Below are 56,166 nucleotides of genomic sequence, written 5' to 3'. Positions count from 1 at the left end.
CGAAGGTGGTGTGGGCCTCTGCGGTGCCGTAGTCGATCTCGGCGCGAAGAGTGTGCAGCGGAACGCGGCCCTCGTGGTAGCGCTCAACGCGGGACATTTCTGCACCGCCCAGGCGACCGGACAGCAGAATCTTGATGCCCTTGACCTGTGGCTGGCGCATAGCGGACTGGATAGCCTTGCGCATTGCACGACGGAATGCGACGCGGTTAACCAGCTGCTCCGCGATGGAGTGAGCAACCAGGGTTGCGTTTGCGTCTACCTGCTTGACCTCGAGAATGTTGAGGGCAACCATCTTACCGGTGAGCTTTTCCAGCTCGCGGCGGATGCGGTCAGCCTCAGCACCGCGGCGGCCAATCACAATGCCCGGGCGGGCGGTGTGAATGTCCACGCGGACGCGGTCACGGGTGCGCTCGATAACGATGTCGGCGATGCCGGCACGCTCGAGGCCCTTGTTGAGGTAGTTACGAATCTTGATGTCTTCGGCTACGTAGTTCGCGTAGTCCTTATCCGCGAACCAGTGGGTCTTCCAGTCGGAAGTGATGCCCAAACGTAGGCCGTGAGGATGGATCTTCTGGCCCATTACTTGGCCCCTTCCTGCTGGCTTTCGACAACCACGGTGATGTGGCTGGTGCGCTTACGAATCATGAATGCACGCCCCTGTGCACGCGGCTGGAAACGACGCATGGTCGGGCCCTCGTTGGCGTATGCCTCGGAGATGACCAAGGTGCGTGGGTCGAGGCCGAAGTTGTTCTCAGCGTTAGCGGCTGCGGAAGCAACGACCTTTGCAACTGGCGTGGAAGCACCCTGCGGTGCGTACTTTAGGATTGCCAAAGCTTCGCTTACGGACTTGCCGCGGACCAGATCGAGCACACGACGTGCCTTCATCGGGGTAACGCGGACGTAGCGGGCCGTGGCGGATGCGGAGGTGATGGTCTCACTCATCGCTTATCGACGTCCCTTCTTGTCATCCTTGACGTGACCCTTAAAGGTCTTGGTTGGTGCAAACTCGCCCAACTTGTGGCCGACCATGGAGTCCTCGATGAAGACCGGCACATGCTTGCGGCCGTCGTGGACGGCGAAGGTGTGTCCGATGAAATCGGGGAGAATGGTCGAGCGGCGAGACCAGGTCTTGATGACCTGCTTGGTGCCTGCATCGTTTTGAGCATCCACCTTGTTGAGGAGGTGCTCATCGACGAACGGGCCTTTCTTAAGGCTGCGTGGCATTGTTTACCTCCTCTTAGCGCTTCTTGTTCGGGCGACGACGGCGCACGATCATGTTGTTGGAGTAACGGTTCGGGTTGCGGGTGCGACCCTCCTTGTGACCCCATGGGGACACTGGGTGGCGACCACCGGAGGTCTTACCCTCACCACCACCGTGTGGGTGGTCAACCGGGTTCATAACGACACCGCGGACGGTCGGGCGAACGCCCTTCCAACGCATGCGGCCGGCCTTGCCCCAGCGGATGTTCATCTGCTCGGCGTTGCCAACTTCACCAACCGTTGCGCGGCAACGGATGTCCACGCGGCGGATCTCAGAAGACGGCATACGCAGAACGGCGTACTTCCCTTCCTTACCCAGCAGCTGGATGGAAGCACCAGCAGAGCGAGCCAGCTTAGCGCCAGCGCCCGGCTTGAGCTCAACAGCGTGGATGGTCGAACCGGTTGGGATGTTGCGCAGCGGCAGGTTGTTGCCCACCTTGATATCTGCGTTCGGGCCGGACTCGACAACAGCACCCTGCTTCAGGCCCTTCGGTGCGATGATGTAGCGCTTCTCGCCATCTACATAGTGCAGCAAAGCAATGTTTGCGGTGCGGTTCGGGTCGTACTCGATGTGAGCGACCTTTGCCGGAATGCCGTCCTTGTCGTTACGACGGAAGTCGATCAGACGGTAACGGCGCTTGTGGCCACCGCCGATGTGGCGGGTGGTGATGCGGCCGTAGTTATTACGACCACCGGTTTTGCTCAGCGGGCGCAGCAGGGACTTCTCCGGAGTCGAGCGAGTGATCTCGTCGAACTCAGATACGGAGGATGCGCGGCGACCCGGAGTTGTCGGCTTGTACTTACGAATAGCCATAATTCTTCCTTTTCCTTTCGGCTCTCCGGTGGCGCTTAAGCGCCTGCGCCGAAGACGTCGATGGAGTCGCTGCCTTCACGGAGCGTCACGTATGCGCGCTTGGTGGACTTACGCTGACCGAAGCCGGTGCGGGTGCGCTTGCGCTTACCTGCACGGTTTACGGTATTCACGGAGTCGACCTTCACGTCAAAGATCTGCTCGACGGCATCTTTAATCTGGGACTTGTTGGAGTCTGGGGAGACGAAGAACGTGTAGACGTTCTGCTCCATCAGACCGTAGGACTTCTCAGATACAACCGGGGCGATGATGACATCGCGCGGGTTAGAAATCTTAGCCATTAGTTCTCCTCCTTATCCGCGCCGGTAGCGCGAGTGATGAAGGTGTGTAGCGCCTCAACGGAGAACACAACGTCATCGGAGTAGAGAACGTCGTAGGTGTTGAGCTGACCGGCGTGCAGGATCTGAACGTTCGGCAGGTTATTAGCGCTACGACGGGCGTTGATGTCCTCGCGGCCGATAACCAGCAGCACGTTGTCGCGCTCGGTCAGGGACTCGAGGAAGGCCTTAGCCGCCTTGGTGGACGGCTTCTGGCCAGGTACCAACTCTTCGATGACATGGATGCGCTCGTTGCGAGCACGGTCAGACAACGCACCGAAGAGAGCAGCCTTGATCATCTTCTTAGGGGTGCGCTGTGCGTAGCTACGTGGCTGCGGGCCGTGGACGGTGCCACCGCCGGTGTAGTGCGGCGCACGGATGGAACCCTGGCGCGCACGACCGGTGCCCTTCTGGCGGAAAGGCTTGCGACCACCACCGCGGACGTCGCCGCGGGTCTTGGTGGCGTGGGTGCCCTGACGAGCAGCAGCAAGCTGTGCGTTGACTACCTGGTGCATCAGAGCAACGGATGCCTCGGTGTCAAAGATTTCAGCCGGCAGGTCCACGGAGCCATTGGTCTTACCTTCGGAGGTGTGGACGTCTAGCTTGAGGTTGCTCATGCGTGTGCACCGCCCTTCACTGCGGTCTTAACGGTGACGAGGCCACCGCGCGCACCAGGGATAGCACCCTTGATGAGCAGCAGGTTGGACTCGACATCGACTTTCTGAATCTTCAGGTTTTGGGTCGTCACGCGGTCGTGGCCCATGCGGCCAGCCATGCGCTTGCCCTTGAAGACGCGGCCAGGGGTAGCAGCGCCACCGATACCACCAACGCGGCGGTGAGCGGCCTGGTTACCGTGAGCTGCGCCCTGACCCTGGAAGCCGTGGCGCTTCATAGCACCAGCGTAGCCGTGGCCCTTGGTCTGGCCGGTGACGTCAACGAAAGTGATGTCTTCGAAGATGTCTACCTTGACCTCTTGGCCAACCTCGTATGCGGAGGTGTCGTCCATGCGGATTTCCGCAACGTGACGACGCGGGGTTACGCCAGCCTTTTTGAAGTGACCAGACTCAGGCTTGTTTGCCTTGCGTGGGTCAATCTCGCCAAAGGCGATTTGGATGGCGCTGTAGCCATCGGTTTCGGGGGTGCGAATCTGGGTGACAACGCATGGCCCTGCTTCAACGACGGTAACCGGAACAACGCGGTTTTCGTCGTCGAAGACCTGGGTCATGCCGAGCTTCTTGCCCAGAATGCCCTTGATCTCGTTTTCACTCATTATTAGTTCTCCACCAAAGTCGCTTACTGGATGTTCACGTCGACGCTTGCCGGAAGATCGATGCGCATCAAAGCATCAACGGTCTTCGGGGTCGGGTCGAGAATATCGATCAGGCGCTTGTGCGTGCGCATCTCGAAGTGCTCGCGAGAGTCCTTGTACTTGTGCGGAGAACGAATAACTGCGTACACGTTCTTCTCGGTTGGGAGCGGCACTGGGCCAACTACACGAGCACCCGTACGGGTAACGGTCTCGACGATCTTCTTTGCAGAAGCGTCGATTGCCTCGTGGTCATAGGCCTTCAGCCGAATGCGGATCTTTTGTCCCGCCACGCTTATCCTCTTCCTCGCTTCCCCACTTTCACATTCCCGGCGTTTCCGGGGCGTGAAGCGGTGGGAAATTGCTTCTCGATTTCTCTATAACGTTGTCCGGGCCTGGGGCCTGACACAACGCCAGTGGTCTGACTGTCATGACAACCAAGAGATACAGCACATGGCAAATGCCAGTCTGCAGTGCTCCTGACGGGGCACAAGACCCGTAGTCAAAGTATTGTGAAGAGGACGGTTTTCACGCATTACACGTGGAGAGTGTCCTATTCGCTAACTGCCGCTGTTTATTTGCCATGCCCCTTCTCCGGTCCATCGTCTCGGGGTGTCTCTGCTCTAGCGCGGACCTAGCCCGATCGGATGACCTTCCAGTCTGTGTTTCAGGAAAATCCTGATCCACGGTGACAACGAAGGTGTCATGTTCGCTTTACCAGCTCAGCGTCTCGCCGATATGCACCGTGTCTAAGACGGTGCGTTACCGGTTCGCGCTGCCCTGTTAAAGCAACCTAAATATTTAAGCACGATGGGCTGGTGTTTTTCAAACCATCCCAGCAATAGTGCCAATAATCACGTTTTGGTAAATATTGTTGTCCCAGACCCCACGTGTGGTTAAGCGGTAGGTACGCTCAAGGAAGGATTTTGAACCGCTGGTTCTTGGTCCTTCAATTTCATATTGCGACCATGCAAGTCAATATTTAAGGAAAGGCCTTAAAGACCATGTCTGAGAACAACACTCCTGCAAAGCACTCTGAGAACAACGTTGCCGCTTCTGAAGAGCGCGAGGTAAACAACAACCTGGAGACTCAGTACGGCACCACCACCATTGATGACGTCGTTGTTTCCAAGATCGCTGGCATTGCAGCCCGCGAAGTTTCCGGCGTTGACTCCCTCGGTGGCGGCGGCGCTCGCATGATGGGCACCATCCGCGAGTCCTTCGGTGCATCCGAGGACGTACGCCAGGGTGTTGACGTAGAGGTAGAAAACGGCTCCGCAAAGATCGAGATCGCCATCACCGCTGAGTACGGTGTTGCTATCCACGAGCTGGCTGAGGCAATCCGCCGCAACATCATGAACGCTGTCGAGCGCATGACCGGCCTGACCGTAGAACGCGTTGATGTTGTTGTTCACAACGTCAAGCTGCCGAAGGAAGACTCCGAGTCTGAAGAGCAGGCTGCACTGAACCAGGGCCAGGCATAAGAGCAATGCCTGAACCCCGAGCACAATTTGAGCTCGAGGTAAGCCACGCTCACGCAATTGCGGAAGCGGTGCAAAAGCTCAACGGTGTCGCGGGCCTTGACGGCGGACCCTACGGCTCGGTGAGCCTACTCTTCCCGGGCGAAAGGGTTACCGGCATGCGCCGGCCCGATCCCCGCGACGATCGCCACCTGCAAATCAACGTCCGTGTTGATATCAGTGCGCAGCCTGATCTGTACCGCCTAGCGGAAGAAATCCGCTCGGCCGCCCGCAAGGCATGTACGGAGCTGGAACGCGTCGACGTTGAGTTTTCTGACGCCGTAGATGGCTTATCCGCTGCTCCCTCGAAGGATTAGATATGAAGAATTACACCACATTGGGCATTGTTATCGGCCTACTACTTGCCTTCTTTTTGTACTTAGGTTGGGGTTGGACGCTGCTCGCCGTGCTGCTTGCTGCCGTCGGTGGCCTCTTGGGCTCCCACTTTGATGGCCGCATCGACCTCAGCGCTGTGTGGAATGGCCTCATTGGCAAGGAGAAAGGCCAAGGCTAATGTCAGAAGGTTCCACTAAGGGCCACACGCGTTTCTCGCTGCGGACCATGGAACGAATCGTGACCGCCGCAATTGCTAGCGTGCCTGGCACAAAAGATTTAGATGCCAAGCTTGCTGGCATTGGCGGACGCGGTTATCCACGGGTTTCGGTACAGATGGATCCAGAGCGTGAAGTCGCTGCCGTGAGCGCGACCATCGCTGTGGTGTGGCCGTCTCCGGTTACCGCAGTCGCGGAAAGTACGCGTGCCGCCATTTCAGAGGCTATTGCTGCCCATACCGGCTATTCCACCACCCGCGTTAATGTCACCGTCGGTGAATCGGTTCCGGATACCCGGGTTACCGCAGAACAGCTTGCGCAGCGTCCTGCCTCTTCAGCTTTTACCCCGGAGGTCAGTCCTTCTACCGTGACCCAACCCGTTACTCATGACTCGGTCGAAGTGCGAAGCATCGAGACTCCGGAAGAAGCCACGGTTCGCAACGTCGACACCCCGCAAGAGGCGGAAATCCGCGAAATTTCTTCTGGAAAGGAAGTTGCTGTTCGCGGAGTATCGACGCCCTCTGGTGACACGCCAGTGCGCTCCGTCGATACGCCGCGAGAAGCATCGGTGCGCAGCATTTCCGCTGCTCTTCCAGACCACCAGCTGCTAGAAATAAGCGCTCCAGAAGATCACGAACCGCGTCGCATCGTCGAACCACGCCCAGAGCAGGTACGCAGCGTTCGCGCTCCGCGCCCTGGCAGGTTGCTTCCGAGCGGACAGGTACGCCCCTTTGTCAAAAAGGCAAAGGTCTCTGTTCCCCGTCCGCAGCCTTTGCGCAAAATCGAGATCGACAATTCAGAACAGAAAAAGCGCGTTCGCATTGCCCGCCCGGCTCCCCTGCGCAAGGTGCAGCCACCGCGCCCGCAGCCGCTGCGCAAGATCAAGATCGACAATTCCCGAAGCGAGCAACGCGTGCGGACCGTTAGGCCCGCGTCCCTGCGCAAGGTTCAGACCCCGCGTCAGGAACCGCTAAAGCGCATTGAGGTATCGCCAGCTAGCCAGCGCCCGTTGCACGTCTATGCGCCACGGCCTGAGCCGCTGCGTGCCATTTCCGTTACCCCGTACCACGAGCAAGGAGGCAATAATGGCTGAAATGAATTTGCCTGAGCATTTCGGGCAGCGGCCCAAGGCGTCTCCTGCAGTGCGCACGTGGACCGTAATTCTGGGTTTCGTTCTGCTTGCCATTGGCATTGTGGGCGTCCGCGAAACCTGGCTTGTCGGAGCAGATGCCAATGCCCAATCGTGGGTTCAGCCGGTCCTTGATCTTATTGCCACCGAGCAATTAGAGACGTGGATGATCTGGGCTGGCGTGGCTTCCATCGTGGTTGGTCTCATCTTTGTATTCGCTGCGGTAAAGACCCGTCGCAATACCCACACCCAGGTCGCTTCCGAGTCCGCTTCCATGTGGATGCGGCCAGTCGATGTCGCGCGATTGAGCTCTGCTGCAGCACGCCGTGTTCCGGGAGTTGCTTCCGCGCAGACTTCGGCGGATACCAAGAGCGCGAAGGTCACCGTTAATGGCGATGAGCAAGACGCCGATTTGCCTGGGCGCGTGGAAAAGGCTGTCACCCGCGCTTTAGAGGTCCTTGCAGACCCACCCAAGGTCACCGTAGCCGTAGAGAAGATTCCGGAGATGGATAATCATGTCTAAAAAGCTTGCTACCTTTGACCGAATCCTCCTCGGCTTGCTTGGAATTATCCTCATCGCGCTAGGTGTATGGCCGATCCTCATTAACTTCAATGTGGAATTTGCTGAGTACTTGGCCGAGTGGGTAGACCACGATACGTGGCGCACTTTGGGCGATAATAATTGGTGGGTGTGGGTCTTGGCTGGCGCCTCTGCCCTGCTGCTCATCATTGGCTTGTGGCTCATCGTCGTGAACCTTCGTCACCGCCGCTTTAATAATGTGGAATCCGCAGCCTCCAATGAACAAGGCGCAATCTCTGCATCCATGAACGCCATCGCCACCGCGGTGGCCAAGGATCTGGACTCGCTCGATGGAGTGGAACGCGTAGACCGCTTGGTTGCATACGACCGCGCCCGCCCAACGCTGCAGTACACGGTGGTTGCTAACCCAGATACCCCGCTGGAGAGACTGACTGATGCTGTGGAGACCAATGAACGCGACTTCCGGGAGGCTTTCCCAAACGCTGACTTGGATACCAGCTATAAGCTGCACTTCACCAAGGTTAAGCCGATGAAGGATTTAGCTGAATAAGGGGTTTGGGGTCTCAGCAACAAGGACCTCAACCACCTTGCCCAATCGCGCATAATCGCCGCCCTCGAGGAGTACTTCCAGCTCCTCGCCGGGGCGGCATTTTTCTATCCTTTTCCACGCATAATCGCGGGCCACCACCCGCCGATTCTCCTTATGAAAGAGATGCAATCCGTGGTCTAGAACTGCAATCGCGTCCTCGAAGCGGAGGACATAGACAAAGTCACCCAACTCGTAGCGTTTAAGGCCGCTGAGTTCTGGTAGCCGGTCAGCCAAGCGCATGATGCTGGAGACGATTCCAAGACGGTGCTCAAAGCCCTCAGTATCCGTAACCACAAAGGGCCGGCCAGGCCCTGTTGGCCTAATGGCGCTATATGGCCACACTACTGGCTGAGTATTCGCGCGGCGAACAATGATATGAGAGGCATCGGCGGTGATGCGGCAGGTCGGGGCATCGCTAAGCACGAGCCACACACCTGTGCCCACACGGCCATCCTCGAGGGGCAATAACGGCGGGTGAACTTCGGCCTGCCGCTCAAGTTCGGCGACCAACTCCGCGTCGCTCACGCCCCAGCCGATGCCCCGGTTGGCCAATAAGGCAAAAAGCGTAGGCAGGCTCAGATCGGGCTGGCCCTCCCATGCCGTGCGCAGCGCCGCCAAGGTCGGGTCAATGCGAGTGGGATCTTCCATAAGGGTCTAGCCTACCGAGCCCTTGCACCCTAATACAGCCACAGGGGATCGCCCCGCCCTGGTCGATCGGTTACCCCCGTTGTCACTTATTTTCAGGTAAGCGTTCCTTATAACTGTTAAACAATTCAGGTTTTTAAATCTGCAGCTGAATCCCATTTTTCTTATTAGCACCCTAAGTGCCTACACTGAAATAATACCTGTCGCTTGATTGGCGATGTACATCACGAGGCTACGTGCATTGTGCGCTCGCTTATATCTTATTAGATTGGTCACATCAACGATGACGCAACCTTCAACGATGGCACCCCCATTGACTAGACCGCTTTCGAGAACACCTGGCGCTTCAACAACGGCAAGGACATGAACGTCCAGGTCAACTCCACCGATGGTTACGATCTGATCGAATACGTGGAGAAGGGTGAAAACGACAAGGAGGCCGTCGTTACCTTTGAGGGTCCATACCCATGGTGGCAGGGACTTTTCAACGACATCCTGCACCCAGCGATCGATACCGCCGAGAAGTTTGACCAGGAGTACCTGGGTAAGCTCAACCCACAGTACGGTGCGGGCCCATTCAAGGTAGAAAACGCCGACTTCCGCGGCGGCACCGTATCCTTCGTTCCTAACGAAAAGTGGTGGGGCGATGAACCGAAGCTGGATAAGGTCAGCTACCGCGCGATGGAGTCCCAGGCAACCATCAACGCCTTCCAGGCTGGCGAAATCGACGCTGCCGGTGTAGGCATCAAGAACAACCTCACCATCGCCGCAGATATGGGCGATTCCATCGACGTCCGTGCAGCCACCCGCCCGGCTAGCATCCTGTTCACCTTGAACTCCAAGGCACCGCAGCTGGCTGATAAGGATGTTCGCCACGCAGTCTTTGCAGCCATCGACCGCGACCAGCTCGCAGAAATTCGCTACAACGGCCTTGGCTATGAAGAGGAAATGCCTGGCTCCCTGGCACTCTACCCAACCCAGGAAGACTACAAGGACAACCTTTCTGAGGTACTCGAGTACGACGTTGAAGAGGCCAAGAGCCTGCTGGAAGACGCCGGCTACACTCAAGGCGATGATGGCTACTACGGCAAGGACGGCGAAAAGCTTACACTTCGCTACGTGCTTATCGGCGATGACGAGGTCTCCAAGTCAACCGCTGCCGCCGTCCAAAAGATGCTGAAGGACGCGGGCATTGAGCTGAAAATTGAGGAGCGCCCAAGCTCTGATTTCTCCAAGATCGTCAGCGAGCGCGACTTCGACCTCTTGCTCTCCGGCTTCGCGGCAAGTGACCCTTTCGGCCCAGCATTCTTCGGACGGACCTACGCCAGCGACTCCACCCTCAACAAGTCCGGCACCGGTACCGAGGAATTCGATAAAAAGATCGAAGAGATGCAGAAGCTGCCGACCCGCGATGAGCAGATCAAGCGCATCAATGAGCTCGAGTCCGAAGCCTTCGCAGAATACGGAATGCTTCCGTACGCCAACGGCCCACAGATGGTCGGCCTGAAGAAGGGCATCGCCAACATGGGCGCCCCCGGATTCGCCGTCGTCCCTAAGGAAAACATCGGCTGGGAGAAGTAGTCACTACTCCCTCACTAAGTAAAGGCCTTCCCTGCCCGCAGGCACGGAAGGTCTTTCTTTACGTTTTGAGGCTCTCCTGCCTCGTTCGTCCCCCTGTACACCATTCTTGCCACAGACAAAGGCTTAAACACATAACTCGAGCTGTGAATGGTCCACCAGCCCCGAGCGGCAGCACCCACCCGCTCAAGTGCCGGCCGCCACCGCACGGGGAACGCGTCTAGGGATCAAAAAGCCCGCCACACCAACATGCGGTGCAGCGGACTCTTAAAGCTCTACTGAGCGGTTACGAGGCCTCGATTAGTCGAGAACCTTGGTAACGCGGCCAGCGCCGACGGTGCGGGAGCCCTCGCGGATAGCGAAGCGCAGACCCTCGTCCATAGCAACGGGCTGGATGAGCTCAACGGACATCTCAACGTTGTCGCCAGGCATAACCATCTCGGTGCCCTCAGGCAGGTTCACAACACCGGTAACGTCGGTGGTGCGGAAGTAGAACTGAGGACGGTAGTTGTTCATGAACGGGGTGTGGCGGCCGCCCTCGTCCTTCTTCAGGACGTAGACGGAACCCTCGAACTTGGTGTGAGGAGTGTAAGCGCCCGGTTTGATAACAACCTGGCCACGCTCAACGTCCTCACGCTTGGTACCACGCAGAAGCAGACCACAGTTGTCGCCAGCCTCGGTGTAGTCCATCATCTTGCGGAACATCTCGATACCGGTAACGGTGGTGTTCTGGGACTTCTCCTGGATACCGATGATCTCAACGTCCTCGTTGACGTTCAGACGACCGCGCTCAACACGGCCGGTAACAACGGTACCGCGGCCGGTAATGGTGAAGATGTCCTCGATAGGCATCAGGAACGGCTGGTCGGTAGCGCGCTCCGGGTCAGGGATGGAGTTGTCGCAGGCCTCCATCAGGTCAACGATGGACTGTACCCACTTCTCGTCACCCTCGAGTGCCTTCAGAGCGGAGATGTGAACGATAGGAGCTTCCTCATCGTAGTCCTGCTCTGCGAGCAGCTCGGAGATTTCCATCTCCACGAGCTCGATGATTTCCTCATCGTCAACCATGTCGCACTTGTTCAGTGCAACGAGGATGTAAGGAACGCCAACCTGGCGAGCAAGCAGAACGTGCTCGCGGGTCTGCGGCATCGGGCCATCGGTTGCAGCAACAACCAAGATAGCGCCGTCCATCTGAGCTGCGCCGGTAATCATGTTCTTGATGTAGTCGGCGTGGCCCGGGGCGTCAACGTGTGCGTAGTGACGCTTCGGGGTGGAGTACTCCACGTGGGAGATGTTAATGGTAATACCGCGCTCCTTCTCCTCAGGAGCCTTGTCGATCATGTCGAACGCGAATGCCTGGTTCTCCTCAGGGTACTGGTCAGCCAGAACCTTGGTGATCGCTGCGGTGGTGGTGGTCTTGCCGTGGTCGACGTGTCCGATGGTGCCGATGTTCACATGCGGCTTCGTACGCTCGAACTTCTCCTTTGCCACTGTATGTCCTCCTGGACTATATGGTGGCTACGACCTTCGCAGCCACGTGGTTGACAGTTGTCATTGGCACCTGACCCATTGTCTGGGACAAAGCGCTAATGACGCTTTCTTTACGTGCCAGTTACACGATCCTAGATTTATCCCGCGGTTTTTTCAAACCGCCATTATAGGAGGTAACCCCGCGTATTTTCGCGGCCATTTCCCTCAACAAGAGTCTCAAATAAAGGATCCTGGGAGGGTAACGGCCGGCTCAATTCACAACCAATGGTTTTAGCTGCAAACTCAGCCCGCCGCTACCCGGCCCAGTTGCCGCATTTGGCGGTGAGGCTGGCATCTACTGGCAGAGACTACCAGCCCTTAGCCACCGCTTAATGGGCGGGGCGTCGTTATTAGTTAGCGCCGCCGGTGCGCTCTTCGATGATCTCCTGTGCCACGGAGGAAGGAACCTCAGCGTAGGAGTCGAAGACCATGGTGAAGTTAGCGCGGCCTGCGGTGGAAGAACGCAGGTCACCGATGTAGCCGAACATTTCAGACAGCGGAACCTTAGCCTTGACAACCTTGGCGCCGGAACGGTCTTCCATGGCGAAGACCTGGCCACGACGGGAGGAGATATCACCGTTAACGGTGCCCATGTACTCCTCAGGGGTAACAACCTCAACGGCCATCATTGGCTCCAGCAGAACCGGCTTTGCCTTGGCCATAGCTTCCTTGAATACCTGGGAGCCGGCCAGCTTGAAAGCCATCTCGGAGGAGTCAACGTCGTGGTAAGCGCCGTCTTCCAGCGTTGCCTTGATGTTGACCATCGGGAAGCCAGCCAGGTAGCCGTACTGCATTGCATCCTGGATACCAGCATCGACGGAAGGGATGTATTCCTTCGGCACGCGGCCACCGGTCACGGCGTTCTCGAAGGCGTAGGTTGCAGACTCGCCCTCTTCCAAGGTCTCTGGGTCCGGGTTGTACGGCTCGATGGTGCAGATAACCTTTGCGAACTGGCCGGAACCACCGGTCTGCTTCTTGTGGGTGTAGTCGATGGACTCCACCTTGCGGCGAATGGTCTCGCGGTAAGCAACCTGTGGGTTACCGATGTTCGCCTCGACCTTGAACTCGCGCTTCATGCGGTCAACAAGAACGTCGAGGTGGAGCTCGCCCATACCGCCGATAACGGTTTGGCCGGTCTCATCGTCCAACTCAACGGTGAAGGTTGGGTCCTCGGCAGCGAGCTTCTGGATGGCGTTACCCAGCTTCTCCTGGTCGGCCTTGGTCTTCGGCTCGATGGAGACCTTGATAACCGGGTCCGGGAAGTCCATGGACTCAAGAATGATCTGGTCATTCTTGTCACACAGGGTGTCACCGGTGGTGGTTTCCTTCAGACCAACAACGGCGTAGATGTTGCCGGCGTCAGCCTGCTCCACCGGGTTCTCCTTGTTGGCGTGCATCTGGAAGAGCTTACCGATGCGCTCCTTCTTGCCCTTGGTGGAGTTCATGACCTCGGTACCAGGGGTGACCTGGCCGGAGTAAACGCGCACGAAGTTGAGCTGACCGAAGAATGGGTGAGCTGCAATCTTGAAGGACAGTGCGGAGAAGGAAGACTCAACGGAAGGCTTACGGGTAAGCTGCTGGTCCTCATCGCCGACAGCGTGGCCGATAACCTCGCCCACGTCCAGCGGGTTAGGCAGGAAGTCCACAACAGCATCCAGCAGCGGCTGGACACCCTTGTTGCGGTAAGCGGTACCACAGTAGACCGGGTAAATCTCAGAGTTGATGGTCAGCTTGCGGATACCGGCCTTCAGCTCGTCAATGGAGAGCTCTTCGCCGCCGAAGTACTTCTCCATGAGTTCTTCGTCAGACTCTGCAACGGCCTCAACCAGCTGCTCGCGGTACTGCTCAGCCTTTTCCTTGAGGTCCTCAGGGATCTCCTCGTAGGTTGGCTCAGCACCGGTCTCGACCTTGCCGCGCCAGGTGATGGCCTGCATGTTCAGCAGGTCAACAACGCCGTCGAAGTCATCCTCAGCGCCGATAGGCAGCTGCATAACGAGCGGCTTAGCACCCAAGCGCTCAACGATGGTGTCAACGGTGTAGTAGAAGTCTGCGCCCAGCTTGTCCATCTTGTTGACGAAGCAAATGCGCGGAACGTCATACTTGGCAGCCTGGCGCCACACCTGCTCGGACTGCGGCTCCACACCTTCCTTACCGTCGAAGACGGCGACGGCGCCATCGAGGACACGCAGGGAGCGCTCAACCTCAACGGTGAAGTCAACGTGACCCGGGGTGTCAATGATGTTGATCTGGTTGTTGTTCCAGAAACAGGTCACGGCAGCCGAGGTAATGGTGATGCCGCGTTCCTTTTCCTGTGCCATCCAGTCAGTGGTGGATGCACCGTCGTGCGTCTCGCCCACCTTACGGTTGATACCGGTGTAGAAGAGAATACGCTCGGTGGTGGTCGTCTTACCAGCATCGATGTGGGCCATGATGCCAATGTTGCGGACCTTGTTCAGATCCTTGAGCACTTCTTGTGCCACGTTTATACCCCAACTTAATAGTCGTCGACGCCGTGACCAGAAACCTGGCTAAGACGCCTGCATGGATAAGTTCTTGAAAAGTTTGCCATTGTGTGGCCGTGCTAGGTGCCCAGCGGCTCCTAGACTTCCATCGCTTCAGTGTACTGGACACAAAGCGAATGCGCTGGACTAGGCCAGCTGTGCTGGACTAAATCACACCGCGTGCCACCAAAATGGCCTAAGCAAGAGATATGAAGTTTTAATTCGCCGCCGGGAAACCCGGAAATCAGCGCGAAACTCGTTTCTCGTTGCTTAGGCCATTGATGAAGGTGCTTAAAAATTACCAGCGGTAGTGGGCGAAGGCGCGGTTAGCCTCAGCCATCTTGTGGGTATCCTCACGGCGCTTCACGGAAGCACCGAGGCCGTTGGAGGCATCCAGGATCTCGTTGGAGAGACGCTCGATCATGGAGTTCTCGCGACGCTGGCGGGTGAAGGTCACCATCCAGCGCAGTGCCAGGGTGTTGGCACGGTCTGGGCGGACCTCAACCGGCACCTGGTAGGTAGCGCCACCCACACGGCGGGAGCGAACCTCGAGGTCCGGGCGGATGTTGCCCAGGGCCTTTTCCAGGGTGCCAACCGGGTCGGTGCCGGTCTTCTCACGGCAAGCCTCAAGCGCGCCGTAGACGATGCGCTCTGCGGTGGACTTCTTGCCATCCTGGAGAATCTTGTTGACGAGCATGGTTACCTGCTCGGAGTTGTATACCGGGTCCTTTACTACAGGACGCTTCGGAGCAGCATTCTTACGCATTGTTTATTACTGTCCCTTCTTTGCGCCGTAACGGGAACGAGCCTGCTTACGGTCCTTGACGCCCTGGGCATCCAGGGAGCCGCGGATGATCTTGTAACGAACACCTGGAAGGTCCTTCACACGGCCGCCGCGGACGAGGACCATGGAGTGCTCCTGCAGGTTGTGGCCCTCACCTGGGATGTAGGCCGAAACCTCGATACCGCTGGTAAGGCGCACACGGGCAACCTTACGAAGTGCGGAGTTCGGCTTCTTCGGGGTGGTGGTGTACACGCGGGTGCACACGCCACGACGCTGCGGGGAACCCTTCAGCGCAGCGGTAGAGACCTCTTTGCGCTTGGTCTGGCGGCCCTTGCGGACCAGCTGTTGAATAGTTGGCATTAAACAGTCTTTCTGTCGAATTGCACCACTTCTTAAGAAGGGAACCAAACATGCAAAAATAGGCGCTCTTTCCCGGGGCGCTGCCGCATGTCCAGAACTCTTCCCAAGGCGGGTGCCTTGTTAAGGATCAGACTTTTCACCATGTTCTTTGCGCGCCATATTCACACAGGGTGCGCGGTACATAGTGAACTAGAGATAAGACTAGCAAAGCCAGCGCTACGAACACAAAACAGCTAGGCCATCCTGCCGACTGCGCGGAAGGGTTACCACTCCCACGTCAGGTCTGGCTCTGCAGCCTTGTCGGAAAAGTAGGATTTCTCCTGCTCTTCCCAGGTGGTAAACCACTTCTCATAGGCCGGCTCGCGCGCAATCGCGCGCTCATAGCGCTGCTCGCGGGGGCCATCGATGCGCACGGTCACTACCGCGCCGCGCTTTTTCGCGGCCGCAATGTTATCAGCGGTCACGGAGCCAACGCCCTCGACGATGAGATCATCGCGCACGTCGAGGCTAGCCCAGTCCCCGGGGCAATTGGCTTCCCAATCCCAGCGCCAATAGCCGGGATTCATGGTGCGCAAGACCTGCTCGCCCACCATCTCGGAGCCCTTCTCCAACCCATGCCAGCCGGGATAGAATTCATCGAGGTGAACCACCCGCCAATTGGTACGATCTGCCAAGGCGGCGGAGGTCCAGGTTTTGCCGGAGCCCGAGGGACCATCGATAAGCACCGTGACGGGTTTAAACGCACGCTTTCGCGAGGCTGCTAGCTTAACGATGTCCTCCAAGAGGCGCTCTTGTTCGGCATCAATGTCCATAGTGCTTGAATCACTGCTTTCGCGGATTAAAGGCCAAAGAATCTCCAGGCCCCAGTAAGTACCGAAGTTACCACCGGTACACAAGCAAGGGCGAGGCCGCAGGCCATCACCCACCCATCGTGGGCGTGCAGCCTGGATTCTCGGGCCCAGGTCCGCTCCCCTCCTCCGGGTGGGGTGCGCCCGAAACCGCGTGCTTCCATCGCGGTCGCAAGCTTGCCGCCGCGGCGCAAAGCAATCACCAACAGACCAAAGGACATCGTAAGCAAGTGCTTGAAGCGCCCTTCATCCGTGAGCCCGCGGGCCCTGCGCGCCATGCCGAGCGATTGCCAATCGGATTTCAGGAGCGTCATCATCCGCACGCCGGCCACGGCGCCGATAACGAAGCGGGAGGGAAGGCGGAGGATCTGCGAGAGGGCATCGCCAAGCTCGGTGGGATCGATATCGCGTGCGAGCACCACCGTTGGTAGTGCGACCGCAAGCACACGCAGCGTGATCGCAATGGCCAAGGTGAGCGAATTTTCCGTCACCGTAATCAGCCACCAGCTGAAGTACTCCTCTCCCCCGGGCGCGCCATAGAGCAGCATGGAAATGCCCGATAGCGGGGCGATAAGGAATAAGAACCAACCGGCCTTCCACAAGCGCACCCAGGAGACGCCACATAACGGCGCCAAGATGAGTGTCAGGCTTAGCGATATCGCCGCCGATACCCAGTCGATGGAGGCAAGCAGCGGCGTAACCCAGACGAACATCAAGAAGATGCGGGTCAGCGGGTTTACATTGCGTAGAAGATTAGGCACCGCGCACCTCCACCTGGTAATCGCCCAAGGACGCCATGAACAGCGGGTCATGGGTAATGGACGCAATCGTCGTGCCTTCATCGGCCAATTGGCGCAACAAGCCCACCAATTCCACGAAGGTGCCGGGATCCTGGCCAAAGGTCGGCTCGTCCAATAGCAGCACCTCCGGCGCGGTCACCAGAGCCGTTGCTACCGAAAGCCGGCGCTTTTCGCCGCCGGATAGCGTAAACGGATTGGCCTTGAGCAAGTGCCCCAAGCGCAGCGATTCCACCAACTGGGCGATGCGTTTCTCTGGGGGATCGACGCGCATGACCTTGGGCGCGACCCGCAATTCCTCTTCCACGCTGCGGGAGACAAATTGGTGTTCGGGATTTTGGAAAACGAAGCCAATGCGGTCCGCCAATTCGCGGGATTTCCACCGGGAAGGAGGGCCCTTCACGCCGCGGCGGATGAAGTCAGCGACCCCGATTTCCCCGGACTCGGCCGGAAGTAGCCCCGCCATCGTCATCAGCCACGTGGATTTTCCCACGCCATTGCGCCCGGTAATGACGGTCGAGGCCCCCGCCGGCAGGGAGATGGATCGCGGCGGACCATAGCGGGTTACCAAATCCTTGCTCCACAGCGCCGCGTTGGACTCATCGAGGGCATCGCTTGCCCGTGACCGCGCCTGCGGGAGACCGGTGACCTGGCGCTTGCGGGCGACGTCAGCAAAGGGGGCATCAGAGATAATGCGCCCATCCTTCAGCTCTACTGCGCGGTCCAGCACGCTTTCCCACGCCGCATGCTGATGCTCGACCACCACCAAGGTGGCACCCGTGTGCTTCACCAGCTTGCCGACGGCCCGCACCACGTCCTGCGCCCCTTCCGGATCCAGGTTGGCGGTGGGCTCGTCCAATAGGACCACGCCCGCGCCCATGGCGATGACCCCGGCAAGCGCCAGGCGTTGCTTCTGCCCGCCGGAGAGGTGCTCGGTAGGAAAATCCAGGTCCACGTAGGGGCCAACCAGCTCCTGAGCCTGTTGCACCCTGCGCCAGATCTCCTCGCGCGGATATGCCAGGTTCTCGCAGCCAAAGGCGATATCGTCGCCCACGCGCGCGGAGATGACCTGCGAGTCCGGATCCTGCAGGACCAACCCCACCGGAATGGTCCGACCCGGCTCTTCGACCGTGCCCGCAGAATCCTCCAAGGTAATCTCGCCGGTGCGCGTGCCTTCCTCATCGGAACCCAAGACACCTGCCATCGCCGCCAATAGCGTCGATTTTCCGGAACCGGAATCCCCGCACAGCAAGACTTTCTCACCGGGTTCGATGACGAGGTCTATGTCCTGCAGCGCCGGTTGGGAGCGCCCAGCGTGGGTCCAGCCGTAGCCGCGGGCCGCAATTTTTGTGGCGTTTCCTGCTAAGCGTGAAAAATCAGTCACAGCGGTCTAAGCCCTAAGCGCGCTGTTCGCGGCCTACTGCAAAGCGGTCAAGGGCACCGGTCTTTGCCAATGCCTTCACCACATAAAAGCCCAGGGCTCCGGCCAAGATAGCACCGGAAATGGTCAACGTGACCAAGTAGATCATATTGAACTCGAAGGACTTCGCGAGGTTACCGGAGGTAAACAGCTCTAGGACAAAGGCGCCCCAGCCTGCTGCCATACCGGCCAGGATGGTCACCCCAAGGTTGAACTGGCGGTACATGAAGATGGCGAGAATGATCTCCACACCAATACCCTGCGCCAGGCCCGAGTACAGGGTGCTAATGCCCCACTGTGAACCCAAGACGGCCGATACCGTCGCGGCAAGGACCTCCACGTACACCGCCGCACCCGGCTTACGGATAACCAAGCCACCCAGGATGCCGCCCAGCAGCCAGATGCCGGTGGCCAAGCCACCAAGACCCGGCGTAAGAGCATCCATGGCCTCGTACCAAGCATAGCCCACGGCATTCCAGCCCAAGAACACGAAACCACAGGCAACACCCAAGACTGATGCCACCACGATGTCCACCACGCGCCAGTCCAAGCTGCGCTTTGGTGCTGCGGCCCCAGTAGTATTAGCAGTCATTATTTCCTCCCTCTCGCCGGAATTACCCGGATCAGGTTCAACGGTTCACCGCGTCATATCGCAGTATCTCAGCCTTCATTTCTGTGCCGATGCGGCCTGTGCGCCCCACGGGCCCACAGATTCTGAAAGCTCCCGTGTAATGGTTTAAATCAAATAGCCCAAGGCCCACATTTTACTTATCTGGGCACAGGCTTTACTCATACTAGCAGGCACGCATACGGGTCCCCACAACCAATTCGGCGGCCGAATTGGCGTGCTCAACCGCGCCAACAGACTCCAACGGCAAGAGCCCCCGTTACCGTTTAACACGGAAGCGGGGGCTCTGACTGGACGCGGTGCCGAGGGGCACGAGCGCCTAGGACTTAGAAGGTGAAGTCCTCATCCAGCGGGACGGAGGCGCCGGTGAATTCACCAAAGCCGTCATCGCCGTAGATGGAATCGCCGTAAGTCGGAATCGAGTAAGCGGCGTTGCGCGCAGCCTCGGTCGGCTTGACGGAGATATTGCGGTAACGGGAGATACCGGTACCGGCCGGGATCAGCTTACCGATGATGACGTTTTCCTTGAGGCCGATGAGCTTATCGGAGCGCTTGTTAATAGCGGCATCGGTAAGCACACGCGTGGTCTCCTGGAACGAAGCAGCGGACAGCCAGGACTCGGTAGCCAAGGAGGCCTTGGTAATACCCATGATCTCCGAGCGCAGCTGCGCCGGCTCGCCGCCTTCTGCAACCTGTGCAGCGTTCATCTGCTTGGCCTCAGAAAGGTCGATCAGGTTGCCCGGCAGCAGCTCCGTGGTACCGGCGTCGATGACGGTACCGCGGCGCAGCATCTGGCGGATGATGATCTCGATGTGCTTGTCGTGGATGGCCACACCCTGGGTGCGGTACACGGCCTGCACCTCGTTGATGAGGTGCTGCTCCACGCCACGACGGCCCAGAACCTCGAGCACGTCGTGCGGGTCAGCCGCACCACGCATCAAGCGGTCACCGGTCTCAACGTGGTCGCCGTCCTTCAAGGAACGCTCGATCATCGCATCCGGGTTGGACTCCATCGGGCGACGCACCTGGGCCAGACCCTGGCGCTTGGACAGCTTCTCGTAGACCACGTCATCGGAACCGTCATCCGGGGTGATGGTCATGGTCCAGAAGTTGCCTTCATCGGACAGGGACACGGTGCCGTCCACGGAGGCAATCGGTGCGCGGTTCTTCGGGTTACGGGCCTCGAAGAGCTCCTGAACACGCGGCAGACCACCGGTAATGTCGCCACCGACACCACCCTGGTGGAAGGTACGCATGGTCAGCTGGGTACCAGGCTCACCAATGGACTGTGCAGCCACGATGCCGACGGCCTCGCCGATGTCGACCAACTGGCCGGAAGCCATGGACTTGCCGTAGCACTTAGCACAGACACCAGCCGGGGTCTGGCAGGTCAGCACGGAGCGGACCTTGACGTCGGTGACCTCGGCATCGAGAAGCTTCTGCGTGAGCTCCTCGGTCAAGTCAGCACCAGCCTCTGCGACGACCTCGCCGTTCTCGTCCTTGACGTCGGTGGCAAGTACGCGACCGGAAGCGGAGGTCTCCCACAGCTCGGAGAGGACGACCTTGTCGCCGGATACCTCGCCGATAGGAACACGCACGCCCTGGCGGGTACCACAATCCTTTTCGCGGACGATGACGTCCTGAGCGACGTCCACCAGACGACGGGTGAGGTAACCAGAGTCAGCGGTACGCAGCGCGGTATCGGCCAGACCCTTACGGGAACCGTGGGAGTTGTTGAAGTACTCCAGCACGGACAGGCCTTCGCGGAAGGAGGTCTTAATCGGGCGGGTGATGTAATCACCGTGCGAGTTCACAACCATGCCCTTCATACCGGCCAGCGTCCAGATCTGACGCATGTTACCGGCAGCACCCGACTTCACAATCATCGGAATCGGGTTGTAATCTGGGTAGATGTTCTCGACGGCCTCACCAACGGTGTCGGTAGCATCCTTCCACAGTTCAACCAGGCGGTCATAACGCTCGCGCTCCGTCAGAGCACCTTGCTCCCAGTACTTACGCTCGATGCGCTCTGCTTCCTTCTCATAAGACTCGAGGATCTCGGTCTTATTCGGCAGCACCAGTACGTCAGACATCGTAATGGTCACACCGGAACGGGTTGCCCAGTAGAAGCCAGCGTCCTTCATGTTGTCCAGTACCTGGGCCACGGTGATCATTGGGTACTTGGTGGCCAAGTCATTGACCACGTCACCAATGAGCACCTTGCCGTCGGTGCCGCCGCCCTTGCGGACCATGATGCCCTCAAGGTACGGGTAGTTCCACGGCAGCAGCTCGTTGAACATGATGCGGCCGATGGTGGTGTAGCCCAACCATGCCTGGCCCTTGGACCAGCCATCAGGGAAGAGCTCTGCCTCGATGTCCTCTGGCGGGCGCAGGTGATCGATGCGAACCTTGATCGGTGCCTGCAGACCAACGGTGCCACGGTCATAAGCCATCAGGGCCTCAGCGTAAGAGGAGTACACACCGGTTGCCGGGTAGTCCTCGCCAGCCTCGCGGTAGCGACCATTGCCGCCGATCTCGTCCTCTGCCTTGTCCATGGTGAGGTAGTACAAGCCGGTCACCATATCCAGACGCGGCATAGCCAGTGGCTTACCGGATGCCGGAGACAGAATGTTGTTGGAAGCCAGCATCAGCACGCGAGCCTCTGCCTGTGCTTCTGCGGACAGCGGCAAGTGAACTGCCATCTGGTCACCGTCGAAGTCAGCGTTGAACGCCTCACAAGCCAGCGGGTGCAGCTGAATAGCCTTACCCTCAACCAGCTTGGGTTCGAAGGCCTGAATACCCAAGCGGTGCAGCGTAGGCGCACGGTTGAGCATCACAGGGTGCTCAGAAATGGCCTGCTCCAGCACATCCCAAACCTCTGGGCGCTGGCGCTCCACCATGCGCTTTGCAGACTTGATGTTCTGGGCGTAGTCGTTTTCGACCAAGCGCTTCATAACGAAGGGCTTGAACAGCTCGAGTGCCATCAGCTTCGGCAGACCACACTCGTGCAGCTTGAGCTGCGGACCGACGATAATAACGGAACGACCGGAGTAGTCCACGCGCTTACCCAGCAGGTTCTGGCGGAAACGACCCTGCTTACCCTTCAGCAAGTCAGACAAGGACTTCAACGGGCGGTTACCCGGGCCGGTAACCGGACGGCCACGGCGGCCGTTATCGAAGAGCGCGTCCACAGACTCCTGCAGCATGCGCTTCTCGTTATTCACGATGATCTCTGGTGCACCCAGGTCGATCATGCGCTTTAGGCGGTTATTGCGGTTGATAACGCGGCGGTACAGGTCATTCAGGTCCGAGGTGGCGAAGCGGCCACCGTCCAGCTGCACCATCGGGCGCAGCTCAGGCGGGATAACCGGAATAGCGTCCAGCACCATGCCTGCCGGGTCATTGCCAGAGTTCAGGAATGCGGCAACAACCTTGAGGCGCTTAAGCGCGCGCATCTTCTTCTGGCCCTTGCCGTTGTTGATGATCTCACGCAGCTCCTCGGCCTCTGCCTCGAGGTCGAAGTTACGGACCAAGGTCTGGATGGCTTCTGCACCCATGCCGCCAGTGAAGTAATCCTCGTAGCGGTCAACCAGCTCTTCGTAGATGGTCTCATCGATGACCATCTGCTTCGGAGCAAGCTTCAGGAAGGTGTTCCAGATTTCATCCAGGCGTGCGACCTCGCGCTCGCCGCGCTCGCGGATGTGCTGCATTTCCTTATCAGCAGCGTTTTGTACCTTCTTGCGGGCATCGGCACGCGCACCGGCTGCCTCCAGCTCTGCCAAGTCGGATTCCAGCTTGGAAGCGCGCTCTGCGATCTCGGACTCGGTATCGTCCTCAACGTCTTTCTTCTCCAGCAGCATTTCTGCTTCCAGAGTGGACTGATCGTTGTGGCGAGCCTCTTCATCAACGGAGGTGATGATGTTGGCAGCGAAGTAGATGATGCGCTCAAGGTCCTTCGGTGCCAGGTCCAGCAGGTAGCCCAAGCGGGAAGGAACGCCCTTGAAGTACCAGATGTGGGTTACCGGAGCGGCCAGCTCGATGTGGCCCATGCGCTCACGACGCACCTTGGACTTGGTGACCTCAACGCCGCAACGCTCACAGATGATGCCCTTGTAGCGGACGCGCTTGTACTTACCACAAGCACACTCCCAGTCACGGGTAGGTCCGAAAATGCGCTCGCAGAACAGGCCGTCCTTTTCCGGCTTCAGCGTGCGGTAGTTAATGGTCTCGGGCTTTTTAACCTCGCCCTTAGACCAGCGACGGATATCGTCAGCAGTGGCCAGACCGATGCGGAGCTCGTCGAAGAGATTTACGTCAAACACGTAATGTCTCCCTTTCATCCTCGTCATGTGAGGAATTGATGGCTTTTAATGAATTAATCTTTATTGCCCGCCCGCGGCGGCCCCGGTGTTAAACACCGGAACCGTGCATTCCGCAGTGGACCGAGAATCTATTTAGGCGATGTCAGCGGAAGAACCCTCATCGCGGGACAAGTTAATGCCAAGCGATGGGCTATCCATGTCATCGTCATCAGAGCCAGACAGCTCCATCGGTGTGCCGTCGGTGGAAAGAACCTCCACGTTCAGGCACAGGGACTGCAGCTCCTTGAGCAACACCTTGAAGGACTCAGGGATGCCCGGATCTGGAATATTGTCGCCCTTCACGATGGCCTCGTAGACCTTCACGCGGCCTACCACGTCATCGGACTTGATGGTAAGCAGCTCCTGCAGGGTGTAGGCAGCGCCGTAAGCCTGCATTGCCCACACCTCCATCTCGCCGAAGCGCTGGCCACCGAACTGAGCCTTACCCCCCAGTGGCTGCTGGGTAATCATGGAGTAAGGACCAGTGGAGCGGGCGTGAATCTTCTCATCGACCAAGTGGTGCAGCTTGAGCATGTACATATAGCCCACGGAGATGGGGTACTTGTACGGCTCGCCGGACCGGCCATCGAAAAGCGTGGCCTTGCCGTGCTCGTTGACCAAGACGTCGCCGTCGCGGTTCGGGCGGGACGATGCCAATAGGCGCTCGATCTCGTGGTTGGTAGCACCATCGAAGACCGGGGTCGCGGTCAAGGAGTCCGCTGGGACATCGTAAAGCTCTTCCGGCAAGGTCTTGAGAAGCTCGGCGTTAGCCGGATCCTCGGTGTCGACCTTCCAACCAGCGTGAGCCAACCAGCCCAAGTGCAGCTCGAGCACCTGGCCGATGTTCATACGACGCGGCACACCGTGGGTGTTCAGCAGGATGTCCACCGGGGTGCCGTCCTCCATGAACGGCATATCCTCTGGCGGCAAAATCTTGCCCACAACGCCCTTGTTGCCGTGGCGGCCGGCCATCTTATCGCCGTCCTGGATCTTGCGCTTTTGCGCAACGTAGACGCGGATCATCTCGTTGACGCCAGGTGCCAGGTCGTCATCGTCATCGCGGGAGAAGCGAGCAACACCAATGACCTTGCCCACCTCACCGTGCGGAACCTTCATGGAGGTATCGCGCACCTCGCGGGCCTTCTCACCGAAGATGGCGCGCAGCAGGCGCTCTTCCGGAGTCAGCTCGGTCTCACCCTTCGGGGTGACCTTACCCACCAGGATATCGCCGGCACGGACGTCAGCACCGATGCGGATGATGCCGCGCTCATCGAGGTCGCTCAAGACGTCCTCGGAGACGTTTGGAATCTCGCGGGTGATTTCCTCAGCGCCCAGCTTGGTGTCACGAGCATCGATCTCGTGCTCCTCGATGTGGACGGAGGTCAGGATGTCCTCTTCCACGATGCGCTGGTTGAGGATGATGGCGTCCTCGTAGTTGTGGCCTTCCCACGGCATGAATGCAACCAGCAGGTTGCGGCCAAGCGACATCTCGCCGTTGTGGGTACCTGGGCCATCGGCCAAAACCTGGCCGGCTTCTACGCGCTGACCCATGGACACCAGCGGGGTCTGGTTGTAGTTGGTGCCCTGGTTGGTGCGCTCGAACTTGCGCAGGATGTAGGTATCGCGCTGGCCCTCATCATCCATGATGGTGATGACGTCGGCGGTGACGTTTTCTACCACACCGGCCTTTGGCGTGATGACGACGTCGCCGGCGTCATAGGCAGCACGCTGCTCCATACCGGTACCCACCAGTGGGGCCTCGGAACGAACCAGCGGAACCGCCTGCTTCTGCATGTTCGCACCCATCAAGGCACGGTTAGCATCGTCGTGCTCCAAGAACGGAATCATGGCGGTACCAACGGAGACCATCTGGCGCGGGGAAACGTCAACGTAGTCCACACCGGAGGCATCGGTCACTCCGATGTCGCCCTCCTTCAGGCGGACCTCGATGCGCTCACCAATCAAACGGCCTTCCTCGTCCTGCTCGACCTCGGCCTGAGCAATGGCGAAGCGGTCCTCCTCATCAGCGGTGAGGTACTCCACCTGGTCCGTAATCTTGCCGTCAACGACCTTGCGGTACGGGGTCTCGATGAAGCCGAAGGGGTTCACGCGGGCGTAGGACGCCAGCGCACCAATCAGACCAATGTTTGGACCCTCAGGGGTCTCAATCGGGCACATGCGGCCGTAGTGCGAAGCGTGCACGTCTCGCACCTCGATGCCGGCGCGCTCACGGGACAGACCACCCGGGCCTAGCGCGGATAGGCGGCGCTTGTGGGTCAGGCCAGACAGGGAGTTGTTGTGGTCCATGAACTGCGAGAGCTGGGAGGTACCAAAGAACTCGCGGATAGCAGCGGAGACCGGACGCACGTTAATCAGGGACGTCGGAGTAATGGACTCGGCATCCTGAGTGGTCATGCGCTCACGCACGACGCGCTCCATGCGGGACAGGCCGACGCGGACCTGGTTCTGGATGAGCTCACCCACGGTGCGCAGACGACGGTTACCAAAGTGGTCGATATCGTCGGTGTTCAGCGAGATCATCTCGCCGTTTGGTGCCTTCATCTCACGCTCGCCAACGTGCAGGCGTACCAAGTACTCCAAGGTGACGGCGATGTCTTCTTCAGTGAGGGTCATCAGACCGTCGTGGTCGCCGCCAAGGCCCAGCTTGCGGTTGGCCTTGTAGCGACCAACCTTGGCAAGGTCATAGCGCTTAGCGCGGAAGAAGGAGTTATCCAACAAGGACTGCGCCAACTCGCGGGTAGGCTGCTCGCCTGGGCGCTGCTTGCGGTAGATCTCCAGCAGCGCTTCATCGGTATTGGATACACCGTCAGATTCCAAGGTGGACATCATGAGCTCAGAGAAGCTGAAGCGCTCCTTGATCTGCTCCTCGGTCCAACCCAGAGCCTTCAACAGGACGGTTACCGGCTGACGGCGCTTGCGGTCAATGCGCACGCCGACGGTATCGCGCTTGTCCACGTCGAACTCCAGCCAAGCACCGCGGGAAGGAATAATCTTCACGGAGTGCAGCGGGCGTTCGGTGGACTTATCGATGGAACGGTCGAAGTACACGCCCGGGGAACGCACCAGCTGGGAGACGATGACGCGCTCGGTACCGTTCACGATGAAGGTACCCATATCCGTCATGATCGGGAAATCACCGATGAAGACGGTCTGCGACTTAATCTCTTGGGTGTCGTTATTGATGAACTCTGCGGTCACGTACAGCGGCGCGGAGTAGTTGATGTCCTTTTCTTTACACTCATCGACGGTGTTTTTCACCGGCTCGAAGCGAGGCTCCGACAAGGACAGGGACATATTGCCCGAGTAGTCCTGAATCGGCGAGAGCTCTTCGAGGATATCCTCAAGGCCACTCGTCACGCGTGCGTTATCGCCGCGCTCAGCCTGCTCACGCTCGCGCCATTCCGGCGAGCCGACGAGCCAAGCAAAGGAATCGAGTTGTACGTCAAGGAGGCCCGGCAGGGCGATAGGCTCGCTAATTTTTGCAAACGAGTATCGCTTCGGGGCTCCGGGGATATTGGCCACTGACTTGGTCTGGCGGGAGACTGCCAAGATGGGTCCTTCCAGCACCTCACGCGGATTGCTACTCGCCCTGGCCGACGAGCAACAAAACCGCTGGTAATTTTAGCATTCGGTCTGCTGTGGAGTGTCTGGGTTCAGAATGCACAAAATCACCTTGTCAAGTCGGTTTTGCCATCACCAACCCGAAAGGCTAAATGTGCACCGAAGATCCAGATTCCAGCGCAACGAATTAGTATATAGGAAAAACTCAGGCATGTAAAGACACACCACTCTTAAGGGTTTTTCTTTCCGCGCTAGGGGGCAAGCTCTCGCTCGCCGCTGCGCCAGCGCGGCAATAATGTTGCACCGCGTCTATCGGGCCAACCACAAGCACCGTACCACTAAAAACTCATTCGACCGCAACCCGAATCGCGCTTAAGGCTCTTAGCTGGCACTTTCGTTATTCACTTCGCTGGCGTTTTCTTATTTCGCCGCTGCACATGCTTGTTTTTGCGGTCATATATTCCAAGCGCCCCAATAACCCCAATAAAGGTAAGCACGATGCCAATGCCCAGGGCTGTCCAGCGCGCTATTTGCGCCACGTGGTTGCGTGGGAACGATTCCGCTTCCTCCAGCAACACCGCGCGGGATTCCTCTGAAGTGGAGCCATTAAACACAAAGGCTCGCTCGCGCCCTACGCCCTCGCGGTCCGCGTAGTAGTCATCGATGTCCATATCCATGCCCACAACTAGGCCCGTAGCTTGGTCGACGTAGAAGTCTCGGCTGCCCGAGTGCATCAAATAGCCAGGTTCTTGGCCTCCGTCTTCTTTAGGAAAGGAGGTGGTATTGCCATCGGCCGCATAAAGCTGCGCTACGTTCGTTGGTTCGATTTCCTGGTGGTAGCGATACACCGTGCGGCCTTCTATTTCAGTCTCTTCTTCAAAGACCGCGTCCACCGCCTTGCGCAGGGTGGGGTCAAAGACCGGGTAGTTCGTTTTCTCCGCATCCGCTGGGAATTTCAGCCAGTACCCGTCGATGGCCACCTGATCTTCGGGGCTAGCCAAAGTGTGGCTCAGGCTGGCTTCTGCCTCTGCCTCACCACTCAGGCGGTCGATGGGATAGGTCCACACCTGCGCTTGGCTTAAATCGTCGATGCCCTGACCATCGCCGCGCAGGCGCGTCTCCCCTATGCGCAGCGTCGCAGTATCTTCATCCGAAGGCTCTTGGATGCCCGCATTGATCTGGTAGGTCATCGGCCCGGAATAAGGCGACGTTCCATCCTTATTGACCACTTGGGAATCCGCGGACTCATCCTTAAGGGTCCACGTGGTGTTTTTAAGTTCCAACGGCAACCGCGGCGAGAAATCCAAAAACGCCGGCGCCGCTACTCCGGCGGCCACCAGCGCTACGCCGAGGCCAAGTAAAAGGACGGAAAAGATGCGGGACTTGGGCAGCATGGGGGCTAATTCTACAGCGCTAGCCCCCGAATCCTAGTTTCTACAGGCGGGCCTCACCGGACTAAACCTAAGATTCCTACGCCGTGTGCTTATCCCACGCGATAATGCCGCTCGTATCCGTCGTGCGGCGAGCGCACCAAAGGTCATATTCTTCTTGCAACCCCAACCAGAATTCGGCGGAATTGCCAAAATACGCTGAAAGACGCAAAGCCATATCCGCACTCAATCCAATTCGCCCACGGACGAGCTTCCAAATCTGGGATTTGCTGCTAAAAACGTCCTTAGCCAAGCGATATTGAGTAATACCTAAAGGCGTTAAAAACTCCTCGTTTAATACCTCACCTGGGTGCGGCACAGGAACTATGTCCAGTGCTCCTTCAGACCCATTAGTGGTAATCGATGAAGTCAACATCGATAGCTCCCTTCTCTGTCCACCGGAAAATTATCCTCCACTGTGCATTTACTCGAATCGAATAAAAGCCTTCGAACTGACCTCTAAGCTTTTCCAGGTGATTCGCTGGCGGAACTCTTAAATCAGAAACTGTCGCAGATCGATCAATCATGATCAACTTCCGGCGTAATCCTTTCCGCAATTCAGGAGGTACGTACTTGGGCGATTTACCATTAATGTGAAACAGCTCTAAGCTATCTCTCCTAAATTCCACAATCCTATAGTGTCACACTTTGAAACTTGAGTCTACCGCTGAGACAATCATTATTAGAGTCGTCGCAACGACCCACTAAGCTCAAGGAACCCGCAAAACGGGAGAAACCCCCATCTCCCACCGCGTATAGCGCGGTAAGAGTGGGGGCTTCGAAAGCGTGAAGCTCAGTAAAATTACTTGAGCTCGACGGAAGCGCCAGCCTCTTCCAGCTTGGTCTTAGCCGCCTCAGCGTCGTCCTTGGAAGCGCCTTCGATGATGGCCTTAGGTGCACCCTCAACCATTTCCTTAGCTTCCTTCAGGCCCAGGCCGGAGACGAGCTCGCGGACAGCCTTAATAACGCCAATCTTCTTAGCGCCAGCGTCGGTCAGAACGACGTCGAACTCGGTCTGCTCCTCAGCAGCGGCAGCGCCGCCCTCAGCCGGAGCGCCCGGTGCAGCAGCAGCAACCGGTGCAGCAGCCTCAACGTCGAAGACGTCCTCGAATTCCTTAACGAACTCAGACAGTTCGATGAGGGTCATTTCCTTGAAAGCTTCAATGAGCTCGTCCTTGGTGAGCTTAGCCATGATGGCAAGTCCTTTCTGTGTTGTGTGCTTGTTCCCCGGTGATGAGGTAGCAAGCACGGTGTTTTATGTGTGCGTCTGTTGGGACGACTTAAGCTTCTGCTTCCTTCTTGTCCTGCAGAGCAACAACGGTGCGAACCGCCTTGGTTGCAGGAGCGTTGAAGACAGCGGCTGCCTTCGCCATAGAACCCTTCATAGCGCCAGCCAGCTTTGCGAGGGTGGTCTCGCGGTTGTCCAGCTTGGCGATGGCCTGAACCTGCTCCGCAGACAATGCGTCGCCGTCCATGTAGCCACCCTTGATGACGAGTGCCTTGTTGTCATCAGCAAACTTGGTGATGACCTTCGCAGCATCTACTGCCTCGCCCTTGATGAACGCAATTGCGGTCGGGCCAGTCAGCAAATCATCAAGACCTTCGATGCCAGCTTCGTTGGCAGCGATCTTGAAGAGGGTGTTCTTGGCGACGGAGTAGTCAACGTCAAAGCCCAGGTTGTTACGCAGCTCCTGCAGCTGGGATACGGTCAGGCCGCGGTACTCAGTCAAAACGACGGAGCTAGAATCGGCCAGCTTCTCCTTCAGCTCTGCCAAGTCTGCAGTGTTCTTTGGGTTTGCCATTGTCTCTCGCCTCCTTCCAAAACATCTCTTTTATTTTCCGCCGGGGCCTTCCAAAAAGAAAAGCCCCGTGCAAGAGCACAGGGCGTGCGACATGAGAAATGCCGCGGAATGCGCAAAGTGTCTCCTGCGTGGGCCGCCTCCATGGTGGAGAACTTTCAATCCTTATTGGATGACCAACGGTCTTCGGTGAACTTTGACTCGGCCACAAGGCCGTTCAAACTTCACAAGCGATACTACCGTACTTTCCTCGTATTCCCAAATTGCCCAGCCGCGTAGGCTATCTACTATGACTTCCCTCATGTGGTTTCGCGATGACCTGCGCTTATCCGATAACCAGGCTCTCACCCGCGCAGCGCAAGCCGCCACCGATGATAAAGACGGTTCAAAGCCAGAGTTAGTGGCCATAGTTCTCGATGAGCCCGCCTACCCCGGGACCCGACCACTCGGTGGTGCCAGCAATTGGTGGCGGGAGCGCTCGCTTTATGCCCTTGCGCAGGACCTCGCAACCTGCGGGGTGAAGCTCCTCCGCGCTACCGGGGATGCCCGCGCCGTCATTCCCCGCACCGCCCGGGAGATTGGCGCCGATACCGTCACCTGGACCCGCCGCTACCACGGCCCGCTGCGCGAAGTCGACGCCACAGTAAAAGCAGCGCTCGCAGATTCCGGAATTAACGCCACCTCCTACCCCGGTTTCACCCTCGTGGAGCCATGGGAGGTCACTAATGGCCAGGGCAAGCCTTATAAGGTCTTTACTCCCTTTGGGGCCGCCGCGCGGTCCCAACTCGCTGATGACGAACCGCTGCCCGTGCCGGAATTGCTGTCGCGGCGGGAGATGGGGGCATCGGCAAGCAGCAGCTGGCCCGATCCCAGCGCCGATGAACCGCAGTGGGCTGCGTCGCTCGCCCAGTATTGGACTCCCGGAGAGGCCGGTGCGCGCGAACGCCTAGCCCAGCTCGACTTAACTCACTATGCCAGAGAACGCGATATACCCGCGCACAACGCCACCTCTCTGCTATCGCCGCACCTGCGCTTTGGCGAGGTATCCCCACGCGAAGTTTGGCTGGCCGCCGCCGAGGAACCCGACGCGGAGAAGTTCCACTCCGAGTTGCTGTGGCGCGACTTTGCCTGGCACCGGCTCTACCACCTGCCCGATCTGGCCACCCGCAACGTGCGGCAACAGTTCGACCGCTTCGACTGGTCCTGGGATGACCCGCGGCTGAGGGATTGGCAGGACGGGACGACGGGTATACCGCTTGTCGATGCCGGTATGCGCGAACTCTGGAAAACCGGATACATGCACAATCGCGTGCGCATGGTGGTGGGATCGTTTCTCACCAAGAACCTGGGAATCCATTGGCGCCTAGGCGAGGAATGGTTTTGGGACACCCTGGTGGATGCCGATGCCGCGTCCAACCCATTTAACTGGCAATGGGTAGCCGGCTGCGGCGATGATGCCGCGCCCTTTTTCCGCATCTTCAACCCTGAAACCCAGGCACAGCGCTTCGACCCCGAAGGCGCCTATATCCGCCGCTGGGCTCCCACGCTATCCGCCCCACCCATCGTGGATCTCAGGCAGTCGCGCCAGGCGGCCCTAGATGCCTACGCCGAGGTCAAAGGCGCAGACTAACGCTCAATACCTAGACTTTTCGTTCACACCGCAAGGCCTGTTGAACGATGCAAAAGACCCCAAGGAAAATCCTCGGGGTCTTCATTCACGCGCTATGCGCTATCACCGTCTTAGTCGGTGTAGCCCTTCTGTACGGAGCCGTCCACAGGAATGCCTGGGCCGGAGGTGGTGGAGATGGTGGCGCGCTTGATGTAGATGCCCTTAGCGGAAGCAGGCTTCAGGCGCTGGATCTCATCCATGAGGGCGCCGTAGTTCTCAGCGAGCTTCTCAGCATCGAAGGAAGCCTTACCAAGGATGGCGTGCAGGTTTGCAGCCTTGTCCACGCGGAAGGAGATCTTACCGCCCTTAACCTCGCTAATTGCCTTAGCAACGTCATTGGTCACGGTACCGGTCTTCGGGTTAGGCATCAGACCACGTGGGCCCAAGACGCGGGCGACGCGGCCAACCTTGGCCATTTGGTCCGGGGTAGCGATGGCAACGTCGAAGTCCAGGTTGCCCTCGTTGATCTGCTCGATCAGCTCGGAGGTACCGACGATGTCAGCGCCAGCTTCCTGGGCTGCGGTTGCCTTCTCGCCCTCAGCGAAGACGGCGACGCGAACGTCCTTACCGGTGCCGTTAGGCAGGGACACGGTGCCGCGCACCAGCTGATCAGCCTTGCGTGGGTCAACGCCCAAGCGGAAGACGACGTCAACGGTGGCGTCAAAGTTCTTGGAGGAGGTCTCCTTGGCCAGCTTTGCAGCCTCGATCGGACGGTACAGGCGGGACTTATCTACCAGTTCCGCAGCGGCCTTATAAGCCTTAGACTTGGTGCTCATTTAACAATTCCTTTTCTGGATTGGCGTGGTATTTGGCGGGCCGAAGCTGGCCCTACCACATAAAGTTTTTACTTCTCCGGTGCGCCATCAATGTTAAGGCCCATGGAGCGGGCGGTACCAGCGATGATGTGTGCGCCGGCCTCGATGTCGCGGGCGTTGAGGTCCTCGAACTTGGTCTGTGCAATTTCCTTGCACTGATCCCAGGTGACAGTGCCGACCTTATCGGTGTGCGGGACACCGGAGCCCTTCTGGACGCCTGCGGCCTTCAGCAGCAGCTTGGCTGCCGGCGGGGTCTTCAGCTTGAAGTCGAAGGAGCGGTCTTCGTAGACGGTGATCTCAACAGGGACCACGTTGCCACGCTGGTTTTCGGTAGCGGCGTTATAAGCCTTGCAGAATTCCATGATGTTGACGCCGTGGGCACCCAGTGCCGGGCCAACTGGCGGTGCCGGGTTAGCGGCGCCAGCCTCGATCTGCAGCTTGATGAAGCCGGAAACCTTCTTCTTTGGAGCCATCGAATTACCTCTTTCCTGTGGTACCGAACCTGCGTCACGATGAATAACGCGGCCCGTCCGGATGCTCACCTCAGTGGGCCACCGGAGGATGAAACGATTTACGCGTGCGCACAGAAAAGGCGCACGGCGTTCCAGTCTAGAACACCGTGCGCCCTGCACAAAATCATTTTTAAGAAATGCGCTCGATTTCTGTCGGCGACAATTCCACTGGGGTTTCGCGGCCAAAGATGGAGACCAAGCCCTGCATCTTGCCTGTCTCCGGGTCGATTTCAGAAATGGTGGCGGACACGGCAGCCAACGGGCCGGACAGGATAGTGACGGCCTCGCCCACCTCGAAGTCGTGGGCGTACTTCTTGGCCACCTCCTTCTCCGGCAAGTCAACGACCTGCTCGCCCTCTTGCTCGTTCGGGGCGGCCTCGCCCTTGGTGGCGGGAGCTTCATTCGGCATGAGGAACTTGGCCACGTCGCGGGTCTTAACCGGCGTCGCGTTGCCCTCATTGCCCACGAAGGAGGTAACGCCTGGGGTTTCGCGGATGACCGACCAGGCGGCATCGTTAAGCTCAGCGCGCACTAGGACGTAGCCCGGCAGCAGCTTGCGCTTGACAATCTTTTTCTTGCCGTCCTTGTTTTCCATGATCTGCTCGATGGGGACGACGACCTCGAAGATGGAATCTTCCACCTCAAGGGTTTGCGCACGCATGTCGAGGTTCGTGCGCACCTTGTTCTCGTAGCCGGAGTAGCACTGGATGATGTACCACTGGCCTGGCTGCTTCTTCAGCTCGCGGGTGAATTCACGCAAGCGCTTGCGGTAAGCGGCGTCCTCGGCCTCTTCCTCGGTTTCGGCGGAAGCCCCTGCAGCGTCCTCTTCTGCGGCGGGCTCGGCCTCTGCCGAGGGCTCGGACTCTGCTGCGGGGGCATCGGCAAGCGCAGCGTCTTCTGCGTCACCTGCGCCAGCCTCAGCAGGCGCTGCGGCCTCCTCTTGGGCGTCCTCGACTGCGCTGGCGTGCTCTGCCGCCTGCTCCTGCACGTTGGACTGCATGGCCTCCTCTAGGGAGGTTCCTGGGTTTTCGACGTTATTCTCGTCGCTCATGAGTGGTACTCCAAAATGTCATCGGCGCGTGTTGTAGAACCAGCCTACCCGCGGCGCGCGTGGGCAAAAAGTATCCCGCCGTTCCGGAGTGCGGAAACAGCGGGATAAAAGTTTATGGAGTTATTCTAACTAATTGGTCAGAATCTTCTCAACTCCGAGGCCAGCCAGGGTATCGACGCCCCAGACCAAGGCGGTGATGACGATCAAGAAGGCGAACGTGATGAGGGTGTACTGCAGCATCTCCCCACGGGTGGGCCAGACCACCTTCTTCATTTCAGAGACAACCTCGCCGGGGAATGCGGCGACGCCGCCACCCGGGCTGTCGGTGCGGTTTTTATCCTCAACGCGGACGACGTTTTTCTTCGCCGAGTCCGTGGAGGTCGTGGAAGCCGCACCAGAAAGCTGGCGCTTACCGGTGGGACGCGGCGCCGCCGAGTCCTTCGGCTGCTGCTCATCGCTCACAGCTAACCCTCCTTGGGAAATGAATTCTTTTTCCGAGCGCGATATTCCGCCCAGACATAACTTTGTCAACCCTAGCAAAAGGTGCACGGGCAGGAAAGCACGCCGGGGCGGATGCGCGCCGCTGTGACAAAAATATCCCCGCCATCTGGAAAGCAGATGACGGGGATCCTTGCAGGGGCGACAGGACTCGAACCTGCAACCTACGGTTTTGGAGACCGTTGCGCTACCAATTGCGCCACGCCCCTATTTTGTTATCCGTGACGCTTGAGCGCCACGCGCCGATGACCTTACCAGATCCCTAATTCCGCACGGAAACCAGTACGCCGCTAAGGCCATAGGCACGGTAGTAAAAAAGCGCCGTAGTGGCGCTTTTCTTTCCCGGTAGCGATGGCGAGAATTGAACTCGCGACACAGCGATTATGAGTCGCTTGCTCTACCACTGAGCTACACCGCCATGGTGAACACCTTCATCCTGCAGGAAAATATTTCCTCCAGACATGAATGGAGCCCCCTGACAGAATCGAACTGTCGACCTTTTCCTTACCATGGAAACGCTCTGCCGACTGAGCTAAGGGGGCATATCCCAGCATCAAGCACGTCAATATTTCGTTGTGCTCTCCGTTGCGGACTTCAATAATGTAACCTGACACCTCCACTTTGCACAAATCGCCACGTCAGCGCCCCATAAGCGAGGAAATTTCTGGGGCTTATACGATGCTGACCCTCTCCGCCCGCTGTGCTTGAATGAAAGGCATGTTAGATCATAAAGACTGTCTTTCTATCGACGCCGCGAAGCTCTACTACAACTCCGGGTTTTCGCAGGCGGAGGTGGCGGCACACCTGGGAATTTCCCGGCCGACGGTCTCCAAATTGCTCGCCCACGCCGCCGAGCGCGGCTTTGTCACCGTGAGCATTACCGATCCCCGCGAGCAGTCCGATGAGCTGGTTTCTGCGCTCTGCGAGCGCTTTTCGCTTGCCGATGCCCGCGTCACCGCCACCCCTCCCGGCGGCTCCCTGCTTGCAGATCTAGGCAGCGCTGGCGCCGCCCTATTGGAAGAGCTCATTACCGATCACACTTCGGTAGGCTTGTCCTGGGGCGAAACCATGTCCGCGGTGGCCTCCCATTTGCGCAAGCGGCCACTGGATGGCGTGGACATCATCCAGCTCAAGGGCGGGCATTCCCACTCGGATCGCTCCACCAAGGATCTGCAGACTATGCAGGCGTTTACCCAGGCTTTTAATGCCGAGGCACACCTGCTTCCCCTCCCGGTCATCTTCGATTCCGTTGAAGCCAAGGAATGGGTCTCCCGCGATAGGCATATTGCCAAGATTTTGCAGTTGGGGGCATCAGTAAGCGTGGCAGTATTTACCGTCGGCGCCATGGAAAAAGAATCGCTCGCGCTTAACTTGGGACATCTCACCGAAAGCGAAGAGGAAGAATTGCTCACCAATGCGGTGGGAGATGTATGCTCGCGCTTTTTCACCGCCCAAGGCGATGTTGCCAGTCAGGCGGTGGATGAGCGCACCGTTGGCATTAGCCTGAGCGATTTAACAACGCGCCCCACCCGCGTCTTAGTAGCCGGCGGTGCCCATAAGGCCGAGGCTCTACAGGTCGCTTTGGATATGGGCCTTGCCACCCACCTAGTCACGGATCAAACCACGGCGCACAAGCTGGTGAACTCTACAGAGAGTCACCTTCCTCACCATTAATGCACATTTGTTAATTATTTCATTGACATTGGTGCCACGGGGGCTAAACTGACTGGTGACACAGTCCACCAGTCAACGTTGAGGAGTACTCCATGTCTCAGACCGAGATTTCCACCCCGCACATCAATCCGCATGGCGCCCCCATCGCAGAGACCGTTTTGCTGCCCGGCGATCCCCTCCGCGCCAAATTCATCGCGGATACCTTCCTGGAAGATGTCGTCCAATTCAATGAAATCCGCAACATGCTGGGCTTTACCGGCACCTACAACGGCAAGCCCATCTCCGTTATGGGCACGGGTATGGGAATTCCCTCTATCGGTATCTACTCCTGGGAATTGATCCATAAGTTCGGTGCGAAGAAGCTCATCCGCGTCGGCTCCATCGGTGCTATGCAGGAAGACATCGAATTGCACGACGTCATCGTGGCAGCTTCTGCTTCTACCGATTCCAACTTCCTGTCACAGTATGACCTGCCTGGTACCTACGCCCCCACCGCATCCTGGAAGCTGCTCAAGGCGCTGGTAGATGAGGCCGAGCGCCAGGAGACCCCGATTCACGTGGGCAATATCCTAAGCACCGACACGTTCTACCACATGGACCAGACCGTCAACGGCCGCTGGGCACACATGGGCGTGCTTGGCGTGGAGATGGAATCCGCCGCGCTCTATGCCACCGCCGCCGAGGCTGGCGTGGATGCATTGGGCCTATTTACCGTCTCAGACAATGTGGTCAACGGCACCCAGCTTTCTGCCGAGGACCGCCAGAGCGCATTCCACACCATGATGAAACTCGCTTTGCCGCTTAACGCAGTCGACTAAGCTCCTCCTCCCACAAAGGACTACTACTTCAATGCTGAAAAAAGTTAAGGCCATGCCGGGGGATCGCACCCAGGTCAACCCCAAGGCGGCCGTCCCTATCCTCCTTTTCGTCTTCGTCTTCTCCCTCATCATTGACAATGGGTTCAAGACGATGACCATGCCGATCGCGGAAGCGCTGGAGATCTCCGATAAGACCGCTTCGCTGCAGGCCTCCCTTGCTGGCGTCATCATTGGTATCGGCGCCGTCGTCTACGCCGCCTTGGCAGACTCCATCTCTATTCGGAAGCTCATGCTTACCGGCATAGTTTTTGTGGCCGTAGGCTCCATCTTGGCCTTCATCTTCTCTGGTTCATGGGCCATGGTGCTGACCGGCCGCCTGATTCAAACCACTGGTTTGGCCGCCGCTGAGACGCTCTACGTTATCTACGTGACCAAACATTTGAGCGAGGATGACCAAAAGACCTACCTCGGCTTTTCCACCGCTGCCTTCCAGGCCGGCCTGCTCATTGGCGCGCTGACCTCCGGGTTCATCTCCACCTATGTGTCCTGGACGGCGATGTTCCTCATCCCACTTATCCTCCTGCTCACCATTCCGCCCATCATTAAGAATGTGCCAGAAGATGAGGCCGTGGAGGGTCACCTGGACGCACTTGGCCTGTTCTTTGTCGCCCTCTTCGCCAGCGCCCTCATCTTGTTTATGCAGGATTACCTCTGGTACTGGCTCGTCGTGGCGGCCATTGGCTTAGTCCTGTTCATCGTGCACATCAAGAACGCGAAGAACCCAGTGGTCACCCCGGATTTCTTTACCAATGGACGCTACGTGTGGACCATCGTCATGGTGCTCTTTGTCTATTCCACCCAGCTGGGCTTTATCTTCCTGCTTCCCTATGCAGCCCAGGACATGCACGGGATGAGCCTTGACCGCGCTTCGTTGTTGCTCATTCCTGGGTATGCCTGCGCCGTGCTCGTCGGTGTTTTATCCGGCAAGATCGGCACGGTGCTCTCGTCTCGATCCACCATCTATACTGCTTTTGCTTTGGTTGCAGGTTCCTTATTCATTGCCGCGCTCTTTGCACAGGTTCACGTGGCCGTGCTTGTTATCACCATCATTGCCTTTGCCAGCGGCTTTTCCCTGATGTACGCACCACTGGTCAATAAGGCGCTGCGCAATATCACCGCAGCCAAGTCCGGTATCGCCATCGGCTTTTATAACCTCACCATCAATATCGCCATCCCGCTGGGCATTGCGTACACCGCCAAGCTGATGGAGTCCACCAGCTACACCACCACCCTGCTCATTCTCACCGTCATCGCCCTCTTCGGTTCCGCGCTGTACATCATTTCGGATCTAAAGATGGCTAAAAACGAACCCGCCCCAGTTTCCTAAAGGAGAAAATCATGACTTCCCAGAACCTCACCCGCTCAGACGTTGCTTCCTACATCGACCACACCCTGCTCAAGCCGGAGGCCACCCCGGAGCAGTTCCGCGCCCTGGTAGAAGAGGCCACCGAGCTTGGCACCTACGCCGTGTGCGTCTCCCCTTCCGCCCTGCCGCTCGAGACCCCAGAGTCCCTCCACGTCGCCACGGTCGTGTGCTTTCCTTCCGGCGCCGACAAGCCGGAAATCAAGGCCGCTGAGGCAGCCCGCGCGGTTGCCGATGGTGCCGAGGAAGTAGACATGGTCATCAACATCCCGCTGGCCATCGAGGGCCGCGCCGAGGAGCTGCAGGAAGAAATCCAGGCCGTGCGCGATGCCATCCCAGGCAAGGTGCTCAAGGTCATCATCGAGTCTGCCGCGCTTTCCGATGCCGCCATTGTCCTCGCCTGCCAGGCTGCCGCTGCCGCCCAGGCGGACTTTGTAAAAACCTCCACCGGTTTCCACCCCGCTGGCGGCGCCTCCACCCACGCGGTCAAGCTTATGCGCGAGACCGTAGGCGACAAGCTAGGTGTGAAGGCCTCCGGCGGCATCCGCACCGCCGAGGATGCCCTCGCCATGATCGAGGCCGGCGCCAGCCGCCTGGGGCTGTCCTCCTCAGCCAAGATCCTCGAGGAGCTTTAAGCCATGTCTGTGGATAAGACCTTTGATATCGACTACGCCCGTACCTGGGCCGAACACGATCCGGATGCGGACACCGCCCGCCAGGTGCTCACGTGGATCGAGGAAGATAACTCCGAAGAACTCGCCGCCGCCTTCGCGGGCCCCCTGAACTTTGGTACCGCGGGCCTGCGCGCCGCCGTGGGCGCGGGCGAATCCCGCATGAACCGCGCCGTGGTCATCCGCACCACCTACGGGCTTATTACCTGGCTCAAGCAGCAGGTCGATACCCCGGTCGTTGTCGTCGGCTGCGATGCCCGCCACGGCTCCGCGCAGTTCCAGCGCGATGCCGCGCAGGTTATCTCCGCCGCTGGTGGAAAGGCCCTGGTTCTGCCCGCGCAGAACCCGACCCCACTGACGGCCTTCACGGTCCGTTCCCTGGGCGCGGACGCCGGCATTATGGTTACCGCCTCCCACAACCCGCCTGCCGATAATGGCTACAAGGTGTATCTGGGTGGCCGCGTTGCCACCGGCCCGGGCGAGGGCGTGCAGCTCATCTCCCCAGCCGATAAGGAAATCGCCGCCGCCATCGCTAAGGCCCCCTATGCCGATAAGGTCCCGCTCACCTCTGATCACATCGAGGACGTCGATACCCGCGCGGAGTACCTCGACCGCGCCACCACGTTGGTCGGTGAAAATACCGATATCACCATCGCTCTGACCGCCATGCACGGCGTGGGTGCCGAACTGGGTAAGGAACTGCTGTCTCGCTGCGGCTTTAATGTCTCGCTGGTGCCGGAACAGGCCGCTCCTGACCCAGATTTCCCCACGGTGTCCTTCCCCAACCCGGAAGAGCCCGGCGCCCTAGACCTTGGTATTCAGCATGCCGAAAAAATCGGTGCCGATATCCTTATCGCTTACGACCCTGACGCCGATCGCTGCGCCGCCGCCGTGCCCACCGATGGCACCTGGCGCCAGCTCAGTGGCGATGAGACCGGTGCCTTGCTTGGCGATTACCTTGCTCGCCGCGGCGCTACCGGCAACTTCGCCAACTCCCTCGTATCGTCCCGCCTGCTCGGGCGCATCGCCGAGCACTACGGCCTCGGCCACGAGGAAACCCTGACCGGTTTCAAGTGGATCGCCCGCACCCCGGAGCTTGCCTTCGGCTACGAAGAAGCTATTGGTTTCTGCCCCGATCCCAACGCAGTGCGCGATAAGGACGGCATCTCCACCTCCGTGGTGCTCGCCAGCCTCGCCGCCGAATGCAAGGCAGCCGGAAGCAGCCTCCTGGACCGCTTGGATGATATTTACGCCATGGTCGGTGCCCTGCACACCCAGCCGCTGACCTTCCGCGTCGAGGACTTGAGCCTGATTGCCCAAGCAATGGACAAGGTCTCTACCACCCCGCCGACCGAGCTCGCCGGCTCCCCGGTGTCCAAGGTGGAAAAGTTTGCCCAAGGCTCGAAGTTCTTCACCGATAACGATGACCGCGTCATCGTTCGTCCCTCCGGCACCGAGCCCAAGCTCAAGTGCTACCTAGAGTCCCCCGACGCCGGTCGCCTCGATGCCATCGCGGCCGACCTGCGCGATTACTTCGGGCTCTAAGCTACTCTTGCAAAAGCCAAGCAGTAAGCTCTTGTACTGCTTGGCTTTTGCCTCCCGCATAGCTCTCTTCCAGTTCTAAGGCCACCGATTCAAAGATTTTCTCAGAAAGTGCCTTAGCCCTATCCGCTGTAATTTGGCCGCGAAGATCATCTAGTGGAACAGCAAAGGCAACATCTCTGCTCGGCCTCATCCAATAAGACCGCATATCCGCAGCGTAAACTTTGGGAAACGTACCTGAGATTTGGGATTCAAGCACTACATTGCCAAAAAATAGTGTGGTTAGCCGCTTTTCTTCCATGCCCTTCATCGTATGTGAAATGAAACCCTGGAAGACGCCCCTCTCCCAAGATGAGACGGTGCCTGATACTTCTCAAAGGGCACGAAAAGCCGATTCAAAAAGCATTAGACGAGCCAAACCGACTACTTGAACAAGCACAAGAGATGTTCAATATTCCGATACCCCGGGATCTGGGTTTGTCGATTGTTAAGAGATCAAGAGTAGAGAATTCCCTCAACAGCGAATATCAACTATTTAATGGTGATATGACACGTGCCATCGGTACCAGAGCGACCTTTGGCAACGATTTCAGCACGGTCCAAATCCCCGTTATAGGTACTGGCTCCAGTTTGGATACTAGTTGTTGTGCTGGACAGTTCAACGCTATCCTCCTGCACAACTTCGTCGCCATTCATATATTTGATGATTAATTCATCACCGGGTTGACCTTCATAGTGAATGTGGGGCGTATTCTTCTCGTTATCCATTTTCACCACTTGCGGATCGCACTCCCCTTCAGCCGTAACATTCCCAAGTATTGGAGCGTCTGAGGGACGGGGCTCAAAACTCTCCAGAGAAGTATCGCCATTATTCGGTACCTCAGATTCTGCAGAGGGCTCAGGGTCTTGCACACCACAACCTACGAGCATTAATGGTAAGCAAACAGTACTGATAGCAAGCTTATTCAACCGCATGCAGACACCTTATCAATCGTTCACGTCCTGAAAACTAACCTTATTCTGGGCTATAACGAGCATCTGTTAGTCCTATTCAAGGTGTGCCGCGTCCCATTGAGCTTTCAGATCCGCCCTGCAGGAGAAAACGACGAAGCCCCACAAGCTTGTGCTTGTGGGGCTCTGTGTTGTGCCAGGTAGAAGATTCGAACTTCTGAAGGCAATGCCGGCGGATTTACAGTCCGCTCCCTTTGGCCGCTCGGGCAACCTGGCATGCACTCTGTGGTGCGTGTATGTACTTTACTATGAAGCACCCACCTACCTCCAAATCGCCAGCGCAGCGGGGAGAAATGGGGTGTGTAGGAGGGGACACCAACAAGCAGCTAGCCCACGCGGCGAACGGTGTAATCCGCGAGCTGGCGCAGCGCTTGGCTGGCAGAATTTTCCGGCAGTACGGAAAGCTGTTCTTCTACGGTGCGCAGGTAGGCGTTAATGTCCTCTAGTGCCCTCTGACGGCCGCCAGACTGGCGCAGGAGCTCGATGGCACGCTCGACCTCAGCATCGGTTTCTAGGGGGCCTGTCAGCAGCTCACGCAGCTGGTCGCCCACCTCGCCGTCCTCTTCCAAGGCGTAGAGGACCGGGAGGGTAAACACGCCCTCGCGCAGGTCGGTTCCCGGGGTCTTTCCGGAGTCCTTCGGGTCGGAGAAGATATCAATGACATCGTCCACGATCTGGAAGATCATGCCAATGGCACCGCCGATGCGGCTCAACGCAGCAGCGTATTCTTCAGAAGCGCCCGAGTGATATGCGCCGAGGTAGCCGGCAGAGGCGATAAGCACTGCGGTCTTTTCCTGAATAACGGCCATGTAGTGGTCCACGGGGTTAGCTTCGCCGGCACCGATGGTCTCGCGCATCTGGCCGGTCACCAACTCTTCAAAGGTATCCGCAAAGTGGCTTACGGTATGGGTATCTAGTTGGCTCATCAGGCGAGAGGCATGCGCGAGAAGGGCATCGCCGGCAAGGATGGCTACGGAATTATTCCACCGAGAGTTGGCGGATTCCACGCCGCGGCGGCGGTCCGCCTCATCCATCACATCATCGTGGTACAAGGTGGCAACGTGCACCATCTCCACAACGGTGGCGGACTTAATAACCTCTTCACAGCCCGGATTGGTGCCGTACTCAGAGGCAAGCAGTGCCATCATCGGACGAAAGCGCTTGCCACCTGCCTTGGACAGATGGCTTACCTTGTCCTTCAAGAAGTCCTGGCCGCGGTCAGTTTCACTGCGCAGCTTTTCTTCTACTGCTTCCATGCCCGCGCCAATGCGTTCATTAAGCTGTGGATCACCAAGATCCACGTGAGTGGCATGCGAGTGGCCGTGAGTCATTAAATAGCGTTCCTTGCAATTAAAAGCCAGAGATAATCGTTTATCTACCGTAGTCCAAACCAGCCCCCTTAACACACTTGAGGGGTTGAACTAGTGCAATGATAGTCCCTATGTCGGAACAGATCGATTCCCCCCGCCCTGTCGAAGTCGCCATCATCGGTGCAGGACCCGCAGGAAGTGCCGCGGCCATCCACGCCGCCCGCGCTGGCTATGAGACTGTCCTCGTTGATTCAGCCACCTTCCCCCGCGATAAAACCTGCGGCGATGGGCTCACCCCGCGGGCAATGCACCAGCTAGACAAGCTCGGCATCACCGTTAACGCCTCCTACCGCAACCGCGGGCTCAAGCTGCACGGCTACGGCGGAGACGTCACCGCCCCGTGGCCGCAAACCTATCCTTCCCAGTTGGGCACTGCCCTGCCGCGCTTTAGGCTCGATGCGCAGCTGGTAGAGGCTGCCACCGCCGCAGGTGCCACGCTTATATCCGGTACCCCCGCAAGCGCCCCGGTGATGGAGGGCAACCGGGTGGCCTCGTTTCGCATCGGCGAGCAGATTATTCGGCCGAAATGGCTCATCGTGGCCGATGGCGTGCGTTCTACCTTTGGCAAGCAACTGGGCCGCACCTGGCACCGGGATGAGGTCTATGGCATCGCCGCGCGCTCCTACGCTGCCTCCCCTCGAGCAACCGAGCCATGGATGCACTCGCACGTGGAATTAAAAGATGAAGATGATGCAGTCCAGCCCGGCTACGGGTGGATTTTCCCGTTGGGTGCAGAGCTAGGGCAGGTCAATATCGGCGTCGGCGCGCTATCGACCGCGCAGCGGCCGGCCAAGATTAATACCAAAAAGTTGCTGGAGTTCTACGCCGCCCAGCAGCGCGCGGAGTGGGGCCTTGGGGACATCGAACACGTCACCTCTGCCCTGCTGCCCATGGGTGGGGCGGTCTCTAATGTAGCGGGGGCCAATTGGATGCTCATTGGCGATGCCGCCGCTTGCGTGAATCCTTTAAACGGCGAGGGCATCGACTACGGCCTCGAGACCGCTGCGCTTGCGGTGGGCATGCTCGGGCCGAAGGATTTCACCCTCGCGTGGCCAGCTACCCTGCGCGAGCACTACGGCGAATCCTTCCTGCTCGCGCGCACGGCCGCCCGCCTGTTGACCTACCCGCAATTCCTGCCCGTGGCGGGCCCATTGGCACTGCGCGGGCCGGTGGGCCGCTTGCTGATGCCCGCCGCGGCCCGCCTTATGGGCAACCTCATCACGGAGGAGGACCGCGACCTTATCGCCCGCCTGTGGCGCACGGCCGGCCGCAGCGTAGGCGCAATCCGGCGCAATACGCCCCTGTGGGCCTCCACCGCGGCGGTCTAGGAGGGCTCTGCAAGGGGTTTTACTTCGGGGCATCGGCAAGCGGCTTCGTTGCCGAGTGCAAGGCGACGATGCCTAGGGTGAGGTTTTGCCAACCCGCGTCGGCCCAACCATTGCGGTTGATGGCCGCCGCCAACTCCTCTTGGCCAGGCCAAGCGCGGATGGATTCCGCGAGGTAAATATAGGCATCCGGGTTGGAGGAGACCACGCGCGCAACCGGGGGCAGCAGGCGCATGAGGTATTCCTTGTACACGGTGCCAAATACCGGGACGATGGGCGTGGAAAATTCCGCCACCGCCAGGCGCCCGCCCGGCTTGGTCACGCGCGCCATTTCCCGCAGCCCCAGCTCGTAATCGTGGATATTGCGCAGGCCATAGGAGATGGTGACGGCGTCAAACGTATTATCCGCAAAGGGCAATTTCATGCCATCGCCGGCCACCTTAGGCACGTCGCGCTCGCTTCCGGCGGCGAGCATGCCGCGGGAAAAATCGCAGGCTACGCACCACGCACCGGACTTGGACAGCTCTTCAGTGGACACCGCGGTTCCGGCCGCGAGGTCGAGGACCTTCTCCCCCGGTTGCAGGTTAAGGCGCTCGCGGGTGCGCTTGCGCCAGCGCTTGTCCTGCCCAAAGGACAGGATGGTATTGGTGAGGTCGTATTTTTCGCCGACGGCGTCAAACATGCGCGCGACGTCGAAGGGCTTTTTATCCAGATCTGCCTTAGACACAAATGCCTAGTCTAGGCTACGCGCGCCCCAAGGGCACGAGCCGCCCACCGTGGCAGCTCCGGGCGCTGCCCCAAAATGGTCAGCGGCACCCGGCGGGTATCTTCCAGTACCTCTTCGTAGTAGCCCACCAGCTGCTCGCACAGCGCGGTCCACGTCTTCGAAGAAATGGATGCGCGGGCATTATCGCGCAGTTCGGAGTGCACCTCTGGGTTGAGGAGCGCATCGACGGCATTGGGCAGGTCCTCGACAAAGCTATCCACGTCTAACAGCAGGCCGTTATAGCCTTCCTGGATAAGGTCCACGGGCCCTCCTGCCCGTGGGCCGATGGTGGGCACGCCCGAGGCTTGGGCCTCCTGGATGGACTGGCAGAAGGTCTCAAATTCGCCGGCGTGCACAAAGACATCAAGCGAGGCATAGGCCTGAGCTAGCTCCTCACCGCTCAGCGCGCCGGTAAACACGGCGTTGGGAAGCTGCGCCTCCAATAGCGGGCGTTCGGGTCCGTCACCAACGATGACCAGCTGAATATCCTCGCGGCCATTGAGCGCGGACAGGCGGTGCACGCCCTTTTCCGCGGCCAAGCGGCCGACGAAGCCGACGATGTTCTTCTTTCCGCTCCGGTCCCAGCTGCGCCGCAGGGTGGCAGAGCGCTTTTCGGGATGGAATAGCTCGGCATTGACGCCGCGGCCCCAGTGGCGCACGTGCTTGATGTGGTGTTTTTCCAACTCCCGGATGGTCAGCGAGGACGGTGCCAAGGTCATCTGGCAGGAATTGTGGATGGTACGCAACCACTCCCACACGCCATAGGCCAAGGCGGAGGCGTGGTACTTGGTGGCGAACCCGGCGACATCGGTTTGATAGAGCGCCACTGCCGGAATGCGCTGTTGGCGGGCCGAAAATGCGCCCGCCGCACCCAGCACGAACGGGCTGGCTAGGTGGATGATATCGGGCTTAAACTTCCGCAGCGCGTCATCCACGGCCGTGGTAGGCACGCCCACCGGCAGCGAATCCACCAGCGGCACGCGCACGGTGGGCACGCGGTAGATGGGAAAGCCCAAATAATCAGGGATTTCTTCTTGACCCTCGCGGGCACCGGGGGCGATGACAATCGCATCGTGTCCGGTTTCGTGCAGGTGCTCTAAAACGCGCAGCACCGAGTTTGTCACGCCATTGACATTAGGGAGGAACGATTCGGCCACGATTGCAACTCGCATGCCACCATAATGGCTTATTTTTCTCGGCCTTTGGTGAATCCAATGAAAAATCTAGGTAAATTATTTTTCAGCGGGTTTTTCAGCGCGGCGGGTGGTCAGGTTAATGAGCCGCCACAAACCCACGGCGGCAAGCGTCGACACGATGGCCACGGACAGCGCCGGTATGACCGCCAAGGTCCATTCGCGGCCTTCTACCTTCACCAAATCCGGATTATCCTCGGCGTACTGCACCCACACCTGCTGGCCCTCACCCAGGTCGGTGGGATAGAGCAATCCTTGCCGCGGGGAATGATAGATCCCGTCACTATCTTGAAAATCCACGGTAGTGCGCAGCACGCCGACGTCCTTGACCGTTGCCAAGGCCCGGCTAGGCTGCGCGGAAATGGCGCGGTCATTGAGGAATGGCCCCACCACGAGGCCCACCGAGCCCACGATCAGCGCCACATAGACGGCCAGCACGAGCTGGTGCAGCCGGCGCCGAAACACCGCGGGCGTATAGCGCGGGGCCACTTACTGGCCCACCTTCTGCGTGAGCTTATCCTGCAGCGCCCGGCGCGTAGCACGGGTGGTCTGCGCTTCTACGATGGTGATGCCCGTGGAGTATTCCTTAAGCTCTGCCAGGGTATCCAGCAGCTCCTGCGGGGTGGTCACCAAGCGGTAGTCTGCGCCATACGCCTCTGCCAGCTTGCCGATGCCCACCCCATGCGGCGTGCCAAAGGCCGGCTCAAAGGCATCGCGAAGCGCGGGCGCGCCTTGCTCCAGGGTCTCGAAGATGCCGCCGCCATTGTCATTGGCCACAACGATGGTGAGGTTCTCCGGCCGCGGCTGATCCTCCGGGATCAGCAGACCGTTGGCATCGTGCAGGAAGGTCACATCCCCTACCAGGGCCATCACGCGTGGGGCACGCCAATTGGTGGGATCCAACGATTGCGTGGCCAGGGCGACACCGATGGCTTGGGAGACGGTGCCATCGATGCCCGCCACCCCGCGCGGGGCGTAGGTATCCACGCCGTCAAAGGGCAGCCCGATGAGGGAGGCATCGCGCACTGGATTCGAGGCGCCGAGTACCACCGTGTCATTGACCGCGAGCGTATCGCCTACCGCCGCCGCTACGTGCAGGCCGGTGAACCCGAGTTCTTCATCCTCCAGGGTTGTGCGCACGGCCTCGCCGGCCATGTCGGTCGCTCCTTGGCAGATCTTGAGCCACTCGCGGCTTGGCTCCCCGGTGGTCTTGACGGTGGTGCCAAGGCGCGCGTTATCCCCGCGCTGGTTGGTAAAGTCCGCCGTGCGCGAGAGCACCACCAGCTCGATATCCGGGTCATTCATCAGCGCAAGCACGCCGCGGTGCAGCGTGGGATGGCCCACCACGATGACCTGCTCGACCTTGGTATTGACCACGTAGTCATTCGCGGAGACCTGCGCCTTGCGGAAAATATGCGCCGCAGCCGGGTGCACGGGGTGGAACGGCCCCGGCGCGGAGGGCTCCGCGATGGTCGGCACGTCTTCTAAGCCCTCGACCTCCCAGGCCTCATCGCCGGCGATAACAAGGGTATTTTTGCTCAAGTCCACCGCGACCTCGCCGTGGTCATAAAACCGCGGGGTGGCCGCGCGGGTGCCATCGCCACCTACCCGCTCCGGCAGGCTATCTCCTACCAGGGGTGCGTCAAAGGCGATATTGATGTGTACCTGGAGGTCGCGCTCAAACCGCTCTGCAATGGCGGCGATATCCTCTTCCGCATTGACCTGGGTGGTATCCGCATAGACGCCGAAGATGCCATCTTGCACGATGGTTTGGGAGGCACCGGTGCCGATTAGCCGCTCCGGGCGGTCCGCGCTGATTATGGCCAGCGGGGTATGCGAATAGTGCGCCTCAACCACCGCGGGCAGCGTATTGGCCACGGCCGTGCCGGAGGTCATCACCACCCCGACGTGGCGGTGCTGCACGCGCGCCATGCCCAAGGCAGTAAACGCGGCGCCGCGCTCATCAATGCGCGTATGCACCCGGATATCCTCGCGCGCGAGGAGCGCGAGCGACAGCGGTGCGTTGCGGGATCCCGGGCACAGCACCACATCGGTAAGGTGGCGCGCCAATTGGGCGGCCACCTGTTCAGCCAGCTGCATCGATTCATTCATGCTGCCAGATTTTACCTACTGCGGCGCGGCGGCTGGCAATCGGCAATCCTGCCAGGCCGCGCCACTCCGCCGCTACTACTGTCTAGCCCTGCTGCTGGTCGCCGCTATTGCCAAATAGATCCCGCAAGAGGCGTTCCACGTCGAGGTCATCGCCTTCTTCCAGGCGGTCCTGGATGTCCGGTGGCAGCTCGGTAGGAATATCTTCGGGGAGCTCGTCTTGCAGGTTCGGCAGATTGCGCAAACGCTCAGAAATATCAGGGCCGGAATCCTCAGTTTCGGTCACCGTGGTGGGCACCTGCGTGGTCGTGGTTTCCGTCACCGGTTCTGGTGCCGGCTTATCGGCATCGCTTGCCGCATTGCGCCACAGGAAGAACAGGGCGCCCGCCGCCAGGATGGCAACCACGGCGATGGCGGCGAAGACCCCGGCCATCCCGCCGTTTTTCTTTGCCCTACCGCGCTGGTCCGGGTCATAGTCCGACGGCACCGGCTCATATTGCTGCTGAGCGTATTGTTGCTGGCCATACTGTTGTTGACCGTACTGCTGTTGGCCATACTGCCCGCCGGGCTGCTGGTAGTTTTGTTGGTAATTCTGCTGGTAATCGGTGTTTGCGTCGAATTGCCGCGTCTCATTCTGCGGCTGCTGCGCGCCCGGGAAATACTGCTGCGGGCGCTGGTTGCGGGCATTACCACCCGCATTATCTGGAACGCGGCCTATCTGGCGCGTGGCATCCTCGGCGGGGCCAGACCACTGGCGGGTCTCGTCAGTGCCGCGGTCCTCATTATGAGAGCCTTTTCGGCCATTGGAACCGTTTTCACCAAAGCCATTATTTGTCATGCCTACCAGCTGTACCTCATTTTCCTGTGAGATCCCAGAGAATTTCCCAGATGCCAGCGTTGAACCGGAGGGAGAGGATGCTAGCTCTGAGGCTGACGTGCCCGCAGCGCCCTACCGGTCGCGGTATCTTCTGCGGCCAGCTGGCTTGGGGTGGCATCCGCGATGATCTGCCCGCCATCCGCACCGGCGCCAGGGCCCATCTCGATAATCCGGTCCGCGCTCGCCAGAACGTTGAGATCGTGTTCGATGACGATCACGGTATGCCCGGCATCGACGAGCTTGTGCAGCTCCGCATTGAGAAGGGCAATATCGGCCGGGTGCAGGCCGGTGGTGGGCTCATCCAGCATGTAGACCGTGTGCCCGCGCCGCGAATTGCGGGAGCGCTGCAGCTCCGTGGCGAGCTTGATGCGCTGCGCCTCGCCGCCGGAAAGCTCCGGCGCGCCTTGCCCCAAGCGAAGGTAGCCCAGGCCCACGGCCTGCAGCGTGGCGATGGCGCGGTGGATCTTTGGTTCCTCGGCAAAGAACTCGGCGGCCTCATCCACGGTAAGCTCCAGCACCTCTGCGATGCTGCGCCCGTGCCAGGTCACCTCGAGGGTCTCATCGTTGAAGCGGGCACCGCCGCATTGCGGGCAGGTGGTATAAGAACCTGGCAAAAAGACCAGCTCAACCTCGATTTTTCCGGCGCCACCGCAGGTGGGGCACTGACCCTGCTTGACGTTGTAGGAAAAGCGCGAGACCGTCCACTTGCGCTCCTTGGCCTCCGGGGTGGAGGCAAAGAGCTTGCGCACGTTATCAAAAAGGCCGGTATAGGTGGCCAGCGTGGACCGCGGGGTGCGGCCAATGGGCTTTTGGGAAATCTGCACCAGACGGGAGACCTTATCCAGGCCCTCTACCCCGGCAAGCGAGAACTCGTGGCCGGCTTCGTCTGCATCATCTTTATCCTCATCGGCCACGGCGGTAGCGGACTCTTTGAGGGTTTCTGCCAGCACGGTGCTCACCAGAGTCGATTTACCGGAGCCCGATACGCCGGCCACAGCGGTAAATTGCCCCAGTCCAAAGTCCACATCGAGCCCGTCGATGCTGCGCGCGGAAATGCCGCGCAGGCGGAGGTGGTTGGAGGGGGTACGGGGGGCATCGGCAAGCGCGAGCTCACGCTGCGCCAAGGCGCGGGCGGTGGGGGTATCGGCGTCGTAGTCCTGGACCGGCCCGGAATAAACCACTTTGCCGCCGCCCTCGCCGGCGTAGGGGCCAACGTCCACGAGCCAATCCGCCTGGGCCACCAGATCCATATCGTGTTCTACCAGCAGCACCGAATTGCCGGCGGCGATGAACCGGCGGCACATCTCCAGTACCGCCCCGCGCTCATCGGGGTGCAGGCCGGCGGACGGCTCATCGAGCACATACGCCACGCCAAAGAGGCCGGAACGAAGCTGGGCGGCGAGCCGGATGCGCTGCAATTCACCCGCCGAGAGGCTCTGGGTGGGCCGGTCCAGGCTCAGGTGCGCCAACCCCAGCTCTAGGGCGGAGGTCAGCGCCGGCAGTACCTGCTTGAGCAGCAGATCCTCAGCGGAATTCTCCTCCGGTTCTTGCGCGCTAAGCACCTCATAGACCTGGTCCAGCGGCAGCGCGCCCAGCTTGTCGATGCTCATTCCCGCATACGTCACCTTGAGCGCCCGCGGGTTCAACCGCCGGCCGTGGCAGGTATCGCACTCGCGGGATTCCATGAAGGACAACGTGCGCTTGCGCAGCGATTCCGATTGGGTCTCCTGCAGCGTCTTGGTGAGGTAGCCGGCTACCGAGCGCCACGTGCCCTCATAATTGCGCTGGATCTGGTCCGCACCGCGCAGCGGTTTTACGGTGACCACGGGGCGTTCTTCTGTAAATAGGATCCAGTCGCGGTCTTCCTGCGGCAGGTCTTGCCAGGGCGAATCCAGGTCATAGCCTAAGTTCATGAGGATATCGTGGAAATTCTTCCCGGCCCATGCACCGGGCCAGGCCTTAATGGCGCCTTGCTCAATGGACAAGGTGGGATCGGGCACCATCGATTGCTCGGTGGGCTCGTGCACCACGCCCGCGCCTTGGCACTGCGGGCACATACCCTCAGGGGTATTCGGCGAAAATGCATCCGAGTAGAGGCCCTCCGGGTTATCCCCGGCGCGCGAGTACAACAGGCGCACGCTATTAGATAGCGCGGAGACCGTGCCCACCGTGGAGCGCGCCCCGCCGCCAGAGGTGGATTGCTGCAGCGCCACCGTGGGCGGCAAGCCCTCCACCTGGCTTACCTGTGGGTCCACCGCGGAGCTAATGAGCCGGCGCGCAAACGGCGCCACCGATTCCAGGTAGCGGCGCTGCCCTTCCCCGTGGATAGTGCCAAAGGCCAGGGAGGATTTTCCGGAACCGGATACTCCCGTCACCGCCACGAGTTGGCCGCGCGGCATATCCACATCGACATTGCGCAGGTTGTGTAAGTGGGCATCGCGAACCTTAATTGTCATGTCCGCGATCTTACCCGCGCGCGAGTCCTCCGAGGCAACGCCGGAGCCCATCACCCCCGCACCCTCCGCACCGCGCCTGACCTACCGATCTGTCTACCGTTTTTCCTGCCAAAAAATTAATTTCACGGTCTCCCGAGGAGTTCCGGCTGGAGAGCGTGCCTCGCCACCACAAAGCCACAGCCGCTGCATATTTAGCCACCACACTTACTGATAGACTTCATTGTCTATTATGACGATTCCGCTTGGTCTATAAGCTAGAAGGTAGGGCTCCGCGTTGACCGATAACACTTCATCCATCGCGCTGATTGGACTTGGCCCCCGCGGCATTTCCGTCCTCGAGCGCCTCGTGGCACAACTTAATACTGTGTCTCACCCACCAGAAAAGCTGACGCTGCATCTCATCGATGACGCGCAGCATGGCGGCGGCAAGATTTGGGATATCAACCAACCCAAGTACCTGTGCATGAATACCTTCGCGCACGGCATGACGCTGTTTTCTGAACCCGGCTCCACCGTGGAGGCCCCAGTGGTTGAAGGCCCCACCATCTACGAGTGGATCCGCCTGACGCTTGGCGATGCCACCGTTCCCGCCGGTGCCCGCGATTACGTCGCCGCCCACCCACTCGATCCGCAGGTCCTTGAAGAATTCGGCCGCGCAGAGCTGGAGAAATTGCGCCCCGAATCCTATTTGCCGCGCGCGCTCTACGGCCACTACATCCTGTGGGTCTTCCGCTCGGTCCTGCAGGACGTACCGGAGTGGGTAGAGGTCAAGCAACACCACGCCCGCGTGGTGGATATTGAATCTCGCGATGGCGCGGATATTTTGCACCTCAACAACGACACCACCGTTGAGGCCGGCTCCACCTTGGCGATCACCGGCTGGCAAAACCAGGGTTATACCGAAAACGAGCGGTGGATCTTAAAGACCTTGGAAGATAACCCCAGCCTGCGCTGGATTCGCGCCGATAATCCCATTGACCAGGGCGTTGACTCCATCAAGGACAACGAGAAGGTCCTCGTGCGTGGCCTTGGTATGGGCTTTTTCGATATCCTCATCCTCTCCACTGTGGGCCGCGGCGGTAAATTCGTCGAGGATTCCTCCAAGCCTTGGGGCATGCGCTATGAGGCCACCGGCACCGAGCCCACCTTTGCGGCCGCCTCCCGGCGCGGCTATCCCTTCCTGCCGCAATCCGAGGAAGGCTCCCTGCCACCAGCAGCGGAGATCCCGCGCCTGAAGAAGGTCGTCGCCGAGCTATCCCACCGCACGGGCGCGCGCTCCATTAATTATGACACCGAGGTGTGGCCGGCGGTTGCCCGCGATGCCTACCAGGCCTATATCGATACCCTCGCCCGCGTCGAGCCGGAGAGCCTGCGCACCTCCCGCGAGGAGATCATCGCTGCTCTCGATGCCACCCCGGTGGATGCAGGCGTGGCCTATAGCGGCCTGGCCCAGCTCGATGAGGTCATCCGACGCTATACCACCAAGGATTTCAGCCTGCTGCGCTGGATGCACCTGCTCACGGAGGATTTTTCCAGCCAACAAGAGCTCACCGAGCACATCGTGCAGAGCCTGTGCGAGGACCTGGCAGAGGCCCAGAAGGGCCCGGATAGCCCGGTGCGCGCCGCCTTGTGGTCGGTCGGTTTCTCCCGCAAGCCCACCCAGGTCCTGGGCGCCGAGGGCCGCTATACCCTGGAGTCGCGCCACCACATGTTCGATAAGGCCATTTCCTTGGGTCAGACCACGTGCTCCGGACCGCCGCCCTTCCGCACGCAGCAATTGCTGGCGCTTGTCGATGTCGGCATCGTCAGCTTCGTCGGCGGCAACCCCGTCTTGGGCACGAATGCCGACGCCGGGGAATGGACCATCAGCTCCAGCGCCTCTGGCGGCAAGCGCATCCCGGGCACGACGCTTCTCGATGCCTGGGTGCACAAGCCCGATATCCGCCGCACCCCGCACGATTCCTTCATGCACTCCCTCGTGGAATCCGGGCGTGTGCGCGCATTTACGGAAACCGCCCGCGATGGCATCGAGGTACCTACCGGCTCGCCCGCCGAAGACCCCGATACCCGCCAGGTACACAACGCCGACGGCACCGTGGATGAGCGCCTGCACCTCGTAGGAATCCCCGCCCACGCCGAGTACCCAGATACCACCCTGGCCCCGCCGATTCCCGGCACCGATTCGTGGTTCATCCAGGAAGCCGATAAAGCCGCCGTGCACGCGGCCCAGGTAGCACTCGCGGGGCAAGCGTAGCTAGCAGCGAGGGGGTAGGCAACCGCCTGCCCATTACGCTGTTAGCAGTTCCGTTCGGAGGAGCCCAGGATTCATACCCCTAGCCCCTTGCTGGGGCAGGTTATGTTTATCTGCGTTCGGACCTGACCCCCATTTGGTGGACACCTGATATCCAGCCCAGTCGGACTGGGAAGAAAGGTAATCTACCACCATGTCCAGGTACTCCGAACAGTTCAAACGCGATGCCGTGGCCCTCTATGAAAACAATGAGAACCTCTCGCTGAACTCAGCATTAGCCGAGCTCGGCATCAATCGAGCTTCGCTGCATTCTTGGGTCAAGAAATACGGCACGGGCAAACGTGCCCGCATAAAAGCCGTGCATGAGAAAGCCCAAGCGGCGAATGATTCTGCGCGAATCCGCCAGTGAGACAAAAGAAAACGCAAAACTGCGCGAAGAACGCGACATTCTGCGTAAGGCCGCGAAATATTTTGCTTAAAGCAACTCACTGGTGATCCTCTTCCAGTTTGTCGATGACCACCGAACCGAGTACTCGGTCAAGCGGATGTGCCACGTGTTAAAGCTGAATCGTTCCTCGTTTTACAAGTGGGTGAGCACCCGTAAAAAACGCAGGTTAAAGATGTGTTCCGATGCCCTTATTGGTGCAAGAATAAAGACCATCTTTGAAGTGTCCCAGGTTTTGTTCCGTTTGAGTAGATGGGAAAATCTGGAATATGCCAAGAAAATTTGACCAGGATGCGAAGGACCGTGTGGTCCGTCTCGTGGAAGATCGCATCTTGGCAGAAAATATGTCGATGCACCCCGCGTGCCAGGCAGTAGCCCCAAAGCTGGGGGGTTTCATGGCACACGGCTCGTCAATGGACTTAAGCCTGCCCGCCGTGCAGGAAACACCCCAGAACCTGTGTGTGAAGATTTGGCCGCCGAAAATGCCAGGCTGCGCCGTGAAAATCACCAGCTACGCGATACTAATGAGCTGCTGAAGGCTGCCTCGGCTTTTTCGCCTCATGACTCGACCCGAAACGTTAAGAAATGATCCGGTTCATCGATGAATACCGGAATCGTTTCTCTGCCCGAGTTCATTTGTAAGACGTTGAAAAATAGCCGAACTGGTGGGTTTATCACCTCGCGTGGTTATCGCCAGTCCAAGGCCCGTGGATTAAGTGCTCGTCGCCTTCGTGATGCTGTTCTGGTTGAACGCATTAGTGCTGTTCATCGGGATAATTACGGTGTTTACGGCGTGCGGAAAATGTGGCATGTTCTTAACCGTGACGGAATCGATATCGGTCGTGAACACGCTACCCGGCTGATGCGCCTGGCCGGTGTTTCTGGCAAAGGCAAAGGCGGATCACCGATTACAACCCGAAAAGCTAACGTGCCTGATCTGCGCCCGGACTTGGTTGAGCGTGAATTCAAAGCTCAAGGCCCGAATAAACTGTGGGTGGCGGACATTACGTATATGCGCACGAAGAAAGGCTTTGTGTATGCCGCGTTTGTCACCGACGTTTACTCCCGACGGATCGTTGGGTGGGCGCTGTCAGATTCGATGCGGACTTCAAGCACTGCCGCTGCAAGCTCTCAACCAGGCAATCGTGTGTGCTGAGGAAACAACAGGTCTCATTCACCATTCGGATCACGGATCGCAGTATGTCAGCGTGGTCTACAACGAGCGACTTGCCCAGCATGGCATTGACGCTTCCACCGGAGAGTGTCTAATGGTTTGTGTGTGGGAACCTAACCCGCATAAGGAGATGAACCAGAATGACTACTATGGCGAGACGAGATCCGGC

At 59.1% G+C, this 56,166-nt stretch carries 54 protein-coding genes, 4 tRNA genes, 2 pseudogenes and 1 riboswitch (1 of these 61 only partly in view); of the genes and pseudogenes, 19 read left to right on the top strand and 41 right to left on the bottom strand.

Features of this window, described 5'->3' with window-relative positions:
- The 8 genes in view from rpsC to rpsJ are tightly spaced (at most 35 nt apart) and all read right to left on the bottom strand, a layout consistent with a single transcriptional unit that may run on beyond the window.
- A protein-coding gene (gene rpsC, locus HMPREF1257_RS09990; RefSeq protein WP_023025181.1) for a 30S ribosomal protein S3 crosses the window boundary here: on the bottom strand, positions 1-580 show its 5' portion. Its footprint begins 167 nt before the window's first position; only the first 580 of its 747 coding nucleotides appear in the window; it begins with the start codon at positions 578-580; the stop codon falls past the left edge of the window.
- A complete protein-coding gene (gene rplV, locus HMPREF1257_RS09985; protein WP_023025180.1) occupies positions 580-942 on the bottom strand; it encodes a 50S ribosomal protein L22 in 363 nt (120 codons plus the stop codon). Before rplV ends, rpsC begins: the two co-directional genes overlap by 1 nt.
- A 3-nt stretch (positions 943-945) precedes the next feature.
- Positions 946-1,224 (bottom strand): 30S ribosomal protein S19, encoded by a 279-nt coding sequence (rpsS, locus tag HMPREF1257_RS09980; protein WP_005276936.1) that lies wholly within the window; start codon positions 1,222-1,224, stop codon positions 946-948.
- A gap of 13 nt (positions 1,225-1,237) precedes the next feature.
- Positions 1,238-2,074 (bottom strand): 50S ribosomal protein L2, encoded by an 837-nt coding sequence (gene rplB, locus HMPREF1257_RS09975; RefSeq protein ID WP_005276935.1) that lies wholly within the window; start codon positions 2,072-2,074, stop codon positions 1,238-1,240.
- 35 nt (positions 2,075-2,109) lie between these two features.
- Entirely contained in the window at positions 2,110-2,412 is a 303-nt protein-coding gene (gene rplW / locus HMPREF1257_RS09970) for a 50S ribosomal protein L23 (RefSeq protein ID WP_005276934.1), read from the bottom strand.
- Positions 2,412-3,065 carry a 50S ribosomal protein L4 gene (gene rplD, locus HMPREF1257_RS09965; protein ID WP_023025179.1) on the bottom strand — a complete coding sequence of 218 codons (654 nt, stop codon included), beginning with the start codon at positions 3,063-3,065 and terminating at the stop codon, positions 2,412-2,414. Before rplD ends, rplW begins: the two co-directional genes overlap by 1 nt.
- Positions 3,062-3,718, bottom strand: coding sequence for a 50S ribosomal protein L3 (gene rplC / locus HMPREF1257_RS09960; protein WP_023025178.1), 657 nt, complete (start codon positions 3,716-3,718; stop codon positions 3,062-3,064). The genes rplD and rplC overlap by 4 nt, the downstream gene beginning before the upstream one ends.
- A gap of 23 nt (positions 3,719-3,741) precedes the next feature.
- Entirely contained in the window at positions 3,742-4,047 is a 306-nt protein-coding gene (gene rpsJ / locus HMPREF1257_RS09955; protein WP_003848085.1) for a 30S ribosomal protein S10, read from the bottom strand.
- A 711-nt stretch (positions 4,048-4,758) separates the two neighbouring features.
- Here rpsJ and HMPREF1257_RS09950 point away from each other — a divergent pair.
- Genes HMPREF1257_RS09950 through amaP form a run of 6 tightly spaced genes read left to right on the top strand, consistent with a single transcriptional unit; the run spans position 4,759 to position 8,045 of the window.
- Complete coding sequence (locus HMPREF1257_RS09950; protein WP_005276899.1) at positions 4,759-5,238, top strand: Asp23/Gls24 family envelope stress response protein; 480 nt, start codon at positions 4,759-4,761, stop codon at positions 5,236-5,238.
- A gap of 5 nt (positions 5,239-5,243) precedes the next feature.
- A complete protein-coding gene (locus HMPREF1257_RS09945) occupies positions 5,244-5,591 on the top strand; it encodes a hypothetical protein (protein ID WP_023025177.1) in 348 nt (115 codons plus the stop codon).
- A 2-nt stretch (positions 5,592-5,593) separates the two neighbouring features.
- Positions 5,594-5,788, top strand: coding sequence for a hypothetical protein (locus HMPREF1257_RS09940; RefSeq protein ID WP_023025176.1), 195 nt, complete (start codon positions 5,594-5,596; stop codon positions 5,786-5,788).
- Complete coding sequence (locus HMPREF1257_RS09935; protein ID WP_023025175.1) at positions 5,788-6,918, top strand: Asp23/Gls24 family envelope stress response protein; 1,131 nt, start codon at positions 5,788-5,790, stop codon at positions 6,916-6,918. Before HMPREF1257_RS09940 ends, HMPREF1257_RS09935 begins: the two co-directional genes overlap by 1 nt.
- The gene (locus tag HMPREF1257_RS09930; protein WP_023025174.1) at positions 6,911-7,477 is read left to right on the top strand and encodes a DUF6286 domain-containing protein; all 567 of its coding nucleotides are present in this window, start codon (positions 6,911-6,913) and stop codon (positions 7,475-7,477) included. The genes HMPREF1257_RS09935 and HMPREF1257_RS09930 overlap by 8 nt, the downstream gene beginning before the upstream one ends.
- Positions 7,470-8,045, top strand: a complete 576-nt coding sequence (gene amaP / locus HMPREF1257_RS09925) for an alkaline shock response membrane anchor protein AmaP (RefSeq protein ID WP_023025173.1) — start codon at positions 7,470-7,472, stop codon at positions 8,043-8,045. The genes HMPREF1257_RS09930 and amaP overlap by 8 nt, the downstream gene beginning before the upstream one ends.
- Here amaP and HMPREF1257_RS09920 read toward each other — a convergent pair.
- Complete coding sequence (locus tag HMPREF1257_RS09920; protein WP_023025172.1) at positions 8,034-8,732, bottom strand: hypothetical protein; 699 nt, start codon at positions 8,730-8,732, stop codon at positions 8,034-8,036. The two genes, amaP and HMPREF1257_RS09920, sit on opposite strands and share 12 nt — an antisense overlap.
- A gap of 360 nt (positions 8,733-9,092) precedes the next feature.
- On the opposite strand from HMPREF1257_RS09920, the gene HMPREF1257_RS09915 reads away from it, so the two are divergent.
- Complete coding sequence (locus HMPREF1257_RS09915) at positions 9,093-10,310, top strand: ABC transporter family substrate-binding protein (RefSeq protein WP_023025171.1); 1,218 nt, start codon at positions 9,093-9,095, stop codon at positions 10,308-10,310.
- A 297-nt stretch (positions 10,311-10,607) separates the two neighbouring features.
- On the opposite strand, the gene tuf is transcribed toward HMPREF1257_RS09915, so the two are convergent.
- From tuf to rplJ, 15 genes are all read right to left on the bottom strand, one after another.
- Complete coding sequence (gene tuf / locus HMPREF1257_RS09910; RefSeq protein WP_023025170.1) at positions 10,608-11,798, bottom strand: elongation factor Tu; 1,191 nt, start codon at positions 11,796-11,798, stop codon at positions 10,608-10,610.
- 389 nt (positions 11,799-12,187) lie between these two features.
- The gene (gene fusA, locus HMPREF1257_RS09905) at positions 12,188-14,317 is read right to left on the bottom strand and encodes an elongation factor G (protein WP_023016729.1); all 2,130 of its coding nucleotides are present in this window, start codon (positions 14,315-14,317) and stop codon (positions 12,188-12,190) included.
- 319 nt (positions 14,318-14,636) lie between these two features.
- The gene (gene rpsG / locus HMPREF1257_RS09900) at positions 14,637-15,104 is read right to left on the bottom strand and encodes a 30S ribosomal protein S7 (RefSeq protein WP_023025169.1); all 468 of its coding nucleotides are present in this window, start codon (positions 15,102-15,104) and stop codon (positions 14,637-14,639) included.
- Between the two features lie 6 nt (positions 15,105-15,110).
- Positions 15,111-15,482 carry a 30S ribosomal protein S12 gene (rpsL, locus tag HMPREF1257_RS09895; RefSeq protein ID WP_005276879.1) on the bottom strand — a complete coding sequence of 124 codons (372 nt, stop codon included), beginning with the start codon at positions 15,480-15,482 and terminating at the stop codon, positions 15,111-15,113.
- A gap of 263 nt (positions 15,483-15,745) precedes the next feature.
- Entirely contained in the window at positions 15,746-16,294 is a 549-nt protein-coding gene (locus HMPREF1257_RS09890; protein WP_023025168.1) for a hypothetical protein, read from the bottom strand.
- 26 nt (positions 16,295-16,320) lie between these two features.
- Complete coding sequence (locus tag HMPREF1257_RS09885) at positions 16,321-17,091, bottom strand: energy-coupling factor transporter transmembrane protein EcfT (protein ID WP_023025167.1); 771 nt, start codon at positions 17,089-17,091, stop codon at positions 16,321-16,323.
- Positions 17,084-18,511, bottom strand: coding sequence for an ABC transporter ATP-binding protein (locus HMPREF1257_RS09880; RefSeq protein ID WP_023025166.1), 1,428 nt, complete (start codon positions 18,509-18,511; stop codon positions 17,084-17,086). The genes HMPREF1257_RS09885 and HMPREF1257_RS09880 overlap by 8 nt, the downstream gene beginning before the upstream one ends.
- Positions 18,512-18,524: 13 nt before the next feature.
- A complete protein-coding gene (locus HMPREF1257_RS09875) occupies positions 18,525-19,139 on the bottom strand; it encodes an ECF transporter S component (protein WP_023025165.1) in 615 nt (204 codons plus the stop codon).
- Positions 19,130-19,285, bottom strand: a riboswitch (TPP riboswitch). (Overlaps the previous gene by 10 nt.)
- A 216-nt stretch (positions 19,286-19,501) precedes the next feature.
- A complete protein-coding gene (locus HMPREF1257_RS09870) occupies positions 19,502-23,497 on the bottom strand; it encodes a DNA-directed RNA polymerase subunit beta' (RefSeq protein WP_023025164.1) in 3,996 nt (1,331 codons plus the stop codon).
- Positions 23,498-23,629: 132 nt separating this feature from the next.
- Positions 23,630-27,124, bottom strand: coding sequence for a DNA-directed RNA polymerase subunit beta (locus HMPREF1257_RS09865; RefSeq protein ID WP_023025163.1), 3,495 nt, complete (start codon positions 27,122-27,124; stop codon positions 23,630-23,632).
- 395 nt (positions 27,125-27,519) lie between these two features.
- A complete protein-coding gene (locus tag HMPREF1257_RS09860; protein ID WP_023025162.1) occupies positions 27,520-28,512 on the bottom strand; it encodes a DUF3068 domain-containing protein in 993 nt (330 codons plus the stop codon).
- Positions 28,513-28,588: 76 nt separating this feature from the next.
- The gene (locus tag HMPREF1257_RS09855) at positions 28,589-28,924 is read right to left on the bottom strand and encodes a HigA family addiction module antitoxin (RefSeq protein ID WP_023025161.1); all 336 of its coding nucleotides are present in this window, start codon (positions 28,922-28,924) and stop codon (positions 28,589-28,591) included.
- Positions 28,899-29,177 carry a type II toxin-antitoxin system RelE/ParE family toxin gene (locus HMPREF1257_RS12040; protein WP_084529702.1) on the bottom strand — a complete coding sequence of 93 codons (279 nt, stop codon included), beginning with the start codon at positions 29,175-29,177 and terminating at the stop codon, positions 28,899-28,901. Before HMPREF1257_RS12040 ends, HMPREF1257_RS09855 begins: the two co-directional genes overlap by 26 nt.
- A 173-nt stretch (positions 29,178-29,350) precedes the next feature.
- A complete protein-coding gene (rplL, locus tag HMPREF1257_RS09850; protein ID WP_023025160.1) occupies positions 29,351-29,740 on the bottom strand; it encodes a 50S ribosomal protein L7/L12 in 390 nt (129 codons plus the stop codon).
- Between the two features lie 88 nt (positions 29,741-29,828).
- Positions 29,829-30,350, bottom strand: coding sequence for a 50S ribosomal protein L10 (gene rplJ, locus HMPREF1257_RS09845; RefSeq protein WP_023025159.1), 522 nt, complete (start codon positions 30,348-30,350; stop codon positions 29,829-29,831).
- Positions 30,351-30,636: 286 nt separating this feature from the next.
- Here rplJ and HMPREF1257_RS09840 point away from each other — a divergent pair, with 286 nt between their 5' ends.
- Complete coding sequence (locus HMPREF1257_RS09840) at positions 30,637-31,977, top strand: deoxyribodipyrimidine photo-lyase (protein WP_023025158.1); 1,341 nt, start codon at positions 30,637-30,639, stop codon at positions 31,975-31,977.
- A 110-nt stretch (positions 31,978-32,087) separates the two neighbouring features.
- Here the strand turns inward: HMPREF1257_RS09840 and rplA are convergent, their stop codons facing one another.
- The 7 genes from rplA to HMPREF1257_RS09805 form a co-directional block, all read right to left on the bottom strand.
- Complete coding sequence (gene rplA, locus HMPREF1257_RS09835) at positions 32,088-32,792, bottom strand: 50S ribosomal protein L1 (RefSeq protein WP_023025157.1); 705 nt, start codon at positions 32,790-32,792, stop codon at positions 32,088-32,090.
- Positions 32,793-32,860: 68 nt separating this feature from the next.
- On the bottom strand, positions 32,861-33,304 hold the full coding sequence (rplK, locus tag HMPREF1257_RS09830) for a 50S ribosomal protein L11 (protein WP_023016714.1): 444 nt from the start codon (positions 33,302-33,304) through the stop codon (positions 32,861-32,863).
- Between the two features lie 169 nt (positions 33,305-33,473).
- A complete protein-coding gene (gene nusG, locus HMPREF1257_RS09825; RefSeq protein ID WP_023025156.1) occupies positions 33,474-34,394 on the bottom strand; it encodes a transcription termination/antitermination protein NusG in 921 nt (306 codons plus the stop codon).
- A gap of 129 nt (positions 34,395-34,523) precedes the next feature.
- On the bottom strand, positions 34,524-34,856 hold the full coding sequence (secE, locus tag HMPREF1257_RS09820) for a preprotein translocase subunit SecE (RefSeq protein WP_023025155.1): 333 nt from the start codon (positions 34,854-34,856) through the stop codon (positions 34,524-34,526).
- A 172-nt stretch (positions 34,857-35,028) separates the two neighbouring features.
- Positions 35,029-35,101 (bottom strand) — tRNA-Trp (locus HMPREF1257_RS09815).
- Between the two features lie 137 nt (positions 35,102-35,238).
- Positions 35,239-35,310, bottom strand: a tRNA-Met gene (locus HMPREF1257_RS09810).
- 48 nt (positions 35,311-35,358) lie between these two features.
- Positions 35,359-35,434: transfer RNA gene (locus HMPREF1257_RS09805), tRNA-Thr, on the bottom strand.
- 175 nt (positions 35,435-35,609) lie between these two features.
- Here HMPREF1257_RS09805 and HMPREF1257_RS09800 point away from each other — a divergent pair.
- From HMPREF1257_RS09800 to HMPREF1257_RS09780, 5 genes are all read left to right on the top strand, one after another.
- Complete coding sequence (locus HMPREF1257_RS09800) at positions 35,610-36,566, top strand: sugar-binding transcriptional regulator (RefSeq protein ID WP_034659627.1); 957 nt, start codon at positions 35,610-35,612, stop codon at positions 36,564-36,566.
- A gap of 92 nt (positions 36,567-36,658) precedes the next feature.
- Complete coding sequence (gene deoD / locus HMPREF1257_RS09795) at positions 36,659-37,384, top strand: purine-nucleoside phosphorylase (RefSeq protein ID WP_023025153.1); 726 nt, start codon at positions 36,659-36,661, stop codon at positions 37,382-37,384.
- 31 nt (positions 37,385-37,415) lie between these two features.
- Positions 37,416-38,771: an MFS transporter gene (locus tag HMPREF1257_RS09790; protein ID WP_023025152.1), complete on the top strand. Its 1,356-nt coding sequence runs from the start codon at positions 37,416-37,418 to the stop codon at positions 38,769-38,771.
- Between the two features lie 11 nt (positions 38,772-38,782).
- The gene (gene deoC, locus HMPREF1257_RS09785) at positions 38,783-39,442 is read left to right on the top strand and encodes a deoxyribose-phosphate aldolase (protein WP_023025151.1); all 660 of its coding nucleotides are present in this window, start codon (positions 38,783-38,785) and stop codon (positions 39,440-39,442) included.
- Between the two features lie 3 nt (positions 39,443-39,445).
- Positions 39,446-41,023, top strand: coding sequence for a phospho-sugar mutase (locus HMPREF1257_RS09780; RefSeq protein ID WP_023025150.1), 1,578 nt, complete (start codon positions 39,446-39,448; stop codon positions 41,021-41,023).
- 1 nt (position 41,024) lies between these two features.
- Here HMPREF1257_RS09780 and HMPREF1257_RS09775 read toward each other — a convergent pair whose 3' ends face one another.
- The 4 genes from HMPREF1257_RS09775 to HMPREF1257_RS09760 all read right to left on the bottom strand — a co-directional run bounded on the left by HMPREF1257_RS09775 (position 41,025) and on the right by HMPREF1257_RS09760 (position 43,362).
- A complete protein-coding gene (locus HMPREF1257_RS09775; protein ID WP_034659648.1) occupies positions 41,025-41,321 on the bottom strand; it encodes a hypothetical protein in 297 nt (98 codons plus the stop codon).
- A 230-nt stretch (positions 41,322-41,551) separates the two neighbouring features.
- The gene (locus tag HMPREF1257_RS09770) at positions 41,552-41,989 is read right to left on the bottom strand and encodes a hypothetical protein (RefSeq protein WP_156904652.1); all 438 of its coding nucleotides are present in this window, start codon (positions 41,987-41,989) and stop codon (positions 41,552-41,554) included.
- 176 nt (positions 41,990-42,165) lie between these two features.
- Positions 42,166-42,247, bottom strand: a tRNA-Tyr gene (locus tag HMPREF1257_RS09765).
- A 110-nt stretch (positions 42,248-42,357) separates the two neighbouring features.
- Entirely contained in the window at positions 42,358-43,362 is a 1,005-nt protein-coding gene (locus tag HMPREF1257_RS09760; protein WP_023025146.1) for a polyprenyl synthetase family protein, read from the bottom strand.
- Between the two features lie 98 nt (positions 43,363-43,460).
- Between HMPREF1257_RS09760 and HMPREF1257_RS09755 the strand changes: the two genes are divergently transcribed.
- Positions 43,461-44,729: a geranylgeranyl reductase family protein gene (locus HMPREF1257_RS09755; RefSeq protein ID WP_023025145.1), complete on the top strand. Its 1,269-nt coding sequence runs from the start codon at positions 43,461-43,463 to the stop codon at positions 44,727-44,729.
- A gap of 19 nt (positions 44,730-44,748) precedes the next feature.
- Here the strand turns inward: HMPREF1257_RS09755 and HMPREF1257_RS09750 are convergent, their stop codons facing one another.
- The 6 genes from HMPREF1257_RS09750 to HMPREF1257_RS09725 all read right to left on the bottom strand — a co-directional run bounded on the left by HMPREF1257_RS09750 (position 44,749) and on the right by HMPREF1257_RS09725 (position 52,127).
- Entirely contained in the window at positions 44,749-45,453 is a 705-nt protein-coding gene (locus HMPREF1257_RS09750; RefSeq protein ID WP_023025144.1) for a demethylmenaquinone methyltransferase, read from the bottom strand.
- Between the two features lie 11 nt (positions 45,454-45,464).
- On the bottom strand, positions 45,465-46,664 hold the full coding sequence (locus HMPREF1257_RS09745; protein WP_023025143.1) for a glycosyltransferase family 1 protein: 1,200 nt from the start codon (positions 46,662-46,664) through the stop codon (positions 45,465-45,467).
- A gap of 60 nt (positions 46,665-46,724) precedes the next feature.
- Positions 46,725-47,174, bottom strand: a complete 450-nt coding sequence (locus HMPREF1257_RS09740) for a DUF3592 domain-containing protein (RefSeq protein ID WP_023025142.1) — start codon at positions 47,172-47,174, stop codon at positions 46,725-46,727.
- Positions 47,175-48,797: a 2-succinyl-5-enolpyruvyl-6-hydroxy-3-cyclohexene-1-carboxylic-acid synthase gene (menD, locus tag HMPREF1257_RS09735; protein WP_023025141.1), complete on the bottom strand. Its 1,623-nt coding sequence runs from the start codon at positions 48,795-48,797 to the stop codon at positions 47,175-47,177.
- Between the two features lie 82 nt (positions 48,798-48,879).
- Positions 48,880-49,632, bottom strand: a complete 753-nt coding sequence (locus tag HMPREF1257_RS09730; RefSeq protein WP_023025140.1) for a hypothetical protein — start codon at positions 49,630-49,632, stop codon at positions 48,880-48,882.
- A gap of 80 nt (positions 49,633-49,712) precedes the next feature.
- Positions 49,713-52,127, bottom strand: coding sequence for an excinuclease ABC subunit UvrA (locus HMPREF1257_RS09725; RefSeq protein ID WP_034659650.1), 2,415 nt, complete (start codon positions 52,125-52,127; stop codon positions 49,713-49,715).
- Between the two features lie 274 nt (positions 52,128-52,401).
- Here HMPREF1257_RS09725 and HMPREF1257_RS09720 point away from each other — a divergent pair, with 274 nt between their 5' ends.
- From HMPREF1257_RS09720 to HMPREF1257_RS12025, 5 genes and pseudogenes are all read left to right on the top strand, one after another.
- On the top strand, positions 52,402-54,381 hold the full coding sequence (locus HMPREF1257_RS09720) for an FAD/NAD(P)-binding domain-containing protein (protein WP_023025138.1): 1,980 nt from the start codon (positions 52,402-52,404) through the stop codon (positions 54,379-54,381).
- Between the two features lie 190 nt (positions 54,382-54,571).
- Positions 54,572-54,719: pseudogene (locus HMPREF1257_RS09715) on the top strand (transposase); the annotation flags it as partial.
- Between the two features lie 66 nt (positions 54,720-54,785).
- Positions 54,786-54,972: pseudogene (locus HMPREF1257_RS12695) on the top strand (IS3 family transposase); the annotation flags it as partial.
- Positions 54,973-55,092: 120 nt separating this feature from the next.
- Positions 55,093-55,359, top strand: a complete 267-nt coding sequence (locus tag HMPREF1257_RS12550) for a hypothetical protein (protein WP_023025135.1) — start codon at positions 55,093-55,095, stop codon at positions 55,357-55,359.
- Positions 55,360-55,424: 65 nt separating this feature from the next.
- The gene (locus HMPREF1257_RS12025; RefSeq protein WP_023025134.1) at positions 55,425-55,979 is read left to right on the top strand and encodes a DDE-type integrase/transposase/recombinase; all 555 of its coding nucleotides are present in this window, start codon (positions 55,425-55,427) and stop codon (positions 55,977-55,979) included.
- Positions 55,980-56,166 lie beyond the last annotated feature (187 nt).

The sequence above is a fragment of the Corynebacterium sp. KPL1814 genome, from assembly GCF_000478175.1.
Classification (GTDB): domain Bacteria; phylum Actinomycetota; class Actinomycetes; order Mycobacteriales; family Mycobacteriaceae; genus Corynebacterium.
Note: the sequence above shows the minus strand (reverse complement) of the source record. Positions and strands in the feature narration are given on the sequence as shown.

Coding starts and splice junctions, on each gene's coding strand:
- rplD (WP_023025179.1), bottom strand. CDS start 3,065: ATGAGCAACCTCAAGCTAGACGTCCACACCTCCGAAGGTAAGACCAAT.
- HMPREF1257_RS09855 (WP_023025161.1), bottom strand. CDS start 28,924: ATGTTGACTTCATCGATTACCACTAATGGGTCTGAAGGAGCACTGGAC.
- HMPREF1257_RS09730 (WP_023025140.1), bottom strand. CDS start 49,632: ATGACAAATAATGGCTTTGGTGAAAACGGTTCCAATGGCCGAAAAGGC.
- rplW (WP_005276934.1), bottom strand. CDS start 2,412: ATGGCTAAGATTTCTAACCCGCGCGATGTCATCATCGCCCCGGTTGTA.
- HMPREF1257_RS09800 (WP_034659627.1), top strand. CDS start 35,610: ATGTTAGATCATAAAGACTGTCTTTCTATCGACGCCGCGAAGCTCTAC.
- rplL (WP_023025160.1), bottom strand. CDS start 29,740: ATGGCTAAGCTCACCAAGGACGAGCTCATTGAAGCTTTCAAGGAAATG.
- nusG (WP_023025156.1), bottom strand. CDS start 34,394: ATGAGCGACGAGAATAACGTCGAAAACCCAGGAACCTCCCTAGAGGAG.
- rplV (WP_023025180.1), bottom strand. CDS start 942: ATGAGTGAGACCATCACCTCCGCATCCGCCACGGCCCGCTACGTCCGC.
- HMPREF1257_RS09920 (WP_023025172.1), bottom strand. CDS start 8,732: ATGGAAGATCCCACTCGCATTGACCCGACCTTGGCGGCGCTGCGCACG.
- HMPREF1257_RS09755 (WP_023025145.1), top strand. CDS start 43,461: ATGATAGTCCCTATGTCGGAACAGATCGATTCCCCCCGCCCTGTCGAA.
- rpsG (WP_023025169.1), bottom strand. CDS start 15,104: ATGCGTAAGAATGCTGCTCCGAAGCGTCCTGTAGTAAAGGACCCGGTA.
- HMPREF1257_RS09745 (WP_023025143.1), bottom strand. CDS start 46,664: ATGCGAGTTGCAATCGTGGCCGAATCGTTCCTCCCTAATGTCAATGGC.
- menD (WP_023025141.1), bottom strand. CDS start 48,797: ATGAATGAATCGATGCAGCTGGCTGAACAGGTGGCCGCCCAATTGGCG.
- deoC (WP_023025151.1), top strand. CDS start 38,783: ATGACTTCCCAGAACCTCACCCGCTCAGACGTTGCTTCCTACATCGAC.
- rplC (WP_023025178.1), bottom strand. CDS start 3,718: ATGAGTGAAAACGAGATCAAGGGCATTCTGGGCAAGAAGCTCGGCATG.
- HMPREF1257_RS09840 (WP_023025158.1), top strand. CDS start 30,637: ATGACTTCCCTCATGTGGTTTCGCGATGACCTGCGCTTATCCGATAAC.
- HMPREF1257_RS09760 (WP_023025146.1), bottom strand. CDS start 43,362: ATGACTCACGGCCACTCGCATGCCACTCACGTGGATCTTGGTGATCCA.
- HMPREF1257_RS09930 (WP_023025174.1), top strand. CDS start 6,911: ATGGCTGAAATGAATTTGCCTGAGCATTTCGGGCAGCGGCCCAAGGCG.
- rplJ (WP_023025159.1), bottom strand. CDS start 30,350: ATGGCAAACCCAAAGAACACTGCAGACTTGGCAGAGCTGAAGGAGAAG.
- HMPREF1257_RS09940 (WP_023025176.1), top strand. CDS start 5,594: ATGAAGAATTACACCACATTGGGCATTGTTATCGGCCTACTACTTGCC.
- HMPREF1257_RS09860 (WP_023025162.1), bottom strand. CDS start 28,512: ATGCTGCCCAAGTCCCGCATCTTTTCCGTCCTTTTACTTGGCCTCGGC.
- HMPREF1257_RS09780 (WP_023025150.1), top strand. CDS start 39,446: ATGTCTGTGGATAAGACCTTTGATATCGACTACGCCCGTACCTGGGCC.
- HMPREF1257_RS09915 (WP_023025171.1), top strand. CDS start 9,093: ATGAACGTCCAGGTCAACTCCACCGATGGTTACGATCTGATCGAATAC.
- HMPREF1257_RS09950 (WP_005276899.1), top strand. CDS start 4,759: ATGTCTGAGAACAACACTCCTGCAAAGCACTCTGAGAACAACGTTGCC.
- HMPREF1257_RS09875 (WP_023025165.1), bottom strand. CDS start 19,139: ATGACTGCTAATACTACTGGGGCCGCAGCACCAAAGCGCAGCTTGGAC.
- rpsL (WP_005276879.1), bottom strand. CDS start 15,482: ATGCCAACTATTCAACAGCTGGTCCGCAAGGGCCGCCAGACCAAGCGC.
- HMPREF1257_RS09935 (WP_023025175.1), top strand. CDS start 5,788: ATGTCAGAAGGTTCCACTAAGGGCCACACGCGTTTCTCGCTGCGGACC.
- HMPREF1257_RS12550 (WP_023025135.1), top strand. CDS start 55,093: ATGCCAAGAAAATTTGACCAGGATGCGAAGGACCGTGTGGTCCGTCTC.
- deoD (WP_023025153.1), top strand. CDS start 36,659: ATGTCTCAGACCGAGATTTCCACCCCGCACATCAATCCGCATGGCGCC.
- rpsS (WP_005276936.1), bottom strand. CDS start 1,224: ATGCCACGCAGCCTTAAGAAAGGCCCGTTCGTCGATGAGCACCTCCTC.
- HMPREF1257_RS09775 (WP_034659648.1), bottom strand. CDS start 41,321: ATGGAAGAAAAGCGGCTAACCACACTATTTTTTGGCAATGTAGTGCTT.
- HMPREF1257_RS09890 (WP_023025168.1), bottom strand. CDS start 16,294: ATGGACATTGATGCCGAACAAGAGCGCCTCTTGGAGGACATCGTTAAG.
- HMPREF1257_RS09725 (WP_034659650.1), bottom strand. CDS start 52,127: ATGACAATTAAGGTTCGCGATGCCCACTTACACAACCTGCGCAATGTC.
- rplB (WP_005276935.1), bottom strand. CDS start 2,074: ATGGCTATTCGTAAGTACAAGCCGACAACTCCGGGTCGCCGCGCATCC.
- HMPREF1257_RS12025 (WP_023025134.1), top strand. CDS start 55,425: ATGAATACCGGAATCGTTTCTCTGCCCGAGTTCATTTGTAAGACGTTG.
- rplK (WP_023016714.1), bottom strand. CDS start 33,304: ATGGCTCCAAAGAAGAAGGTTTCCGGCTTCATCAAGCTGCAGATCGAG.
- rplA (WP_023025157.1), bottom strand. CDS start 32,792: ATGAGCACCAAGTCTAAGGCTTATAAGGCCGCTGCGGAACTGGTAGAT.
- amaP (WP_023025173.1), top strand. CDS start 7,470: ATGTCTAAAAAGCTTGCTACCTTTGACCGAATCCTCCTCGGCTTGCTT.
- HMPREF1257_RS09790 (WP_023025152.1), top strand. CDS start 37,416: ATGCTGAAAAAAGTTAAGGCCATGCCGGGGGATCGCACCCAGGTCAAC.
- HMPREF1257_RS09945 (WP_023025177.1), top strand. CDS start 5,244: ATGCCTGAACCCCGAGCACAATTTGAGCTCGAGGTAAGCCACGCTCAC.